Origin of the sequence: Bradyrhizobium sp. C-145 (assembly GCF_023375135.1) — a bacterium.
Classification (GTDB): Bacteria; Pseudomonadota; Alphaproteobacteria; order Rhizobiales; family Xanthobacteraceae; genus Bradyrhizobium; species Bradyrhizobium zhanjiangense.
The window spans coordinates 3,054,666-3,111,335 of record NZ_CP088150.1 but is presented as its reverse complement, the minus strand read 5'-3'; the positions used below and the strand labels follow the sequence as shown (position 1 = coordinate 3,111,335).

At 64.4% G+C, this 56,670-nt stretch carries 52 protein-coding genes and 2 pseudogenes (2 of these 54 running past the window's edge); 12 read left to right on the top strand and 42 right to left on the bottom strand.

Features of this window, described 5'->3' with window-relative positions; all coding sequences use genetic code 11:
• Positions 1-74, bottom strand: partial view of a hypothetical protein gene (locus LRP30_RS14360; RefSeq protein WP_245473470.1) — the start only. 238 nt of this gene lie to the left of the window's left edge; 74 of the gene's 312 nt are visible here — the first part of the coding sequence; its start codon is at positions 72-74; its stop codon lies off the left edge, out of view.
• Between the two features lie 169 nt (positions 75-243).
• Between LRP30_RS14360 and LRP30_RS14355 the strand changes: the two genes are divergently transcribed.
• Positions 244-1,287, top strand: a complete 1,044-nt coding sequence (locus LRP30_RS14355) for a medium chain dehydrogenase/reductase family protein (RefSeq protein ID WP_249760736.1) — start codon at positions 244-246, stop codon at positions 1,285-1,287.
• Between the two features lie 296 nt (positions 1,288-1,583).
• Here LRP30_RS14355 and LRP30_RS14350 read toward each other — a convergent pair whose 3' ends face one another.
• A complete protein-coding gene (locus LRP30_RS14350) occupies positions 1,584-2,327 on the bottom strand; it encodes a protein-L-isoaspartate(D-aspartate) O-methyltransferase (RefSeq protein WP_249760735.1) in 744 nt (247 codons plus the stop codon).
• Between the two features lie 335 nt (positions 2,328-2,662).
• Between LRP30_RS14350 and LRP30_RS14345 the strand changes: the two genes are divergently transcribed.
• The 3 genes from LRP30_RS14345 to LRP30_RS14335 all read left to right on the top strand — a co-directional run bounded on the left by LRP30_RS14345 (position 2,663) and on the right by LRP30_RS14335 (position 6,153).
• Complete coding sequence (locus tag LRP30_RS14345) at positions 2,663-3,538, top strand: site-specific integrase (protein ID WP_249757956.1); 876 nt, start codon at positions 2,663-2,665, stop codon at positions 3,536-3,538.
• A 10-nt stretch (positions 3,539-3,548) separates the two neighbouring features.
• Complete coding sequence (locus tag LRP30_RS14340) at positions 3,549-4,748, top strand: IS91 family transposase (protein ID WP_249757957.1); 1,200 nt, start codon at positions 3,549-3,551, stop codon at positions 4,746-4,748.
• A gap of 493 nt (positions 4,749-5,241) precedes the next feature.
• Positions 5,242-6,153 (top strand): SDR family NAD(P)-dependent oxidoreductase, encoded by a 912-nt coding sequence (locus LRP30_RS14335; protein WP_249760734.1) that lies wholly within the window; start codon positions 5,242-5,244, stop codon positions 6,151-6,153.
• Positions 6,154-6,328: 175 nt separating this feature from the next.
• Here LRP30_RS14335 and LRP30_RS14330 read toward each other — a convergent pair whose 3' ends face one another.
• The 7 genes from LRP30_RS14330 to LRP30_RS14300 form a co-directional block, all read right to left on the bottom strand.
• Positions 6,329-7,972 carry an amidase family protein gene (locus LRP30_RS14330; RefSeq protein ID WP_249760733.1) on the bottom strand — a complete coding sequence of 548 codons (1,644 nt, stop codon included), beginning with the start codon at positions 7,970-7,972 and terminating at the stop codon, positions 6,329-6,331.
• Positions 7,973-8,235: 263 nt separating this feature from the next.
• Positions 8,236-9,732 carry an ABC transporter substrate-binding protein gene (locus LRP30_RS14325; RefSeq protein ID WP_249760732.1) on the bottom strand — a complete coding sequence of 499 codons (1,497 nt, stop codon included), beginning with the start codon at positions 9,730-9,732 and terminating at the stop codon, positions 8,236-8,238.
• 54 nt (positions 9,733-9,786) lie between these two features.
• Positions 9,787-10,797 carry an oligopeptide/dipeptide ABC transporter ATP-binding protein gene (locus LRP30_RS14320; protein ID WP_249760731.1) on the bottom strand — a complete coding sequence of 337 codons (1,011 nt, stop codon included), beginning with the start codon at positions 10,795-10,797 and terminating at the stop codon, positions 9,787-9,789.
• Entirely contained in the window at positions 10,794-11,807 is a 1,014-nt protein-coding gene (locus tag LRP30_RS14315; protein ID WP_249760730.1) for an ABC transporter ATP-binding protein, read from the bottom strand. Before LRP30_RS14315 ends, LRP30_RS14320 begins: the two co-directional genes overlap by 4 nt.
• 2 nt (positions 11,808-11,809) lie before the next feature.
• The gene (locus LRP30_RS14310; protein WP_128934833.1) at positions 11,810-12,697 is read right to left on the bottom strand and encodes an ABC transporter permease; all 888 of its coding nucleotides are present in this window, start codon (positions 12,695-12,697) and stop codon (positions 11,810-11,812) included.
• Positions 12,694-13,644, bottom strand: a complete 951-nt coding sequence (locus LRP30_RS14305) for an ABC transporter permease (protein ID WP_249760729.1) — start codon at positions 13,642-13,644, stop codon at positions 12,694-12,696. Before LRP30_RS14305 ends, LRP30_RS14310 begins: the two co-directional genes overlap by 4 nt.
• Before the next feature lie 84 nt (positions 13,645-13,728).
• Positions 13,729-15,150, bottom strand: coding sequence for an amidase (locus LRP30_RS14300; RefSeq protein ID WP_249760728.1), 1,422 nt, complete (start codon positions 15,148-15,150; stop codon positions 13,729-13,731).
• Positions 15,151-15,275: 125 nt separating this feature from the next.
• Here LRP30_RS14300 and LRP30_RS14295 point away from each other — a divergent pair, with 125 nt between their 5' ends.
• Complete coding sequence (locus LRP30_RS14295; RefSeq protein WP_128939147.1) at positions 15,276-16,163, top strand: LysR substrate-binding domain-containing protein; 888 nt, start codon at positions 15,276-15,278, stop codon at positions 16,161-16,163.
• 7 nt (positions 16,164-16,170) lie between these two features.
• Here LRP30_RS14295 and LRP30_RS14290 read toward each other — a convergent pair whose 3' ends face one another.
• The 15 genes and pseudogenes from LRP30_RS14290 to LRP30_RS14220 all read right to left on the bottom strand — a co-directional run bounded on the left by LRP30_RS14290 (position 16,171) and on the right by LRP30_RS14220 (position 31,345).
• Positions 16,171-17,106: a carbohydrate kinase gene (locus LRP30_RS14290; RefSeq protein WP_128934837.1), complete on the bottom strand. Its 936-nt coding sequence runs from the start codon at positions 17,104-17,106 to the stop codon at positions 16,171-16,173.
• A 5-nt stretch (positions 17,107-17,111) separates the two neighbouring features.
• Positions 17,112-18,755 (bottom strand): FGGY-family carbohydrate kinase, encoded by a 1,644-nt coding sequence (locus tag LRP30_RS14285; RefSeq protein ID WP_249760727.1) that lies wholly within the window; start codon positions 18,753-18,755, stop codon positions 17,112-17,114.
• Between the two features lie 37 nt (positions 18,756-18,792).
• On the bottom strand, positions 18,793-19,566 hold the full coding sequence (locus LRP30_RS14280; protein ID WP_249760726.1) for an SDR family oxidoreductase: 774 nt from the start codon (positions 19,564-19,566) through the stop codon (positions 18,793-18,795).
• Between the two features lie 31 nt (positions 19,567-19,597).
• Positions 19,598-20,605, bottom strand: coding sequence for an ABC transporter ATP-binding protein (locus LRP30_RS14275; protein ID WP_128934840.1), 1,008 nt, complete (start codon positions 20,603-20,605; stop codon positions 19,598-19,600).
• A 15-nt stretch (positions 20,606-20,620) separates the two neighbouring features.
• Positions 20,621-21,451, bottom strand: a complete 831-nt coding sequence (locus LRP30_RS14270) for a carbohydrate ABC transporter permease (protein WP_249760725.1) — start codon at positions 21,449-21,451, stop codon at positions 20,621-20,623.
• 1 nt (position 21,452) lies between these two features.
• Entirely contained in the window at positions 21,453-22,325 is an 873-nt protein-coding gene (locus LRP30_RS14265) for a sugar ABC transporter permease (protein WP_128939143.1), read from the bottom strand.
• A gap of 88 nt (positions 22,326-22,413) precedes the next feature.
• A complete protein-coding gene (locus LRP30_RS14260) occupies positions 22,414-23,727 on the bottom strand; it encodes a sugar ABC transporter substrate-binding protein (RefSeq protein WP_091892386.1) in 1,314 nt (437 codons plus the stop codon).
• Positions 23,728-24,052: 325 nt separating this feature from the next.
• Positions 24,053-25,003 (bottom strand): sugar-binding domain-containing protein, encoded by a 951-nt coding sequence (locus tag LRP30_RS14255; protein ID WP_091892384.1) that lies wholly within the window; start codon positions 25,001-25,003, stop codon positions 24,053-24,055.
• Between the two features lie 7 nt (positions 25,004-25,010).
• Positions 25,011-25,676: an HAD family hydrolase gene (locus tag LRP30_RS14250; RefSeq protein ID WP_249760724.1), complete on the bottom strand. Its 666-nt coding sequence runs from the start codon at positions 25,674-25,676 to the stop codon at positions 25,011-25,013.
• Positions 25,677-25,751: 75 nt separating this feature from the next.
• Positions 25,752-27,669: pseudogene (locus tag LRP30_RS14245) on the bottom strand (VWA domain-containing protein).
• Between the two features lie 10 nt (positions 27,670-27,679).
• Positions 27,680-28,489: a CbbQ/NirQ/NorQ/GpvN family protein gene (locus tag LRP30_RS14240; protein ID WP_249760723.1), complete on the bottom strand. Its 810-nt coding sequence runs from the start codon at positions 28,487-28,489 to the stop codon at positions 27,680-27,682.
• 62 nt (positions 28,490-28,551) lie between these two features.
• Positions 28,552-29,897, bottom strand: a pseudogene (locus LRP30_RS14235) (cbb3-type cytochrome c oxidase subunit I).
• Between the two features lie 41 nt (positions 29,898-29,938).
• A complete protein-coding gene (locus tag LRP30_RS14230) occupies positions 29,939-30,391 on the bottom strand; it encodes a cytochrome c (RefSeq protein ID WP_091892374.1) in 453 nt (150 codons plus the stop codon).
• A gap of 115 nt (positions 30,392-30,506) precedes the next feature.
• The gene (locus LRP30_RS14225) at positions 30,507-30,767 is read right to left on the bottom strand and encodes a cytochrome C oxidase subunit IV family protein (protein WP_249761755.1); all 261 of its coding nucleotides are present in this window, start codon (positions 30,765-30,767) and stop codon (positions 30,507-30,509) included.
• Entirely contained in the window at positions 30,767-31,345 is a 579-nt protein-coding gene (locus LRP30_RS14220) for a cytochrome c oxidase subunit 3 family protein (protein WP_128934850.1), read from the bottom strand. Before LRP30_RS14220 ends, LRP30_RS14225 begins: the two co-directional genes overlap by 1 nt.
• Before the next feature lie 171 nt (positions 31,346-31,516).
• On the opposite strand from LRP30_RS14220, the gene LRP30_RS14215 reads away from it, so the two are divergent.
• The gene (locus tag LRP30_RS14215; RefSeq protein WP_249760722.1) at positions 31,517-31,672 is read left to right on the top strand and encodes a hypothetical protein; all 156 of its coding nucleotides are present in this window, start codon (positions 31,517-31,519) and stop codon (positions 31,670-31,672) included.
• Positions 31,673-31,817: 145 nt separating this feature from the next.
• Positions 31,818-32,243, top strand: a complete 426-nt coding sequence (locus LRP30_RS14210; protein ID WP_091892363.1) for a cupin domain-containing protein — start codon at positions 31,818-31,820, stop codon at positions 32,241-32,243.
• A 110-nt stretch (positions 32,244-32,353) separates the two neighbouring features.
• On the opposite strand, the gene mmsB is transcribed toward LRP30_RS14210, so the two are convergent.
• From mmsB to LRP30_RS14130, 16 genes are all read right to left on the bottom strand, one after another.
• On the bottom strand, positions 32,354-33,544 hold the full coding sequence (mmsB, locus tag LRP30_RS14205) for a multiple monosaccharide ABC transporter permease (RefSeq protein ID WP_128934851.1): 1,191 nt from the start codon (positions 33,542-33,544) through the stop codon (positions 32,354-32,356).
• On the bottom strand, positions 33,541-35,118 hold the full coding sequence (gene mmsA, locus LRP30_RS14200) for a multiple monosaccharide ABC transporter ATP-binding protein (protein WP_128934852.1): 1,578 nt from the start codon (positions 35,116-35,118) through the stop codon (positions 33,541-33,543). The genes mmsB and mmsA overlap by 4 nt, the downstream gene beginning before the upstream one ends.
• A 182-nt stretch (positions 35,119-35,300) precedes the next feature.
• Complete coding sequence (gene chvE / locus LRP30_RS14195) at positions 35,301-36,371, bottom strand: multiple monosaccharide ABC transporter substrate-binding protein (RefSeq protein WP_128934853.1); 1,071 nt, start codon at positions 36,369-36,371, stop codon at positions 35,301-35,303.
• Positions 36,372-36,441: 70 nt separating this feature from the next.
• Positions 36,442-37,320, bottom strand: a complete 879-nt coding sequence (locus LRP30_RS14190) for an SMP-30/gluconolactonase/LRE family protein (RefSeq protein WP_249761754.1) — start codon at positions 37,318-37,320, stop codon at positions 36,442-36,444.
• Positions 37,320-38,396, bottom strand: coding sequence for an aldose epimerase family protein (locus LRP30_RS14185; protein WP_249760721.1), 1,077 nt, complete (start codon positions 38,394-38,396; stop codon positions 37,320-37,322). The genes LRP30_RS14190 and LRP30_RS14185 overlap by 1 nt, the downstream gene beginning before the upstream one ends.
• Before the next feature lie 2 nt (positions 38,397-38,398).
• A complete protein-coding gene (locus LRP30_RS14180; RefSeq protein WP_249760720.1) occupies positions 38,399-39,325 on the bottom strand; it encodes a Gfo/Idh/MocA family oxidoreductase in 927 nt (308 codons plus the stop codon).
• Positions 39,322-40,098, bottom strand: coding sequence for a FadR/GntR family transcriptional regulator (locus tag LRP30_RS14175; RefSeq protein WP_091892349.1), 777 nt, complete (start codon positions 40,096-40,098; stop codon positions 39,322-39,324). The genes LRP30_RS14180 and LRP30_RS14175 overlap by 4 nt, the downstream gene beginning before the upstream one ends.
• Positions 40,095-41,075 (bottom strand): galactofuranose ABC transporter, permease protein YjfF, encoded by a 981-nt coding sequence (gene yjfF / locus LRP30_RS14170; protein WP_091892347.1) that lies wholly within the window; start codon positions 41,073-41,075, stop codon positions 40,095-40,097. The genes LRP30_RS14175 and yjfF overlap by 4 nt, the downstream gene beginning before the upstream one ends.
• Entirely contained in the window at positions 41,072-42,064 is a 993-nt protein-coding gene (locus tag LRP30_RS14165) for an ABC transporter permease (RefSeq protein WP_249760719.1), read from the bottom strand. Before LRP30_RS14165 ends, yjfF begins: the two co-directional genes overlap by 4 nt.
• Positions 42,061-43,605, bottom strand: a complete 1,545-nt coding sequence (locus LRP30_RS14160; RefSeq protein WP_249760718.1) for a sugar ABC transporter ATP-binding protein — start codon at positions 43,603-43,605, stop codon at positions 42,061-42,063. The genes LRP30_RS14165 and LRP30_RS14160 overlap by 4 nt, the downstream gene beginning before the upstream one ends.
• Positions 43,606-43,728: 123 nt before the next feature.
• Entirely contained in the window at positions 43,729-44,694 is a 966-nt protein-coding gene (ytfQ, locus tag LRP30_RS14155; RefSeq protein WP_091892341.1) for a galactofuranose ABC transporter, galactofuranose-binding protein YtfQ, read from the bottom strand.
• Positions 44,695-45,263: 569 nt separating this feature from the next.
• A complete protein-coding gene (locus tag LRP30_RS14150; protein ID WP_249760717.1) occupies positions 45,264-46,436 on the bottom strand; it encodes a fumarylacetoacetate hydrolase family protein in 1,173 nt (390 codons plus the stop codon).
• Between the two features lie 101 nt (positions 46,437-46,537).
• A complete protein-coding gene (locus LRP30_RS14145; RefSeq protein ID WP_164939845.1) occupies positions 46,538-47,515 on the bottom strand; it encodes a HEAT repeat domain-containing protein in 978 nt (325 codons plus the stop codon).
• A gap of 2 nt (positions 47,516-47,517) precedes the next feature.
• Positions 47,518-47,751 (bottom strand): ferredoxin family protein, encoded by a 234-nt coding sequence (locus LRP30_RS14140; RefSeq protein WP_007593252.1) that lies wholly within the window; start codon positions 47,749-47,751, stop codon positions 47,518-47,520.
• Between the two features lie 32 nt (positions 47,752-47,783).
• Positions 47,784-49,526, bottom strand: a complete 1,743-nt coding sequence (locus LRP30_RS14135; RefSeq protein ID WP_128947504.1) for a fumarate reductase/succinate dehydrogenase flavoprotein subunit — start codon at positions 49,524-49,526, stop codon at positions 47,784-47,786.
• 102 nt (positions 49,527-49,628) lie between these two features.
• The gene (locus LRP30_RS14130) at positions 49,629-50,402 is read right to left on the bottom strand and encodes a ferredoxin--NADP reductase (RefSeq protein ID WP_249760716.1); all 774 of its coding nucleotides are present in this window, start codon (positions 50,400-50,402) and stop codon (positions 49,629-49,631) included.
• A 215-nt stretch (positions 50,403-50,617) separates the two neighbouring features.
• On the opposite strand from LRP30_RS14130, the gene LRP30_RS14125 reads away from it, so the two are divergent.
• From LRP30_RS14125 to LRP30_RS14105, 5 genes are all read left to right on the top strand, one after another.
• The gene (locus LRP30_RS14125) at positions 50,618-50,914 is read left to right on the top strand and encodes a DUF971 domain-containing protein (protein WP_249761753.1); all 297 of its coding nucleotides are present in this window, start codon (positions 50,618-50,620) and stop codon (positions 50,912-50,914) included.
• 248 nt (positions 50,915-51,162) lie between these two features.
• Positions 51,163-51,939, top strand: a complete 777-nt coding sequence (locus LRP30_RS14120; RefSeq protein WP_128934865.1) for a Crp/Fnr family transcriptional regulator — start codon at positions 51,163-51,165, stop codon at positions 51,937-51,939.
• 181 nt (positions 51,940-52,120) lie between these two features.
• The gene (locus LRP30_RS14115) at positions 52,121-53,542 is read left to right on the top strand and encodes an ABC transporter substrate-binding protein (protein ID WP_249760715.1); all 1,422 of its coding nucleotides are present in this window, start codon (positions 52,121-52,123) and stop codon (positions 53,540-53,542) included.
• Positions 53,543-53,577: 35 nt separating this feature from the next.
• Entirely contained in the window at positions 53,578-54,447 is an 870-nt protein-coding gene (locus LRP30_RS14110) for an ABC transporter permease (protein ID WP_208758061.1), read from the top strand.
• Positions 54,444-55,316 (top strand): ABC transporter ATP-binding protein, encoded by an 873-nt coding sequence (locus LRP30_RS14105; protein ID WP_164934553.1) that lies wholly within the window; start codon positions 54,444-54,446, stop codon positions 55,314-55,316. Before LRP30_RS14110 ends, LRP30_RS14105 begins: the two co-directional genes overlap by 4 nt.
• Before the next feature lie 168 nt (positions 55,317-55,484).
• Here LRP30_RS14105 and LRP30_RS14100 read toward each other — a convergent pair whose 3' ends face one another.
• Together LRP30_RS14100 and LRP30_RS14095 are read right to left on the bottom strand one after the other, a co-directional pair.
• The gene (locus LRP30_RS14100) at positions 55,485-56,543 is read right to left on the bottom strand and encodes a putative sulfate exporter family transporter (protein ID WP_128934869.1); all 1,059 of its coding nucleotides are present in this window, start codon (positions 56,541-56,543) and stop codon (positions 55,485-55,487) included.
• A 111-nt stretch (positions 56,544-56,654) separates the two neighbouring features.
• Positions 56,655-56,670 carry the end of a hypothetical protein gene (locus LRP30_RS14095; protein WP_091892324.1) on the bottom strand. Its footprint extends 203 nt past the window's final position, so only the last 16 of its 219 coding nucleotides appear in the window; its start codon lies beyond the right edge, outside the window; it ends in the stop codon at positions 56,655-56,657.

The following is a 56,670-nucleotide window of genomic DNA, read 5'->3' as shown; positions in this document are numbered from 1 at the left end:
GCCAGCTGTAAGACGGTTGCAAGATCACTACCGGGTCTTGGATGCGAAACGAACTGCATAATGACTGCAGGCATTTTCCCCTCCGATGAGCAATGATGGCGCCAAACAACCGGGTTGGTCATTTGGCTAGAGGAGAATTCCAAAGAGTGCAGCCTCAAGCTTGATCTGGATCAATTCCATTGCTGTGGTCTGGCGGCAGCCTGACCGTTCTGCGCTGAAGGTCGGCATGCAAGGAGATCGGTCATGATGGTGCAGCGCAACCGAGTTGTTCAGGTCAGCCGCTTCGGTGATCCCGAGAGATTGGAGGTGGTGGACGCTCCCCTGCCGACCGCCGGTCCGGGCGAGGTGCGCGTTCGCGTACTCGCGTCGAGCCTCAACTACACCGAAGTGTTGGTCAGGCGCCATCTATATCCGCAAACGATGCGCCTCCGGCCGCCGTTCGTAATGGGCTACGACGTGGTGGGGGCAATCGATCAGCTCGGCAAAGGCGTGCACGACTTTCAGATTGGCGATCGCGTGGCCGACATGACGGTAGTCGGGTCAAACGCCGACTATCGCACGCTTCGGGCGAGCAACGTGGCCCGCGTGCCGGTGGATGTGGACGCAGCTGAAGCGGCTGTGCTGATCCTGAGCTGGACGACTGCGCACCAGCTTCTGCACCGCGCGGCCAAGGTCCAGCGGGGCCAACGTGTGCTCGTGCACGGGGCTGCCGGCGCGGTCGGCCAGGCGCTGCTCGTGCTTGGGGGACTGGCCGGCCTCGAGCTATGGGGCACTGTACGCCGCGAGCACATGACGCTCGTCCAAGACCTCGGGGCAACGCCGATCGATTACCAGCATGAGGACTTCACGCGGGTTGTGCCGGGTGGGTTCGACGTCATCGTCGACGGCGTTGGCGAAGACGGCTATCGCCGCTCATACGCGGCGCTCAAACCGGGTGGCCTGCTCTGTGCCATCGGCTTTTCGGCGAGCGTGCAGGCACAGCGTCGAATGCTGCCTATCTTGATGGAGATCGCGCGCCTCTACCTGTGGAGACTGTTGCCCGGCGGCAAGCGAGCCCGCTTTTACTCGGTAAATGCCATGCGGGCGCGACATCCCGCTTGGTTCAAGGAGGACTTGGAGCAACTGTTCAAGCTTCTGGCAACTGGCGCCATCCGGCCGCGCATCGCCGAGCGGATCTCGTTCGAGGAGGTCGCCGATGCTCACCGTCGCCTCGAGGCTGGCGGTCTTGAAGGCAAGCTCGTTCTTTGCCCGGATCTCTCCTCGCGACGCAGCCAGCGCGCTGCCTGAGGCGGCGCGCCGGCACGTTACATCCGCATCTGCGCTCATGAGACACAAAAGAAGGCCGCAGCGGTGCAAGGTCGATTTGCAGCGCTCTGGCTGCCCCAAATATTTCCGCTTCGGGTCAACATGCGAAGAACTTAGGGTGAGCAAATCTAGTCCGCTATGCGCCGACAAGCAGACCTCCACCAGAGGGGCCGCCACTTGGCTGATGGGCTAATTGCTGCCGCTCCAAACGTGCATTCGCGCGAGGCGCCAGCCACCTCGACAAATTCCGGCTCAGCAAGAACGGGACGTTTGCGAGCTTAGTTTTGTGAACGCGTAAAGGGGACAAAGCGCACGAGGGCGACGGCGCGCGTCGTCGTCTTGTCGGGGGCGATTTTTTCGACGACCGTGAGCTGCTGAGTGGTGTAACCGGGTCCCACCGGCATAACGAGCCGGCCACCTACTTTAAGCTGTTCAATCAGGGGCGGCGGTGGCTGCCCGAGCGCGGCAGTCACGACGATGGCGTCAAAAGGACCGCATTCGGGCCAGCCATCGTATCCGTCGCCAAGCTTGACGCTCACGTTGTCATACGCGAGGTCTCTTAATGTTTTCGCGGCGGTCTCGGCCAATTGCGGGATGATCTCGATGGTGCAGACCTTTCGCGCCAGGTGCGCAAGGACGGCGGCCTGATAGCCCGAACCCGTCCCCACTTCCAGCACAACGTGATCGGGCGCGACCTCGACCAATTGGGTCATCAAGGCCACGATGTACGGCTGCGATATGGTCTGCCCGAGACCGATCGGCATCGGTCTGTCCGCGTATGCGATGGAGCAAGATTGCTCGGGGATGAACAGATGGCGTTTCGTTTGCTCCATGGCCTCAAGGACACTCTCCGACAGGCCTTGCTGTCCCAAGGCACTGGCGGCGGATCGGGCGTATGCCCGGATGGTTTCGACCATGGCGGCGCGCTCGCGGACGCATTGCGCGTCCTTTGGTGCGTCCTGAGCGGTCGCTTCCCGGGCCATGACAACCATGGCAAACACGAGCAGCAGCAAGGCCTTCATCGTGCGCTCTCCGAGAAGGAATGGGCTCACGTCGAGCGCTCGAGCGCAATGAGCCGATTCGACGCATCACCTCAGCGAAACACGGCGTCCGGCGAACGACCGCAGTGCGTCATGGGGCCTCCAGCGGTCACGATCCATCACTGCATCTGGAAGGGCACGCCTTGCCGATGCTCTCAAGCGGGATTCCTCACCTAACGTCCGTTGCGGGTCAGAGGACTAAACCGCTCGCGCGGTAGGACCCCGGGGCTGGCGACACAGCCAAGACGATAGCGCGACGGGGCGTCCTGTCTTGAGATGAGGGGTTCGCAACCTTCATCCAAGACAGGAGCATCCCCATGACCGACGAGGCAATGAGCCCGTTGCGCCGGCGCATGATCGAGGACATGACGATCCGCAAGCTCGCGCCGAAGACCCAACATGACTACGTGCAAAGAATCAAGAACTTCGCCGCGTTTCTCGGGCGCTCGCCGGATACGGCGACCTTCGAGGACGTGCGCCGCTATCAGCTACATCTGACGGCAAGCGGCGTTGGCGTGCCGACCATCAACCAGACCGTCTCGACGCTGCGGTTCTTCTTTCGGGTCACGCTCAAGCGCCACGAGATCGTCGAACACACCCATGTCATTCACGAGCCGCGCAAGCTGCCGGTGGTGCTCAGCGTCGAGGAAGTGGCGCGGCTGCTCGATGCCGCGCCGGGGCTGAAGTACAAGGCGGCCTTGAGCGTGGCCTACGGCGCTGGCCTGCGCGCCACTGAAGTGGTCTCGCTCAAGGTCTCCGATATCGACAGCAAGCGCATGATCATCCGCGTCGAGCAGGGCAAGGGCGGCAAGGACCGTCACGTCATGCTATCGCCGAGCCTGCTGGACCTGCTGCGGGCCTGGTGGAAGGCGGCGCGTCCGCAGGGTTGGCTGTTCCCGGGACGCGATCCGGCGCAGCCGATGACCACGCGCCAGCTCAATCGCGCCTGTCACGCCGCTGCGCAAATGGCGGAGATCAACAAGCGCGTCTCGCTGCACACCTTGCGGCACAGCTTCGCTACCCACCTCCTGGAGCAGAACATCGATGTCCGCGTGATCCAGGTGCTGCTCGGTCATGCCAAGCTCGACACCACGGCGCTGTATACCCGCGTCGCGACCAAGACGATCAGCGAGGTCATGAGCCCGCTGGAGCACATCGCGCTCAAACTCAAGGAGATCCGGCCGCCCGGCTGACGCCAAAGCGGTGTCGCGCCCGGCTTTGGAGGTTGCGGATATCTTCCGCGACCATGGCCCGGCATGGCGCAAGGCCCATGCCGGCCATGTCAGCCTCCACCAGCTCAAGGTGATGTCGGCGATCGAGCGCTGCCGCACGGCAGCCCTCGGCGGCCATGTCGCGCGCTGTGAGGACTGCGCCTATACGACCATCGCCTACAACTCCTGCCGCAACCGGCACTGCCCGAAGTGCCAGGGCGCCGCCGCGAAGGAATGGCTTGCCGACCGCGCGGCCGAGCTGCTGCCGGTGCCGTACTATCATGTGGTGTTCACGCTGCCGGCGGCCATCGCCGACATCGCTTACCAGAACAAGACCGTCCTCTACGACCTCTTGTTCAAGGTCTCGGCCGAGACCATGCTGACGATCGCCGCCGATCCGAAGCATTTGGGGGCCAGGATCGGCATTACCTCCGTGCTGCACACCTGGGGCTCGGCGCTCACCCATCACCCGCATGTGCACATGATCGTGCCGGGCGGCGGCATCTCGCTGGACAATAAGCGCTGGATATCGTGCCGGCCGGGCTTCTTGCTGCCGGTGCGCGTACTCTCCCGCCTGTTCCGGCGCGTGTTCCTGGAGAAGCTCGTCGCTGCCCACCAAGCCGGCCGCCTCAGCTTCTTCGGCGATTACGCCCACCTCGCCGAGGCGCAATCCTTCGCAGCTTACCTCACCCCGCTGCGCAAGGCCGAGTGGGTCGTCTACGCCAAGCGGCCGTTCGGCGGTCCCGAGGCAGTGCTGGCCTATCTGTCGCGCTACACCCACCGTGTTGCCATCGCCAACAGCCGCCTGATTGCCTGCGACCAGCGTGGCGTCACCTTCAAGTGGAAGGACTATCGCATCGAGGGCCGTGATCGCTACAAGCAGATGACGCTCGGGACCTTCGAGTTCATCCGCCGCTTCCTCATCCACGTGCTGCCACGCGGCTTCCACCGCATCCGCCACTACGGCCTGTTCGCCAAAGGCGCTTGCGCCGATAACATCGCCCGCGCCCGTGAGCTGCTCGCCGTTGCAAAACCTCAAGATGAGCCCACCGCTGCCGCCATCGATCCCAGCAAGCCGAGCTGTCCGTGCTGCGGCGGTCGCATGATCGTCATCGAGGTCTTCGCGCGCGGTGCAACGTCACGGTACCAGCCAACAGGTCCTCAGAGCGTCATCAGGATCGACACCTCATGACCGCGTCAAAGTCCTACAAATCTGCTCGTTACACGCGCCGGCTCTCGACCGGCCACGGCAGAGTGCACTCAGATGTAAAGCTGTCGTCTAAAATCGCCCGACAATTTGCTGCGTTCGACGCAATCTGTCGCTCTTCCATCAGCCGCGGCATCGTCAGCCAGCTTGCTGCGTCGGCTCGATCCCAATCGCACGCTCCGCCCGCGGCGCTCAAATCCCCATAGCGCACGCCGCACCACCAACGTATCCCCTCCCGCGGTTTCCTCCCTTGGAGGCTTTCGGACGCCGACCCTCGGAGCCCGCGGCACCGTCAATCATTGGGCCGGCATCCGAAACCCTTCACATGAGCGGACATCAGCGAACTTCCCGAAAGCGGACGCATTGTCGATTGCGGGGGGACATGGGTCTGGCTTTGCCAAAGGGACATAGCGCCCCGGCAGTTGGTGTCACGGTTGCGCGCAGACGCATTCAATCTTGCCGGAAGGAGGGTAGCGAGATGACAGAACGAATTTCGTTGGAGGGAAAGGTCGCGGTTGTGACTGGCGCAGGTCGCGGGCTTGGGCGGGCATACGTCGAACTTCTCGCCGAGCGCGGCGCCCAGGTCGTTGTGAACGACCTGGGAACCGACGTATCGGGCTTCGGGAAGGATTCCACGATCGCGGAACAGGTGGCCGATTTCATTCGATCCCGTGGAGGCGAGGCAATCGCGAATGACAGCGATGTTTCAACCGCTGAAGGTGGCAGTGACCTGATCGCGACGACCATCGAGCATTTCGGGAGAATAGACCTCCTCGTGAACAACGCTGGTATCTGCGGAAGCCAGCTATTCGAGGCCGCCACCCTTGACGATTTCGATCACTATTGGCGGGTGCACCTCGGCGGGCCGGTTAACACGGTGAAGGCTGCCTGGCCGTATATGGTCGCACAGCGCTACGGGAAGGTCATCCTTACGACGTCAGTCAGCGGCCTGTTTGGAATACGTGGCCAAGCCACCTACGCTGCGGCCAAGTGCGCCGTAGTTGGATTGATGCGTATTCTTGCAATTGAAGGTGCTGAGCATGGGATTCTCGTGAACACCATTTCGCCAGCCGGGTACACGAGGATGCACCCGGCGGCGGTTGCGGATCCCGCTTGGCTGAAGCAGAGCGAAGCCACAATGCCGGTTGCGGCTGTTGCGCCAGCGATGGTCTGGCTTGCAAGCGATAGTTGTTCGGAGACGAACAGGATTTACAACGTGGAAGCTGGAGTAATCCAACGTATCGCTATCGTCATGGGACCTGGCTTCTACGATCCACATCTGACACCCGAGAGCATCGCCGAGAACTACGCAAAGGTCGAATCGATCGAGGGCTTTTTCGAGCCGGGTCCGTTCGAGCCCGGTCAGATACCCGCAACAGCGAAGTCTTGAGGAACGAGGTTACGCCATGGCGACGTTCGACTGTAGCAGACAGCGTTACTCTATGAACCTGTGCTTCCGCGGGCGGGACCGCGTGTCCGCATTGTCTGCAAAAGCAGACATCCGATTTTGTCAGTGCATGCCGTCCGGAGCACATGCGCGCTAACAAGCGCGCAAGGAATGAAGTCTAAAGCGCGCTCAACCCTGGCGGCGGCTTGCGCATATTGGAGGCCTGCTCGTAGGCGTAGGCCAGACGCAGCAGCTTGTGCTCGCTCCAGGCACGGCCTGCGAAGGTGACGCCGAGCGGATAGTCGGGCGTGTCCTTGCCGTCGGTCGCCCCCGAGATGAAGCCTCCGGGCACCATGACGCTGGGATAACCTGCCCTGGCGGCGATCGCGGCGCCTCCGCTGCCGGGGAACAGCACGGCATCGAGCTTGTGCTGGTTCATGTAAGCATCCATGCCGCGGGTCCTGGCGCTGAGCAGGTCCATGGCAAGTGCCGACTTGTACTCGCGTTCGCGTAAGTCGCCCCTGGTGAGGTCGGCGGCGAGGAACAGGTCCTGGCCGAAACGCAGCGCCTTGCCTGCATTCGCCTCGTTAAAGGCCACGATGTCGGTGATGGTCTTGATGGCGGTATTGGTCGCCCAATCCTTCAGGTAGAGGTTGAGATCGCGCTTCAGTTCGTAGAGGAAGACGATCCGCTGCGTGACTGGATTGCCCTTGTTACCGCTCAGCGGATTGCGGTTGAGCACGGCCATGATCGTACCTGGTCCGCTCATCCAGCCGGCCGTCGGCATGCTGGCGCGCACGATCACGGCGCCGAGATCCTCCAGCACCTTGATCGCCTCCGCCATCACCTCCGCCCCTTTGGGTGGCAGCTTGCCGTAGAAGGGATCGTTCAGCGGGTCGGCGGGGTCGCTCGGCACGCCGATGCGGGCGCCCTTCATCGCGTCGCGCGTGAGGTCGGCGGTGTAATCGGCTGGCCGCCGTTGCAGCTCTGTCGCCGCATCGCGCAGGTCCTTCGCCGCCAGCACGTTAAGGAGCAGCGCCGCATCGTGTACGTTGCGCGTCATCGGCCCTGCGGTGTCCAGGCTATGCGCGATCGGCACGATGCCGGCACGGCTGATCAGCCCGACCGTCGGCTTCACGGTGACGAGGCCATTCTGGCTGGCAGGAAACAGCAGCGAGCCCGAGGTCTCGGTGCCGATCGAGGCCGCACAAAGAGCGGCCGCCACCGCGACCGCCGAACCCGCGCTCGAGCCGCCCGGGGACACGACCGGGATGTCGTGATCGTCCACCAGCGCGGGCGCGTAGGGATTCTTCACCTGACCGCCCAGCGATGAATAGCCCGCAGGCATGTCGATCGCGAGCATGTTGGAAAACTCGGTCAGGTTCGCCTTGCCCAGGATCACCGCGCCGGCGTCCCGCAGCAGCTTGACGATTGTGGCATCGTCCCGGGCACGCGCGCCTTCCAGCGCCAGCGAACCCGCCGTCGTCGGCTGTTCGTCGCCGGTCGCAATGTTGTCCTTCACCAGGATCGGGATGCCAGCCAGCGGCCGCTTGGCCGATGGCTTGGTGCCGTCGAGCTTGCCCGCGATCGCGAGCGCATCGGGATTGAGCGCGCGCACGGCGTTGAGCGCGGGCCCGTTGCGGTCGTAGGCCTCGATGCGCGCGAGGTAAGCTTTGGTCAGCGCCGTCGCATTGACCTGCCCACTGGCCAAGGCCTGAGCGATATCGCTCAGCGGCGCATCGTCGAGCTTCAGAGGGATCGGCGCCTCGGCGCCAGGGGCCGCCGCGGCGGTGCCAGCATCGCGGCGGGATGGCTTCTCCATGGCGTGCCTCGCCTGACGGCGTTCCGAACCATGAAGCCGCAATGATTGGATAATGCCGGTGTTTTGCCCGACGGGTCAATGTCTCAGCGCATCGCGTCGACCTTTGAGCCGCGCAAGGCGTAAACCATTGAAATGACTACCCCCGGCTACTGTGCATGGGGTTGTTTTTCAGGTTTTTGTTTTGGACCTGCCAAACGATTGGCCTCTCCCCGATGGGGAGAGGCCAAAAATTGAAGCGACAGGCTCGACTTGATCGAGCGATCCTACTCCCAGGCCCAGGTCGAAAAATCGTTCTCGTATTGTGGCACGTCCTTCCAGACACCCTTCAGCTTCTTGTTGGTGATGGTGATCAGCTGGGGCTGGTAGAGGTAGGCGGAGACGGCGTCGGTGGCCAGCATGCGCTGGGCGTCGCCGAGCAGTTTTGCGCGGCCGGCCTCGTCGGGTGTCGCGACGATCTGCTTGTAGAGCGCGTTGAACTTCTCGTTGTTGTAGCCAAGATAGTAGTCCGGTTCGGTGATCTTGACGAGGTCGAACGGCTCGACATGGCTGACGATGGTGAGGTCGAAATTGTGCGGACCGTTACCGGCGAACACCTGCGACAGCCACTGCGCCCATTCGACGTTCTCGATCTTGGCGACGATGCCAACCTTGGCGAGCTGGGCTGCGACGATCTCGCCGCCCTGCCGCGCATAGGATGGCGGCGGCAGCTTGAGCGACAATTCAAGCGGCGTGGTGACGCCGGCCTCGCTGAGCAGCTTCTTGGCCTTCTCGGGGTCGTAGGGGTTGATTCCGGTGGTGTCGACATAGCCGAGCGCGCCCGGCACGTAGAAGCTGCCGATCGGCGTGCCGAAGCCATCGACGGCGCCGTCGATCATCGCCTTGCGGTCGATCGCAGCCAGGATGGCACGGCGAACGCGGACGTCGTCGAGCGGCTTCTTGCGGTGGTTGATCGCGACGATGGTCTTGGCCCTGGAGCCGCCGACCAGCACCGTGAAACGCGGGTCGGCCTTGAACTGGGCGATGGTGCGCTGGGCCGAGACGCGCGGAAAGGCGTCGACGTCGCCCGAGAGCAGCGCGGCGGTCTGCGCCGCCGGATCGGAGATGAAGCGGATCGTCACCTTCGACAGCTTGACCGCAGCGGCGTTGCGGTAGTCGGCCCATTTGGTCAGGGTGATCGAGGAGCCTTTGGCCCAGCCCCCTAACTGATAGGGCCCGGTGCCGATCGGCTGCGTGACATTGGTGGCTGCGCTCTTCGGCTCGACGATCGAGCCGCTCGCCTGCCCCAGCAGGAATGGCAGGTTCGGCTCCGAATTCTTCAAGGTGATCACGACCGTCTCGGCGTCGGGCGCGACAACGGACTCGAAGCTCTGGTACAGGCTCTTGTCCTTGTTGGTGCTGGTGGGCACCGCGTTGCGCTCGAACGAGAACTTCACCGCGGCGGAATTGAACGGCTCGCCATTGTGGAATTTGACGCCCTTGCGCAGCTTGAACGTATAGGTCTTCAGGTCGGGCGAAGCGGTCCAGCTCTCCGCCAGCAGGGGCGAGGTGGTGCCGTCCTCGTTGATCTTGGTCAGGGTCTCGTAGATGTTGTAGAGCGTGACCTCGGCGATCGCAGCGGCGGCGGCATTGGTGGGATCGAGCCCGGGGGGCTCCAGCGCCATCGCCATGACGACGCTGTCCTTCTTGCTCTGCGCCAGCACCGGCAGCGGCGCCGCGACGAGCGCGGCGGCAAAGGCGACGATCGATAGTTTCCTCAACATGCGTAACTCCCCGGCCATCTCTGTTTCCAGCCTACGCCAATCCTGCCCCGGACACTAACCTTCCATGGCCGCCCGCGGCAACGCCATCACGACTTCGGCCTTGTGGCAGGCGGCAAGGTGCCCCTCGCCTACCTTGCGTAGCTCAGGCGACACCTCGCGGCAATGCTGGTCGGCAAGCGGGCAGCGCGCCACATAGGGGCATCCGGCCGCGGCCGCCGCTTGCGAGGCGATCGCCTGGGCTCCGCGCCGCCGCCGGCCGCCACCGGCGCGCGCCCGCGGCACGGCATCGAGCAGCGCCCGCGTGTAGGGATGTGCGCAGCGCTCGAACAGATCCTCCGGCCGCCCCTGCTCGACGATCCGGCCGAGATACATCACCGCGACCTCGTCGCAGAGATAGTCGACGACGGCAAGGTCATGGCTGATCAGGATGTAGCTGAGGCCGAACTGCTCCTGGAGGTCCTGCATCAGGTTCAGCACCTGTGCCTGCACGGAGACGTCGAGCGCGGAGACCGGCTCGTCGGCCACGATGAGCTTCGGCTGGGTGATCAGCGCACGCGCAATCGCGATGCGCTGGCGCTGACCGCCTGAGAACTCATGTGGATACTTGTCCATGTCCGCATCGCGCAAGCCGACCTGGCGCAGCACCGCGGCGACGCGTTCGCGGAATTTGGTGCGATCGGCCTCCTCCAGCACGGTGAGCGGCTCGGCGACGATGCGGGCGATGGTCTGGCGTGGATCGAGCGAGCCGTAAGGGTCCTGGAACACCATCTGGAAATCGCGCCTGGCACGGCGCAGCTCGTCGGCAGAGATGCGGTTGAGATCGCGGCCGAGCAGCGCGACCTGGCCCGAGGTGGGCCGCTCCAATGCCATCACCAGCCGTGCGAAGGTCGACTTGCCCGATCCGGACTCGCCGACCACGCCAAGGCTCTTGCCGGCGGCGACCCGCACGTTCACGCCATTGAGCGCGCGCACCTGCCCCGGCGGCCGGAACAGGCTTTCACGCGGCAGCGTGTAACGCTGCACCAGATCCTTCACGTCGAGAAGCGGCTCGGCTGCGGCAATCATGCGGTCAGCGCTCCGACACGTTCAGCCATCGAGACATCCGTCCGGATGCAGCGCACGAAATGGCCGGGTCCGACGTCCACCATCGGCGGCAGCGCGGCGCGGCACCGATCGATCACCAGCGGACACCGATCGGAGAAAGTGCAGCCGGACGGCAGATCGGCGAGCTCCGGCACCGTGCCCGAGATCGTCTTCAGCCGCGTCCCCTTGCGCGCGCCGAGCTTCGGCCGGGCGCGGAACAGGCCCTGCGTATAGGGATGCCCCATGCGCCGGAACACCTCGTCGGTCGGCCCGCTCTCGACGACGGTGCCGCCATACATCACCATCATGCGCTGCACGTTCTCGGCGATGACGCCGAGATCGTGCGAGATCAGGATCATCGACATGCCGCGCTCCTCGACGAGATCGGCGATGAGGTCGAGGATCTGGCCCTGGATGGTGACATCGAGCGCGGTGGTCGGCTCGTCCGCGATCAATAGGTCCGGCTCGCAGGCGAGCGCCATCGCGATGGTGATGCGCTGGCGCTGGCCGCCGGAGAACTGGTGCGGATAGGCGTCGACGCGCCGCGCCGGATCCGGCAGCCCGACGCGGTCGAGCAAGGCGATGGTCTCGCGCCGCGCCTGCGACGCGGAGTATTTCTTGTGACGCCGCAGCGGCTCGGCGACCTGATGACCAATCGTGTGCATCGGATTGAGCGCGGTCATCGGCTCCTGGAAGATCATGCTGATACGGTTGCCGCGCAGGCGGCAATAATCGGCATCCGAGAGCCCGACGAGCTCGCCGCCGTCCAGCTTGATGCTGCCGCTGACGACCGCGCTGTCCGGCAGCAGCCCCATCAGGGAGAGTGCCGTGACCGACTTGCCGCAGCCGGACTCGCCGACGAGCCCGAGCGTCTCGCCGCGCTTGAGGGCAAAGCTGACGCCACGCACGGCCTGCGCCGGCCCGCGGCTGGTGTTGAGGCGCACGCCGAGATTGGCGACCTCGATCAGCGGCATGTTTGCGGGGTCAGCCATCGTCACCGCTCCCGCGCCAGTCTGGGATCGAGCAGGTCGCGCAGTCCGTCACCAAGCAGGTTGAGACCGAGCACCGCGATGGCGATCGCAGCGCCCGGATAGACCGCGAGCATCGGCGACTGGAACAGCAGCGTCTGCGCATCGTTCAGCATGCGGCCCCATGACGGCTGCGGCGGCTGCGTGCCGAGGCCGAGATAGGACAAAGCGGCTTCGGCGAGAATGGCGAGCGCGAACTGGATGGTGACCTGCACGATCAGGATCGAGAGGATGTTGGGCAGGACGTGCTCGATGGTGATGCGGAAGCGTCCCTTGCCCGCCGCGCGGGCGGCCAGCACGAATTCGCGCGCCCAGATCGCGTTGGCAGAACCGCGCGTCAGCCGCGTCAGCGTCGGGATCTGGAAGATGCCGATCGCGACGATCGAGGTCACCATGCCCGGGCCTACCACGGCGGCGAGCATGATCGCAGACAGCACGGCCGGAAAGGCGAAGCTGAAATCGGCGAAGCGCATGATGATCTCTTCGGTCCAGCCGCGCCTGGCCGAGGCGATCAGGCCGAGGCAGACGCCGAAGCTGAGACCGATGCTCACCGCGATGATGCCGACCATGATGGTCGAACGCGCGCCGGCAAGCAGCAGCGAGACGATATCGCGACCGAAGGAATCGGTGCCGAGCCAGTGCGATGCCGACGGCGGCCGGAGTTTCGAGGCGATGTCGATCTCATAGGGCGACCACGGCGTCCACACCAGTGACAGCAACGCCGAGGCCAGCACCAGCAGGCTCAGTGCACCGCCGAGCACAAAGCTGCGATGGCGCAGTGCGCGGCGCCAGAACGTCCGGGCCGGCAGCGGCCGCGTTGCAACCGGCGCGTCAATGGTCAGGGGCGTGCTCACAGGTCGTGCACCTTGATGCGGGGATCGATGAAGGCATAGAGCACATCGACCACGAAATTGACGATGACGACCATGGCAGCGAGCAGCATCACGCAGTTGCGCACCACGATCAGGTCGCGGTTGGCGATCGACTGGAAGATCAGGCGGCCGAGGCCCGGCAGGTAGAACACGTTCTCGATCACGATGGTGCCGGCGAGCAGATTGGCGAATTGCAGCCCCATCACGGTCATCACGGGGATCATGGCGTTGCGAAGCACATGACGCCACAGCACCTCGCGCTTGCCGAGCCCTTTCGCACGCGCCGTGCGGACGAAGTCCTCACGCAGCACCTCGAGCACGGCCGAGCGGGTGACCCGCGCGAGGATCGCGGCCTGTACCACCGCAAGCGAGATCGCCGGCAGCAGCAGCGACTTGATGCCCGGCCAGACGCCATCGTCCCAGCCGGCAAAGCCGCCCGCCGAGAGCCATTGCAGCCGCACCGAGAACAACAGCACCAGAAGGATCGCGAACCAGAAGTTCGGCAGCGCGATGCCCACTTGCGTCAGCGACATCACGCCGACGTCGCCGAGCGTGTTGTGGTTGGCGGCGGTGTAGATGCCGGCGGAGAGCGCCAGCGTCACCGTGACCGTCATGGCCATGATCGCGAGCGGAATGGTCAGCGCCAGCCGCTCCGTGATCAGGCTCGCGACCGGCGTGTCGTAGACATAGGAGTTGCCGAGATCGCCGACGAGGAGGCCTTTGATCCATTGCAGATAGCGAACCGCCAGCGGCTGGTCGAGCCCGAGCTTGACGGTGAGCGCGCGGACCGCGTCCGGCGAGGCATCGGCGCCCATCAGCATCTGCGCGGCGTTGCCGGGCAGCGCGTCGAGCACCAGGAAGATGATCAGCGAGGCGCCGACCAGCGTCGCCAGCAAGGTCAACAGACGTCGGAGGACAAAGACGCTCATGCGTGCTCGGCTTCAGGGCTCACCCGCGGCACGATCAACATGTCTGGACGCCGGAGGCAAGCTCTTTGCTGCATGTCCATCTCCTCAAGCCGGCCAGCGGGACAGAAGGTCGCTTGAGGCCTCGAACAGCGCGCTCACGCGCAGCAATTCGGCGTCGCCGCGGAAGCGGCCGACGAGCTGGAGCCCGATCGGCAGGCCGTCGCGGCCGAGGCCGCAGGGCAGGCTGACGGCGGGATGCCCGGTCATGTTGAACGGCATGGTCCAGGGGAACCAATGCGGGCGGACGCTGTCGAAATGCGCCCCGTCGATCTCGACGGTACCGAACAGGTCCTGGTCGATCGGCAGCGCGGTGCGCGTCAGTGTCGGCATCGCCAGCAGGTGCCCGCGCGCAAGCAACGATTGCACCCGGCGAAACAGCGCGGTGCGCGCGAACATCGCCTCCTGATAGTCGACGCCGCTGACCTCGGTGGCGAGCGCGAGCTGCTTGAGAAACGCCTCGCTCAACTCGTCCTTGTGCTCGGCCGCGAGCTTTGCAAAGCGCGTGCGCCAGACCGTGTGGTTGATGGCGCGCCAGATCGGCTCGATGTCGAAGCCATCGCCGGAGAACTCTTCGAGCTCGGCACCGAGCCCCGCCAGCCGATCGAGGCTCGCCTTGAAGCTGGCCGCGACGTCCGATGACACCGGGCGCCCGGGCGGGGAAGCACAGAACAGGATCTTCTGCCCGCGCAGATCGCCGCGCGGGGCGGCGGTGCCGATGAAATCCGGTACCGGGACGCCGATCGACCAGGGATCGCAAGAATCCTCACCGGCCATCGCCTGCATCATCAACGCGGTGTCGGCGACGGTGCGGGTGGTCGGCGTGACATAGGTCTGGTTGCCGAACACGTCCAGCGCCTGGCTGTGCGGGACGACGCCGTTGCTCTGCTTCAGCCCGACCACGCCATTGCAGGCGGCCGGAATCCGCGTCGAGCCGCCGCCGTCGGTCGCGATTGCAAGTGGCGCGATACCGCTCGCCACCGCCACCGCCGCGCCGCCGCTGGAGCCGCCGGAGGAACGCTCCGCGCTCCACGCATTGCGGGTGCGGCCGAACAACGGCGAATCCGTCAGGCACTTGCTGCCGAATTCCGGCGTCGTGGTCTTGCCGATCAGGATCGCGCCCTCGGCGCGCAGCCGCGCAACGGCGACGGCATCCTCGGTCGGCACGTTGTCCTTGTAGGGAACGGCGCCGAAGGTGGTCTTGATGCCTTTGGTATTGACGATGTCCTTGACGCTGACGGGGATGCCGTGCAGCAGGCCGAGGGGCTCGCCGGCCATCATCTTGCGCTCGGCTTCGCGCGCAGCTGCGATCGCCTCGTCACCGCACAGCGTGATGAAGCAGTTCAATTCGCCCTGAAGCGCCTCGGCGCGCGCAAGCACCGCGCGGACGATCTCGACCGGCGAAATCCGCTTTCCGGCGACGAGGCCGCGCAGCTCGGTTGCGGACAAGAGACAAGGATCGCCGTTCATCGTCAAATCGCGCTCCGAAGCGGGGCCGTCGTTGGCCCAAAGACATTGACAGCGAGAATGACAGTTTTGTTAACTCGCCGTCCAATACGATTTTTGTCGCCAACCCATACGTTTTCGGTATGCCAATGGATCTTCGCCGGCTCCGTTATTTCGTCGCCGTTGCCGAGGCGCGCAGCATCGGCAAGGCCGCTGAGCGGCTCCGGATGGCGCAGCCGCCGCTCTCGGTCCAAATCCGCAAGCTCGAGGCCGAGATTGGCGCACCGCTGTTCCGCCGCGGCACCCGCGGCATGGACCTGACCGAGGCGGGTCAGGCGCTGCTGGCGCGCGCCAGCGAAGCGCTCGCCCTTGCGGCCGACGGGGCTGAAGCCGCGCGCGCGGTTGCTTCGGGACGGCGCGGGCGGCTGTCGGTGGGCTACATGTTCGTGTTGGCAAATGCGATGCTGCCGCGGCTCATCCCCGAGCTGCGCCGCGCGGTTCCCGGCGTCGACCTCGGCTTCGCCGAGCTCAGCGCCTCGACGCGCGAGGCCCGCGTGCTCGACCGCAGCGTCACGGTCGCCTTGTGCATGCCGGCAATCAATCATCCTGAGATTCAGGTGGCACGGATCGGTGCGCAGCCCTTCATGCTGGCCATGCCGATCCGCTCGCCACTCGCCCGTTTGAGCTCCGTGCCAATGGCCCGCCTGCAGGGCCGTCCCCTGATCGCGCTCCCGCATCCGGACCATGGGCCCGCCTCCTCCGCCGTCGTCCCCTTGTTGCGTCGGCACCAAGTCGTGATGCCGATCGCCAGCCGAGTGGAGACGGTGCATTCGGCGATGAGCCTGGTTCTGGCCGGCGAAGGTCTCGCCATCCTCCCAGCCTGCGCGCAGCTCGGCGCGCCACGTGGCATCGTGTTCAGACCCTTACGTGACGTCACCGACTCCCTCGACATCGCAGTCTGTTGGCGGCGGGATTCCCAGAGTCCGCTGATCGGAACCTTCCTCAAATGCGCCGAGAAGGCCGTCGCGCGGATGTGAGGCCGCGCTACAAGCTCCAACTCACCTCAAAGCTCCAGGGCGGATCGGCGCCCGGACGGGTGCAAGTGAGGCCGGCGCAATTGGCGGCGAAGGACAGCGCGCGGCGAAGCTCGTCGGCACTGATGTCCTTTAGGGTTTGCCGGGCAATGCGACCCTGCTTGTGCAAGGCGAACAGCAGCGCAGCCTGAAAGCTGTCGCCGGCCCCGATCGTGTCGGCCACCTCGACCTTTGGCGCGGCGACCTCAATCTGCCCTGCGCGCGCGTGCCAAGCGACCGCGCCGTCGTTGCCGCGGGTGATGACGACGAGGCTCGTATCCTGCCCCAGCAGCGCGCTCGCGCGTTGTTGATATGGCTCGTCCCCGAAGAGATAGGCAAAGTCGACGTCCGACATCTTGATGAGATCGGCGCTGGCAGCGAAGCCGGCCATGCGCGCGAGATAGGCCGGCTTGTCCTTGACCAGATTGGGGCGACAGTTCGGATCGAAGGAGATGGTCGACGACGCCCGCGCGTCCGCGATCAGGGCCTTCGTCTCGGCCGCGCCCTGGTCGTTGACCAGCGTGGTCGAACCGACATGAATGGCTTCGACCTTATCGAACGGAATCGATCCGCGCCGATAGCTCCAGTTCCGCGTCGCGGTCCCGGCATCATAGAACGCATAATGCGACTCGCCCGCGACGATGCGGACGAAGGCGAGCGTGGTCTGGTGATCGCTGCGGGTGGCGAAACTGAGCTCCACATGCGAGGCCGCGGCATGATCTGCGATCATGCTGCCGAACAGATCGGTCGAGATGCCACCGACGAAGCCGGTGGGTACGCCCAGCCGCGCCATGCCGATCGCGACGTTGAGGCAGGAGCCACCAACCGCCGGCATCACCGCCTCGCGCCCTTCCCCGTTCCGCGTCGGCACGAAATCGATCAGCGCATCGCCACAGGCAATCAGCATGTCTTTTAGCCTCTCGCGATGTCGCGCATCGCCGCGCGGCTGCTGCGATCGACCTCGCGCAGCAGCTTGTAGACCTCGCGCTTGCGGGCGTGAAATGCCGCCATGTCGGGCGCGGTCGGCTCGCTCTTGCGTCCCAGCGCCGACATCTTTGCCATGGTCTCGCCGATCGAGGTATAGGCGCCGCCGGCCACCGCGCCGAGCATCGCGGCGCCCAGCAGCACCGGCTCTTTCGTCTGCGGCAGCGCAACCGTGAGGCCGGTCGTATCGGCCATGATCTGCCGCACCAGCGGGCTGCGGCTGGCACCGCCGCCCATGATCATGATGCTGGAGCGCACGCCGTGCGCGGCAAAGGCCTCGATCACCTCGGCAAGCCCGTAGGCGAGCCCGCACAAGCCGGCGACGAACAGCCGCTCCATCGAAGCGATATCGGTGTCGAGATCGAGGCCCACGATCACCGCGCGCGTGTCAGGATCGGCGTAAGGCGAGCGGTTGCCGATGAATTCAGGCAGCACATGGACGTCACGGGCGAGCAGCGCGGCGCGGCTGGCATCGCCTGCGCGCGCGATGATGCGGCGCTCGAGGAAGTCGATGAGGTCGAGGCCGTCGCTGCGCGCCGCCGCGCTGGCCTCACCGAACCCCGGATGCGATTTGAGGAGGTGATCGATCGCCGCGCCTGCGGCCGACTGGCCGCCCTCGTTGAGCCAGAAGTCCGGCACCATGCCGGAGTAATAAGGCCCCCACACGCCGGGCACGAAGCACGGTTCCTTCGTGGTCGCCATGATACAGGCCGAAGTCCCCATGATGTAGGCGAGGCGATCGCACGCGTCGGTCGCCCCGCCCGAGCCGTCGCGGCCGCCGATCGCGCCGATGCCGCCGGCATGCGCGTCGATCAGGGACGCGCCGACCGGTATGCCCGGCGACAGACCGAGATCAGCCGCAGCAACCGGGGTGAGACCTGCACCGAGCCGCGTGCCGGGGGCAACGATCTCGGTGCCGATGCGGGCATATGTCTCGGCCACGAAGTCCGACAGGCCAATGCGCTTAAAGAACGGCGCACTCCAGCCGCCGTCATGCGCGAGGTAGTTCCACTTACAGGTGACGGTGCAAGTCGAGCGCTGGAGCGAGCCGGTCGCGCGCCAGGTCAGGTAATCCGCCAGATCGAAGAAGTGACCAGCAGCGTCGAAACTCGCGCGAAGATGCCGCTTCAGCCACAGCAGCTTCGGCATCTCCATCTCGGGCGAGATCGAGCCGCCGACATAGCGCAGCACGGCATCCTCGGTCTCGTTGATCAGCCGCGCCTCGGCGGTGGCGCGATGGTCCATCCAGACGATGACGTTGCGCTGCTTGTCGCCGGAGCCGCTGACCGTAAGTGGCTCGCCTTGCCTATCGAGGACAACCAGCGAACAGGTAGCGTCGAAGCCGATACCGCCGACGCCGTCCGGCGTGATGCCAGCTTCTGTCATCGCCGCGCGTACCGATGTCGCGCAGGCGTCCCAGATGTCCTGGGACGACTGCTCGACGATATCGCCGGCCTCGTGCCAGATCCGGATCGGGTGCCGCGCCATCGCGAGCAGCGTGCCCGCCTCGTCAAACACTCCTGCCCGCGTGCTCGTGGTCCCTACATCGACGCCGATATACGCTCGCGGCATTGTCGCTCCCGGTCGCTTCGTCAGTCTTGACGCAAGCCTACCAGCAAGTGTAGCCGCCATCTACCAGCACGATGCTGCCGGTCATCAGGCTTGCGGCCTCGGACGAGAGGAACAGCACGACGGAGGCGATCTCTTCGACCTGCCCCATCCGGGCCATCGGGGTTCCGCCGATCCAGGCGTCGTACATTTTCGGGTTGCTCTTCACGAAGGCGTTCAGCGGCGTCTCGATATAGGTCGGCGCCACCGCATTGACGCGGATGCCGCGTGCGCCCCATTCGGCGGCCAGCGACTTGGTCAAGTGGTGCACACCGGCCTTGGAGGCGTTGTAGAAGCACTGCTCCTGCGGCTTGTTGACGATGAAGCCGGACATCGAGCCGACATTGACGATGGCACCGCTCTTGGCCTTCAGCATATGCTTGCCGAACTCGCGGCAGCACCAGAAAGTGCCGTTGAGGTTGACGTCGATGACGTTGAGCCAGTGCTCGTCGGTGACGGTCTCCGCCGGGGTCTCGCTGCGCGCGATGCCGGCATTGTTGACGAGGATATCGACCTTGCCGTGGCGGGCGACGAGGTCGTTTGCGACCTCCGCTACGCGCCTGGTATCGGTGACGTCCATGATCGCGGTCTCGATGTCGTAGCCCTTGGCCTTGAGGCTGGCCTTTGCGCTGTCGGCGACCTTGCTGTCGCGATCACCGATGACGACCTTTGCGCCGGCCTCAGCCAGCGCCTCGGCGCAGGCGAGCCCAATGCCCTGCCCGCCGCCGGTGATGAACGCGGTCTTGCCGTTCAGCTTGAATTTTTCCAGGTACATGGTGGTCTTTCCGTTTTCTTGCCGTTTCTTGTCAGCCTCGAAGCGCGTTGCCGCCCTGGTCGAAGCGATGGATGCGCGCGGGATCCGGCACCAGCGACACGCGGTCGCCGGCATGCAGGCTCAATTCGCCGATGTAGCGCGCCGTCAGCATGCCGAGCGGGCCGGCATCGACATAAAGGAAGGTGTCGCTGCCGAGATGCTCGGCCACCGCGATCGTGCCCTGCCAGCCGCCGGCACCGTCGCGCTCGATCTTGAGGTGCTCCGGCCGGACGCCGATCGTCGCGGCCCCCTTCTGCAAGGCCAGCTCGCCGGTGACGAAATTCATCTTGGGCGAGCCGATGAAGCCGGCGACGAACAGGTTGGCCGGCCGCTCGTAGAGCTCCAGTGGTGAGCCATATTGCTCGATCTTGCCGCCGTTGAGCACGACGATCTTGTCGGCCATGGTCATCGCCTCGACCTGGTCGTGGGTGACGTAGATCGCAGTGGTGCCGAGCTGCTTCTGCAGCCGCGTCACCTCGATGCGCATCTGCACGCGCAGCGCCGCGTCGAGATTGGACAAGGGCTCGTCGAACAGGAACGCCTTGGGCTCGCGCACGATGGCGCGGCCGATCGCGACGCGCTGGCGCTGGCCGCCGGAGAGTTCGCGCGGCTTGCGGTCGAGATAGGGCGTGAGGTTGAGCGTCGCGGCCGCCGCCTCCACCTTGCGGTTGATCTCGTCCTTGGCAAGGCCGGCCATCTTCAGGCCGAAACCGATATTGCCGCGCACGCTCATATGCGGATAGAGCGCGTAGGACTGGAACACCATCGAAAGCCCGCGCTTGGCCGGCGGGGTGTCGACCACGTTCTTGCCGTCGATCAGGATCTTGCCGCCGGAGACGTCCTCGAGCCCGGCGATCAGCCGCAGCAGCGTGGTCTTGCCGCAGCCGGAGGGACCGACGAACACCACGAAGGAGCCGTCGGCGATGTCCAAATCGGCGCCCTTGATGATGTGCACGGGGCCGAAGGATTTCTGCACGTCCTGAAGTGTGATCTGACCCATGATCCGGCAGCCCCTCTACTTCACCGCGCCAAAGGTGAGCCCGCGCACGAGCTGCTTCTGGCTGAACCAACCGAGGACGAGAATGGGCGCGATCGCCAGCGTCGAGGCCGCCGACAGCTTTGCCCAGAACAGCCCTTCCGGGCTCGAATAGGAAGCGATGAAGGTGGTGAGCGGCGCGGCGTTCGAGGTCGACAGGTTGAGCGTCCAGAACGCCTCGTTCCAGGCCAGGATCAAATTGAGCAGCAAGGTCGAGGCGAGCCCCGGGATCGCCATCGGCGTCAGCACGTAGACGAGCTCGCGGCCTATTGTGGCGCCGTCCATGCGCGCGGCCTCCAGGATATCGCGCGGGATCTCCTTGAAATAGGTGAACAGCATCCAGATCACGATCGGCAAATTGCCGAGGCACAGGATGAAGACGAGGCCGATGCGGGAATCGAGCAGGCCGAAGAACTTGTAGATCAGGTAGATGGGCACCAACACACCGACCGGCGGCATCATCTTGGTCGAAAGCATCCAGAGCAGGATGTCCTTGGTGCGCTTGGTCGGCGAGAACGCCATTGACCAGGCCGCGGGAATGGCGATCAGGAGCGCAATCAGCGTCGAGCCGCCGGCGATGATGATCGAGTTCATCGCGTGGTGGAAATAGTCGCTGCGCTCCTGCACCGTCGCGTAGTTTTCCGTGGTCCAGTGGAAGAATAGGAAGGATGGCGGTACCGCGAATGCCTCGAGCTCGGTCTTGAAGCTCGCCAGGACCATCCACAGGATCGGGAAGAAGATCAGAAATCCGAACAGCCAGGCCGCCGCCGTCGATACCGCCACCCGCCGCGTCGTAGCCATCCGTGCCATTTCAGGCCTCCAAATTGCGGCCGACGATGCGGACCAGGAAGAAGGCGACGACGTTGGCGATCACCACCGCGACGAGGCCGCCTGCAGAGGCGCTGCCAACGTCGAACTGGATCAGTGCCTGCGAATAGATCAGGAAGGCGATGTTGGTGGTCTGCAAGCCCGGCCCGCCGCCGGTGGTGACGAAGATCTCGGCGAACACGGTGAGCAGGAAGATGGTCTCGATCAGGATCACTACCGTGATGGGACGTGCGAGGTGCGGCAGGGTGATGTAGATGAAGGTCGAGACGGCGCTCGCGCCATCCATCTCGGCAGCTTCCTTCTGTTCCTCGTCGAGAGACTGCAGCGCGGTGAGCAGGATCAGCGTCGCGAACGGTAGCCATTGCCACGTCACGATCAGGATCACCGCAAACAGCGGCATATCGTTGAACCAGTCGATCGGTGTCAGGCCGAACAGCGAAGCGAGCCAGGCGAACAATCCCGACACCGGGTGCATCAACAGGTTCTTCCAGACCAGCGCGCTCACCGTCGGCATCACGAAGAACGGCGCGATCACCATCAGCCGGACGAAATTGCGGCCGATCACGGGCTGGTCCATCAGCAGCGCCAGGGGAATGCCGAGCAGGATGGTAAGCGCCAGCACGGAGCCGACCAGCACCAGGGTGTTCTGGAGCGAGGCAAGGAAGGCCGGATCAGTGAGGAAGTAGCGGAAGTTTTCCAGACCTACGAACGATTCCGAGCCGGGATCGAGCAGGCTGTAATGCAGCGTCGCGAAATAGATCGTCAGCGCGAGCGGGACGATCATCCAGATGAACAGCAGCCCGACGGCCGGCGTCAGGAGCGAGCGCGCAAGGAACTGCGTCTGCCGGGTTGCCATCCCTGGCTTCTCCTTTCGGGGAAGAAGGCGGCCATCCATCCGTACGGCGGATGGCCGCCAGTTTGAGCTCAGGAGGGAGAGCTCGGGTTCACTTGATGTAACCGGCGCGCTTCATCTCGCGCTCGGTTGAGGATTGCGCGGCGGTCAGCGCGGCATCGACCGTCATTGATCCCGCAAGCGCGGCCGAGAACTGCTGGCCCACCTGCGTGCCGATGCCCTGGAATTCGGGGATCGCGGCGTATTGTACGCCGACGTAAGGCACCGGCTTCACCGTCGGCTTGTTCGGATCAGCGGCATCGATCGAGGCCAGCGTCAGCTTGGCGAAGGGAGCGACCTTCAGATAGTCCTGGTTCTGGTAGAGCGAGGTCCGCGTGCCCGGCGGCACGTTGGCCCAACCCTCCTTCGACGCGACGAGCTTGGTGTAGTCCTTGCTCGTGGCCCAGGCGATGAACTTCTCGGCGGCTTCCGTCTTCTTGGAGCCGGCGGGGATCGCGAGATTCCAGGCCCACAGCCAGTTGGCGTTCTTGCCGAGCCCGGTGTTGGGTGCGAGCGCGAAGCCGACCTTGTCGGCGACCTTGGAATCCTTCGGGTTGGTGACGAAGGACGCCGCAACCGTGGCGTCGATCCACATCGCGCACTTGCCGGCGTTGAACAGCGCCAGATTCTCGTTGAAGCCGTTGGAGCTCGCGCCGGGAGGACCGGCTTCCTTCATGAGATTGACGTAGGTGGTCAGCGTCGCCTTCCATTCCGGCGTATTGAACTGCGGCTCCCACTTCTCGTCGAACCAGCGCGCGCCGTAGGAATTGGCCATGGCCGAGAGGAACGCCATGTTCTCGCCCCAGCCGGCCTTGCCGCGGAGGCAAATGCCGTAGACGCCGGCACTCTTGTCCGTGAGCTTCTTGGCGGCGTCGATAACGAAATCCCAGGTCGGTTTCTCCGGCATCTTCAGGCCGGCCTTCTCGAATAAATCGGTGCGGTACATCACCATCGAGCTCTCGCCATAGAACGGCGCGGCGTAGAGCTTGCCGTCGACGGAGACCGCATCCTTGATCTTCGGCAAGAGGTCGGCGACGTCGTAATCGGCGCCGAGATTGGCGAGCGGCACCAGCCAGCCCTTCTTGGCCCAGATCGGCACCTCATAGGTGCCAATGGTCAGCACGTCGAATTGGCCGCCCTTGGTGGCGATGTCGGTGGTTACGCGCTGGCGCAGCACATTCTCCTCCAGCGTCACCCATTTCACGGTGATATCGGGGTTCTTCTTGGTGAACTCACCCGTCAGCCCCTGCATGCGGATCATGTCGCCATTGTTGACGGTGGCGATGGTCAGGGTCGTTTCGGCCATCGCGGGGATGGCCAACAGCAGGCAAGACGCGCCGCAGACGGCGCCCAGGACGTGTTTCACGGTGACCTCCCTAAAGAGTCGCGTTTTGAGCATATGCCCACGCGTTGGGCGTATGTTCAGCTCAAGGAAGACGGTTGTCAAGCAGGCGCGCGAGCATTCAGGCAACTTATGAGTGCTGCGGTGCGGGAGGCTTTGTAATGTCGCGCACAGGGGTGGCGGCGTTCTCCACCTCTCCCGCTTGCGGGAGAGGTCGCACCGCATCGAAAGATGCGATGCGGGTGAGGTTTTCTCCTCTTGGAGAGTCTGGCCAGTCGAGAGACCCTCTCCCCAGCCCTCTCCCGCAAGCGGGAGAGGGAGTCGACTCCCGCTGCCGCGCGAGCTCGCCCTACCGCTCCAGGATCGCCCTTGCCGTCGCCTCGTCCGTGATCAGCCCATTGATCAACCGCCCGTTCAGTGCCGCCGCGATCGCTGGCACCTTGGCGGCGCCCACCGCCGCACCGATCGTCGTGGTGTTGGCCGGGACCTCCGGCGGGATGCTGGTGAGGCGCTTGTTGGTGCCGGATTTGAGCAGGCGGCCCTTGGAATCATAGGCCCAGCCGGTGATCTCGCCGATGGCACCTAACCGCATCATCTCGAATAATTCATCACGCGTGACAAAGCCGTCGACATGCACCTGCGCCTTCTGGTCCATCTGGCCGATGCCGACGAGGCGAAGGTCCGCCTTGGCCGCGACCGCCTTCACCTTGGCGATCGGCTCGATGCGGACCATCTTGTTGCGCTCGTCCTCCGACGACATCAGGAACGGCAAGGGCATCGGATAGTGCCGCGCGCCGGTGCGGTCGGCGAGCCGGCCGACGGTGTCGTAGAAGCTCGCCGAGCCGTCGGCGGAGATGTTGCCGACCAGCGAGACGATCTGGTGGTTGGGCCGATCGATCGGCGTGACGCGCTCGACCGCGGCGCGTACCGCGCGGCCCGTACCGAGCGCGACGATGACCGGCGTCTCCGAGCGCAGCGTGGAATCGAGCAGGTTGGCGCAACGTTCAGCGATGCCTGCGGTGGCCTGCGGTGCGGCAGGATCGGCCGGCACCACCTCGCAATGAACGAGATCAAAGCGCTGCTTCAGCCGCGCCGCCAACTCCATGCAGGCGGCGATGGGATGCTCGAGTCGAAACGTGATCAGCCGCTCGGCGAGGCACAGCGAAACCAGCCGCTGCGCCGACGCGCGCGAGACCTGGAGCATCTTTGCGATCTCGTCCTGGGTATGACCGGCAATGAAATAGAGCCAGCCCGCGCGCGCGGCGTCGTCCAGCCTTGATTTCTCGTTCTCGGCGGCCATGCGGGCCTTACGCCCCCTTCCAGAAATCGCTCATGCGCCCGAAGACGCGATCGGCCCCGGCGTCCGACAATATAGCGTGCCCGTCCCGGCCGCTGTAATGGCCTCCACCGACAAATCCCCAGACGGTCATGCCGGCCGCCTTGCCGGCCTGCACGCCGCTGACGCTGTCCTCGATCACGAGTGTGCGCGCGGGCGATATGCGCATCTTCTCGGCCGCGTGGAGGAAAAGGTCGGGCGCCGGCTTGCCGTGCCTGACCATCTGCGCCGTGTAGATGCGGCCGTCGAATAGCGGCTTGAGGCCGGTGACATCAAGCGAGAGCGATACGCGGTCGATATCGCTCGACGAGGCCACGCAGAACGGCACCGTCAGGTCCGACACCACCGCCCCCACCCCGGGGATCGGTTCCAGCGAAGCGGCAAATGTCTCGAGCACGCGCGACTTCAAGCGCGGCAGGAAGCCATCCGGCACGATTTGTCCAAGATCGCGATAATGCTGCTCGATCGCCTTGGTGCTGCGCCCGAGAAAGAGCTCGAGCGCCTGCGCCTCGCTGAGCGCGAAGCCGAATTCGGCGAGCACTTCAGACAGGCAGCGGCAGCTCAACAGCTCGCTGTCGACAAGCACGCCGTCGCAGTCGAAGATGATCAGATCGGGTTTCGGCCGGTCCTGGTCCATCCGGCCATTCGATCATATACCCATCGTATGAGCAATAGCTCAGCCGGGCAGGCCTCGGTGGCAACTTCCTGTGCCTCAATGCGCCACCTGCCGGTAAATCGCCGGCAGCGCCGCCGGCAAACGCTTGATGTTGCCGACGATGGCGTAGCCGCCGCGGCCGAACAGGGTCGGGAAATAGGATTGTGCGGTCGCGTCCACGGTCACGCCGAATGCGGCGATGCCGAGCCGGCGCGCCTCCTGCACGGATTTCCGGGTGTCCTCGACCGCGAACCGGCCCTCATAGTGATCGACGTCGTTGGGCTTGCCGTCGGTAACGACGAGCAGCAGCTTCTTGCGCTGCGGCTGGCGCGCGAGTTCGGCCGCGGCGTGGCGCACCGCGGCGCCGATCCGCGTGTAATAGCCGGGCTTGAGCGCGCCGATGCGGCGCTCCACCGCCCCGCTCATCGGCTCGCCGAAGGCCTTGACCGTCTCAAGCCGCACCCATGAGCGCCGGCGCGAGGTGAAGGTCAGGATGCTGTGGTGGTCGCCGCAAGCCGATAGCCCGTGCGCGAGCACAAGCAGCGCCTCCTTTTCGACATCGAGCACGCGATAACCGTCGACCCAGGCGTCGGTGGAGAGCGAGACGTCGACGAGCAGCGTGACAGCGAGATCGTGCCCCTGCGGGCGCATTGCGACATGGATGCGATCGAGACCACTGCTGCTGCCGGCGCGAAGGTCGCAGCGCGCGCGCACGAGCGCGTCGAGATCGAGGTCGTGGCCGTCGGCCTGGGCGCGCATCAATTCGTGACGCGGACGCAAGACTTCGAAGCGGCGACGCACCTGGCGGATGTGGCGGCGCATGGCGTCATCCGCCGTCCAGCTCTCACCTTGTTCGGACGCCGCAGCCGCGAGTACGCGGCAATGATCCGGCAGATAGGAGCCGCTGCGATAGTCCCATTCGGGATAGCTCAGGTCCGCGTTCAGGCGCGACGTATCGAGGGCTTCCGGCGGCAGGTCGAGATCGAATTTGAGCTGGCTCGCGGGCTTGCCACTGCGGCGGCTGAGCGTGATCTCCTCGAGATCGTCGGCCGCCTTCTGCGCATCCTCGTCCTCGCTGTCATCGGCAGGACGATCGACATTGACCATCTCGGCCATGGCGAGGATCTTCTCGAATCGATTGAGCACGAAGGGATCGCGACGATTGGCATTGTCCTCGCGCTCGCGCACCGCAAACCGTCTGCGATCGTCAGGCGGCGCAGATGCCGCGCCCGGCGCGCACTCGTCCTCGCCGGCATGCGCGGGCGAGAGCTCGCGGGTCCAGCAATCGCCCCAGAGTGGGCACGGCAGGATCGAACGATAGCCCGGCGGCGCCTTGTCCGGGAGCGGGCCCGTCCCCATCATCGCCGGCCACAGCTGGCCTGCGGGCGCCTTTCCAGTTCCAAGCAAGGCCAGGACGATCTGTTCCACCTCGCGCTCGACGCGCGGCAGAGGGCGCTGAGTCCGAACCTCGGCGGTGGCCGCAGCTAGCTGCGCGTAATCGGCGACAAGCCCCGGGAATTGCGCGAGCACCCAGACCGCCGTCTCGCTGGCGCGACGCAGCATTAGGAGATCGCGCCTGAGCGGATCCGCCTCCGCGATCGCTTCGACCGGCGCAGCCGCGAACCATGCCGCAAGCCAGCGATAGAGCGATGCATTCAGCGCACGATCGGAAAAGATCGCGATGCGGCCGGGAAGGAAGATGGTCGCAGCGTCGCGGCCCGGCTGCTCGAGGCGCTCGTCGCCGAGGCCGATGCGCTGTCGCCAGCCGAGCCGGTGAGCGGACTTTCGGGCCCCTGCGCTCGCGATCTGCACGCCGGTCTCGCCGCCGAGCGCGCGGAACATCACCGCGAGCCGGCCTTTCATCTTTCGTCAGCGTGACAGCCTGATCCTCATGAACCGGATAGCTCGCGGTGCCACCGACCATTCTGTGCCAGGCCCGTCCGACCGTCTCCTCCAGTTCGAGGAAATCGAGCATGGCGGTGGCCTCACCCGATCACGGCGCGCGCGACATCGAGCAGCGCCGCCTTGACGTCGGCGTCGTCGGTGAGCGGCTCGATCATGCCGGCGAGCACCGCATCGGCAGTCGGCGTGCCTGCGGCAATCAGCGTCGCGCAATAGACGACGAGCCGGGTCGAGACGCCCTCCTCCAGGTCGTGGCCCCTCAGCGCGCGCAGCCGGCCAGCCAGCCCGACAAGCGGCCGCACGCGCTCCGGCGACAGTCCGCTTTCGGCGGACACGACGGCGACCTCCTGCTCGGGCGGCAGGAAGCTGAATTCGATGGCAATGAAGCGCTGCCGTGTCGACGGCTTCAACGCCTTCAGCAGCGTCTGGTATCCGGGATTATAGGAGACGACGAGCATGAAGCTGTTGGGCGCCGCGATCTCCTCGCCGATGCGCTCCAGCGGCAGGATGCGGCGGTCGTCGGTGAGCGGATGCAGCACGACGGTGACGTCCTTGCGTGCTTCCACGACCTCGTCAAGATAGCAGATGCCGCCCTCGCGCACCGCGCGCGTCAGCGGACCGTCAGTCCACACGGTGTCGCCGCCCCTCAGCAGGTAGCGGCCGGTGAGATCTGCGGCGGTGAGATCGTCATGGCAGGCGACGGTGTGCAGCGGCAATCCGAGCCGCGCCGCCATGTGCGCGACGAAGCGCGTCTTGCCGCAGCCGGTCGGTCCCTTCAGCAGCACCGGAAGCTGATGCCGCCAGGCGTGCTCGAACATCGCGCATTCGTTGCCGCTTGCGACATAGGCCGGCAGCGCGGGCGCCGAGGTCACGGTGTGAAGAGCGGGTTTCATGATGTCTCTCCGGACTTTCCAGGAAGCAGGCGGCCGCGGCGAACCGCGGCCGCCGTTTGCATTTACTCGGCCGGCTGCAGCGCGCCGGGGATGACCGGTTGCCTGGCGCGGCCCGGCACCAGCACGGCCCACACGAACATCAGCGCGGAGATCGCCACGAATACGCCGGAGCCCAGTCGGACCCAGTAGAACATCGCGAGCTGGTCCTGCACGTCCATGTAGCCCTGGCCGAGCACGCGCTGGAGATGGACCTGGACCACGCCGGCGAAAGTCAGCGCGAAGGTCATCACCATCATAGCGGTGCACATGATCCAGAAGCTCGCCATGGAGAGCCACTGGTTGTAGGGCGCACGTCCCCTGATCTGCGGGATGGCGTAGGCCATTACCGACAGGTTCAGCATCACATAGGCACCGAAGAAGGCGAGATGGCCGTGTGCGGCGGTGACCTGCGTGCCATGCGTGTAGTAGTTCACCGAGGACAGCGTGTGCAGGAAGCCCCAGACGCCGGCGCCCAGGAACGCCATCACGGAGCAACCGACCGACCACAGCAGAGCTGCGCGGTTCGGATGCTTGCGACCGGCCTTCCAGGTCATCTGCACCGTGAAGATCACCATGGTGAAGAAGGGGGCGACCTCCAGCGTGGAGAACAGCGAGCCGATCCACTGCCAATAGCCGGGCGCGCCGATCCAGTAGAAGTGGTGGCCGGTGCCGAGAATGCCGGAGAACAGCGCCAGCCCAATGATGACGTAGAGCCACTTCTCGACCACCTCGCGGTCGACGCCGTTGAGCTTGATCATCAGATAGGCCAGCACGGAGGCCATGATCAGCTCCCAGACGCCTTCGACCCAGAGATGGACGACGTACCACCAGTACATCTTGTCGACCGCCAGATTGATTGGATTGTAGAAGGCGAACAGGAAGAAGATCGCAACGCCCCACAGGCCGAACAAGAGGATATTCGTGACCGTGGTCTTGCGGCCCTTGAGCGCCGTCATCGTCACGTTGAACAGGAACATCAGACAGACGACGACGATGCCGACCTTGATGATGAAGGGCTGCTCGAGGAACTCGCGGCCCTCGTGGTAGTGGAAGAGATAGCCGACCACGGCCACACCTGCCGCGCCAAAAAACATCCAGAACTGGATTTTTGCCAGCAGCGGGCTGTAGAGCTCGGTCTCGGTCTCTTCCGGAAGTAGGAAGTAGGTCGCGCCCATGAAGCCGATCAACGACCACACGATCAGCGCGTTGGTGTGGATCATCCTGACGATGTTGAACGGCAGGAGTGTCGACAGCGTGTTGGGCAGGACGTAGATCGTCCCCGCGAGGAGGCCGAACAGGACCTGCGCGAGGAACAGAGTCAGCGCGCCGTAGAAATACAGCATCGCGACTTCTGGGTCTGATATTTCATCTCAGGCTCTCTGTGTTTTAGGGATTCACGAGGCGATACGCTCAGCCGGCCTTGTTCGGCGGCCATTCCTGGCGCTTGATCGTAGAGGTCCATTGCAGGAAGTCGGCGAGATCGTTGAGCTCCTGGTCGGTGAGGTTGAACTGCGGCATCTGCCGCCGACCCGGCGCGCCCGAAGGCTGCGCCTGCATCCAGGCCTTCAGCGTCTCGCGCGCACCCGCCGGGTCCTCGTTGCCACCCCAGCGATCCCAGACGTTGCCGACTTCGGGAGCGAAATAGGCGCCCTCGCCGAGCAGGGTGTGGCAGTTGATGCAGGAGTTCTTCTCCCAGACATGCTTGCCGCGGGCGACCGACGACGTCAGTGTCGTCGCATCCGTCGAGGTCGTGGCCATGTAGTAATGGCTGTGCGCCGTCAGCCCTATGAAGATGGCGAAGAAAAAGGCCGAGCCGCCGTAGAAGACGTTTCGAGCGGCCGACTTGGTCAGGCGTTCAGCCATTGCCAATCCTTTCGGTTTGATTCCTGCGAAGAAGTGATGCGGTGATTTATTGCCGAACGACGCGGATCACTCTTTGACGAAGCGCAAGCAGCGCGACGATACGCGAGGCGCCGCGTCAGATCAGGGTGACGACAGCGGATGCGAGCCAGGCGAACAGCACCACGGCGAGGACCCAGGCGCTCACGAGGCCGCGCCAGAGCGCCGGCGCGGCCCGAAGATCGAGGAAATCGAGCACGATACGGCGGCCCTTGACGGCCGCGAACGCCAGCAGCAGGGCATTTCCGAGCAGCGGATGCGCCACAAATGATGGGACCAGAATGGTCGCGAGCGCGAGACCGATCAGGGCGATCCAGGTGATGTCGAGACGATCCGGAATCACTGCTGCACCAGATAGATGATCGGGAACATGACGATCCACAGCAGATCGACCATGTGCCAGAAGGCGGTTCCCGTCTCGACCCCCGAGGCTTCGGCACTCCGGGAAACTACGGCCAGGATCACGATGCCGAGGCCGACATGCAGGAGATGAAAGCCGGTGAGGAGAAAGTAGAGGGTGAAGAACGGGCTGGTCTCCAGACCGTTTCCCTGACCGATCTCGCCGGCATATTCGAACAGCTTGACCGCGATGAAGAGAGCGCCAAGCGCCATGGCGCCGAAGAGCCAACCGCGCGCGGCCGGCCTGCGGCCCGCACGGGCGGCGGCCGTGCCGCGCGCCGCGGCCCATCCGCTGGTCACCAGAACGACGGTGTTGATCCCGGCGAGATGCGCATCGAGGGTGGCCTCGCCGGCCGCGAAGATCGCGGGATGAATCGCACGAGCGACAATGAAGGCGCCGAGGAACAGGCCGAAGGCGGCAAGCTCGCTGAAGATCAGTACCCAGATCATGGGATCGCCGGGGAGATCTTCGAGGATTCCCCAGCCAGTTTCTTGTTGCTCGCAGTCCGTCGCCGACATCTGATTTCCAAACCAAGACGTCCAGCCACTACCTCGACGGCGCTGCTCCGACTTTGACGCCGGACAAAGAAGCGGCAGGCCATAGGGTGTTTGCGCTACCGCAACATCCTGGCGGCCCTTCCGCCATAGGGTGGATCAACCCGGCGGTTCCACAAGACGGCAAACGACCAGATGAGCGATGCACAAATCGGCCTGATGACCGCGACCCCCATTATCATCGCGTTTGCCATCGCGCTCCGGCGAATGGGCGTGCTGTCGACCGTGGCGACCGTGTCAGCGATAAGCCTCTCCGTCGCGACCGCGGCGCTGCTGTTCACGACGCAGTAGCGGCAGGCGCCTCAGCGCGCCGTTGCGGCACTGCACAGCAAGGGGCGCCTGCTGCAGCTGGGTCCGGGGCAGTTTCGATTCCTCCGTCTTGGCTTCCTTGCGTCGTGCGCTAATATTGCGCTCCACACGACTGGATGAGTTCGCCATGCCTGAGATCATCAACCTTGGCGCGCTGCAGCTGACGTTCCTACAGAGCAAGGATGACACCGCCGGCGGCCTCGATCTGTTCGAGATGACGCTGCAGCCGAACGCGCGCATGCCGATTCCCCATTATCACGATGGCTGGGACGAAACGATCTATGGACTCAGCGGCATCTCGACCTGGCGGATCGACGCAAAGGACATCGACGTGGCGCCGGGCGAAAGCCTCTTCATCAAGCGCGGCGTGGTGCACGGTTTCATCAACCGTTCGCCCCGACCGGCGACCTGCCTGTGCATCCTCAGCCCCGGCGTACTCGGCCCGCAATACTTCAAGGAAATGGCGGCCCTGCTATTGGCCGGCAAGCCTGATCCGGCCAAAATGAAGGAAACGATGCTGCGCTACGGGCTGGTTCCGGTGATGCAATCCTGAGGATGAGTGCAGCGCGAGCGGTCGAGTCAGGTGGCCGCGCTCGCCATAGTCGTTGAAAAGGGTGGGCACCGCGCAAGAGCGCTTCTGCCCACCCTACGAAATCAGCGAAACTATCGCCGCTGATTATACACGTCGATGCAGACCGCCCCGAGCAGCACCAGGCCCTTGATGACCTGCTGGTAGTCGATACCGATGCCGAGGATCGACATGCCGTTGTTCATCACGCCCATGATCATGGCGCCGACCACGGCACCGCCGACGCGCCCCACCCCGCCATAGGCCGAAGCGCCGCCGATGAAGCAGGCGGCGATGACGTCGAGCTCGAAGCCGAGACCGGCCTTCGGGGTCGCGGTGTTGAGGCGCGCGGCGAAGACGAGGCCGGCGAGCGCGGCGAGCACGCCCATGTTGACGAAGGTGAGGAAGGTCAGCCGCTCAGTCTTGATGCCCGATAGGCTTGCCGCCTTGGCGTTGCCGCCGACGGCATAGATCTGCCGGCCGATCACGGTGCGCCGGGTGACGAAGCCGTAGAGCGCGATCAACGCCGTCATGATGACCAGCACGTTCGGCAGGCCGCGATGCGAGGCGATCAGATAGGTGAAATAGAGCACGGCGCAGGCCAAGAGAACGCTCTTGCCCAGGAAGAACGCATAAGGCTCGACCTCGATGCCGTGCAATTGCTCGCGCGAACGGCCCTTGGCGCTGGCATAGACCAGTCCGAGCGCGAGCACGGCACCGATCAGCATGGAGGTCGGATGCAGCGTGCCGGCCTCGGGCAACAGTTCAGGAATGAACCCGGACGACAATTTCTGGAAGGTCGCCGGAAACGGCCCGAGCGACTGACCCTGCAACACCGCGAGCGCGAGGCCCTTGAACACCAGCATGCCCGCCAAGGTGACGATGAAGGACGGGATCTTGAAATAGGCCACCCAATAGCCCTGCGCGGCGCCGATGGCGGCGCCGACCAGGAGGCAGGCGATGAACGCGAGTGTGTAGTCGATCTTGTAGGTCACCATGAGCACGGCGGCCACCGCGCCGATGAAGCCCGCGACCGAACCGACCGAAAGGTCGATATGACCGGTGACGATCACCAGCAGCATGCCCAGCGCCATGACGACGATATAGCTGTTCTGCAGCACCAGATTGGTCAGGTTGAGTGGCTGCAGCAGCGTGCCGCCAGTGACGACCTGGAAGAACAGCATGATCGCGACCAGCGACATCAGCATGCCGTAATTGCGCAAATTGTTCTTGATGAAGCTGCCGTGCCGGCGCTCCTCGGGCAGCGACACCGTCTTGTCGGTCATGGCTGCGTTCCTCCCATCTCGACGGCCGCGGGCGCGGCGTTCCCAATTTTTCTTTCGTTGCGCATGATGGCGCGCATGATCTTTTCCTGCGTCGCCTCGGATCCCCTGAACTCCCCGACAAAGGCGCCGTCATTCATGACGCAGATGCGGTCGCAGATGCCGAGCAACTCTGGCATTTCCGAGGAGATCACCACGACGCCGCGGCCGGCTTCCGCCAGCTCGTTGATGATACAGTAAATCTCGTACTTGGCACCGACGTCGATGCCCCGCGTCGGCTCGTCCAGGATCAGCACCTTCGGATCGGTCATCAGCCATTTCGACAGCACGACCTTCTGCTGGTTGCCGCCGGAGAGCTGTCCGGTCTCCTGGTAGACGTCGGAGCAGCGGATCCGCATCCGGTTGCGGTAGTCGCTGGCGACCTTCAGCTCGGCGATGTCGTCGATGACACGGCCGGGCGCGACCTGGTCGAGGCTCGCCAGCGTGATGTTCTTGCGGACGTCGTCGGCGAGAATGAGGCCGAGCTGCTTGCGATCCTCGGTGACATAGGCAAGGCCGGCATCGATCGCGGCCGCGACGCTCGGCAGCATCATCTCCCTGCCCTCGAGCCGGAGGCTGCCGCTGATGGTGGTGCCCCAGGAGCGGCCGAACAGGCTCATGGCGAATTCAGTGCGGCCGGCCCCCATCAGGCCGGCGATGCCCACGACCTCGCCTCGCTTGACACTGAAATTGACGTTCTTGATCACCTGCCGTTCGGGATGAATGGGGTGATAGACCGACCAGTTCTCGACGGTGAGCACGGGTTCGCCGATCTTCGCGCTGCGCTCTGGGAAGCGGTGAGCAAGATCGCGATTGACCATGCTGCGGATGATGCGGTCCTCCTGGATCGCCTCGGCATGGCAATCGATACTGTCGACCGTGCGGCCGTCGCGCAGCACGGTGATGTGGTCGGCGACCTTGGCGACCTCGTTCAGCTTATGCGAGATCAGGATTGAGCCGATGCCCTGCTCGCGGAACGCCATGAGGCGTTCGAGCAGCGCGGCGCTGTCGGCCTCATTGAGGCTCGCGGTCGGCTCGTCCAGGATCAGCATCCGCACCCGCTTGGAGAGCGCCTTGGCGATCTCGACCAGCTGCTGCTTGCCGACGCCGAGATCGGTGATCAGCGTATCCGGCGATTCTCTCAGGCCGACTTGCGCGAGCAGTTCCCGCGTGCGCCGGTAGACCTCGTCGCGATCGATCACCCCTAACTTCGACGGCGGATGCGACAGGAAGATGTTCTCGGCGATCGACATCAGCGGAATCAGCGCCAGCTCCTGATGGATGATGATGATGCCGAGCGCCTCGGAATCGTTGATGTCGCGGAAGCGCCGCTCCTCGCCTTCGAAGACGATGGTGCCCTCGTAGCTGCCATGCGGATAGACCCCGCTCAGCACTTTCATCAGCGTCGACTTGCCGGCGCCGTTCTCGCCCACGAGCGCGTGGATCTGTCCGGCGTGAACCGAGAAATTGACGTCGCGCAGCGCCTGCACACCGGCAAAGCTCTTGCTGACGTTGCGCATCTCCAGCATGGCGGTCATGGCTTTGGTGTCCCTTGCTTTACTTCGCCTCTCCCCGCGTGCGGGGAGAGGCCGGAATTCGAGCGCAGCTTGAATTCCGGGTGAGGGGGAGTCTCCGCGAGGGCAACTCTCACCGCCCCCGTGGAGAGCCCCCTCACCCTAACCCTCTCCCCGCACGCGGGGAGAGGAGAAAGAAAGAGTTCTTACTGGAACTGCGACTTCTTGTAGTAGCCGCTGTCGACCAGCACCTTCTCCCAATTGTCCTTGTAGACCACCACCGGCTTGAGCAGATAGGACGGCACCGTCTTGACGCCGTTCTCGTAGGTCTTGGTGTCGTTGACGGTGACCTGCTTGCCGGCGAGCGCCGCGTCGACCATGTCGGCCGTGACCTTGGCGAGGTCGCGGGTGTCCTTGAAGATGGTCGAATACTGGTCGCCGCGCAGCATCGCCTTGATCGAGGGCACCTCGGCGTCCTGGCCGGAGATGATCGGCATCGGCTGATCGGCGCTGCCGTAGCCGACGCCCTTCAGCGAGGAGATGATGCCGATCGAGATGCCGTCATAGGGCGACAGCACGGCATTGATCTTCTTGTTGCCGTAATAGGCGCTGAGCAGGTTGTCCATGCGGGCCTGCGCGGTGGCGCCGTCCCAGCGCAGCGTCGCGACCTTGTCCATGCCCATCTGGCCGGAGACGACGACGAGCTTGCCGCTGTCGATGTAGGGCTTCAGCACGCTCATCGCGCCGTTGTAGAAAAAGTAGGCGTTGTTGTCGTCGGGCGAGCCGCCAAACAGCTCGATGTTGAAGGGCCCCTTGCCTTCCTTGAGGCCGAGCCCCTGCTCGATCGACTGCGCCTGGAGCACGCCGACCTGGAAATTGTCGAACGTCGCGTAGTAGTCGACGCTCGGCGTGCCGCGGATCAGGCGGTCATAGGCGATCACGGTGATGCCCTTGGCCTTGGCCTGCTTGAGCACGTCGGACAGCGTGGTGCCGTCGATCGCCGCGATCACCAGCGCCTTCGCACCCTTGGTCACCATGTTCTCGACCTGCGAGAGCTGGTTCGGAATGTCGTCCTCGGCATATTGCAGGTCGGTGTTGTAGCCGCGCTCCTTCAGCACCTTGACCATGTTGTTGCCGTCGTCGATCCAGCGCGCCGAGGATTTGGTCGGCATGGCGATGCCGACTGTCGCCTTCTGGGCGGAGGCGGTCACGCCTGTGGCCATCGTGGCGGCGCCGGCCAGCGCCAGTGCGAGGAACGTCGTCTTCAGTTTCAGCATATTTCACTCCCTTTGGGTGTCAGACTGTTTCTTCGTGTCGTCGAGAACGTGGGTGGGCTGCTTCGATCTCCTATGCGAGCTTGACGTCGGGCTCCGCACGACCGCGCGCGGATGCATCCAACAGAAAGGTCTGGCCTGCTTGCGGATCGGCGGCGCGCGCCGCCGCGTCCATGTCCTGCCAGGCGGAGGTGACGAGGAGACGGGACAGATCGGGGCCAACGAAAGCCGGGCAGCTCGCCTGCTTCGCAGGAACGCTCAAGGAGCGCAGGCGCTCGCCCTGCGGAGAGTAGACATCGATACGGCCCGCGCCCCAGCAGGCATTCCAGATCTGCCCCTCGGCGTCGCACACCGAGCCGTCGGGGCCGCCGATGCCGGTGTGGCGCAGCAGCACCTCCGGCTCGCCGCGCGGCAGGCCCGTCGTCGGATTGAGCGGCACCGTGTAGAGCACGGCGCGCGCACTATCGGCGAAATAGCCGATCGCACCGTCCGGCGAGAAGCAGATCGAGTTGGGAATGCTGATGCGGGGGAACAGCAGCGAGATCTTGCCGTGATGAAACGCGTAGATCGCGCCCGCCCCTGCTTCCGCCTTGCGTCCCATGGTGCCGATCCAGAACGTGCCGGATTGATGCACGCGCGCGTCGTTGGAACGCGTGGCGGGATTGTCGGCTTCGAGCGGACAGAACAGCTTCATCGCGCCATCGCCAAGCTTGCGGATGTAAAGCCCATCCTCAGCGACGATCAACTGACGCTCGGCATCGATGCGTCCGAGCGCGCTCGCCATCCGGCCGAGCGCATGGATGCGGACCTCACCGCCGCTGAGCTGCGCCTCGAATAGCAGCCCTTCGCGGATGTCGAACCACCAGGCGGTGTCGGTGGTCGCATCATAGGTCGGTCCCTCGCCGAGATGGCAAGGATGGTCCGAGAGCACAGACGTCGGTACCTCTTCCATCATGTCGTCCTCACCGAAAAGCGATAGACCGTGTGATGGCGATAGACCTCGCCGGGTGAGAGCCGCGGGCTCGGGAAATCCGGCCGGTTCGGCGCGTCGGGCCAGATGTGGGGTTCCAGGCACATCGCATCCGACTGCCGGATTAGCTTGCCGCCCTTCCCGGAGATCGTGCCATCGAGATAATTGCCGGAATAGACCTGAAGTCCGGGCTGATCGGTGAACAGCTCCATGATGCGCCCCGAGCGCGGCGCCTCCAGCCGGGCCGCGAAAGCAAGCTTGCCATCACGCGCGAGGCAGTAGGTGTGATCGTAGCCCCTGCCGCTCTGCAATTGCTGATCGCCCTCGCGGATGCGCGCACCGACGGGCCGTGCTTCGCGGAAGTCGAACGGCGAGCCGGCAACGTGACGCGGCGGCTCCGGCAGCGGAATGGCGGTGGGATCGATCGCGAGAAAATGCTCGGCGGCAACCGTCAGTCTATGATCAAGGATGGGGGTACCCGACGTCGCACCTTCCAGATTGAAGAAGCTGTGGTTGGTGAGGTTGACGATCGTCGGCCGGTCCGTGCGGGCTTCCATGGTGAGCGACAGCTCAGTCGGTCCCGTGATGCGATAGGTCAGACGCACATCGAGCCGGCCGGGATAATTTTCTTCGCCATGCGGGCTGACATAGGTGAGCATCACGGCGGGCTCGGCGCCCTCGTCGATCTCCGCAATCTCCCAGAGTTTCCGATCGAAGCCATCGAGGCCGCCGTGCAGCGCATTCGGACCGTTGTTGACGGGAAGCTGCACCGTCTCGCCGTCGAGCGAAAACTGTCCCTTGGCGATGCGGTTGGCATAACGGCCGACGGTGGCGCCGAAGAACTTTCGCTCGGCGAGATAGCCCGCGAACGCATCGTGCCCGAGCACGACATCGTCGTAGCCGCCCTTCGCGTCCGGCGCGATCAACGCCTGGATCACCGCGCCATGGGTGATGATCCGCGCTTCGAAGCCGCCCGCTCCGCGCAGTACGATGCGTTCGACCGCGCGGCCGTCCGGCAGCGTTCCGAAAACGTCTCTTGTTATTTTCGAGCCAGCCATTGTCAGTCCACAAATGCTTCGACGATCGTCCGCTTGCCGAGCAGGAAAGCATCGGCGACGAGACGCAATGGCGCCAGATCGACGTCGCTCGCGCAGGTCGCAGCGAGATCGACGAAGCGCCGGTAGAGCTCCCGATATTCCTCATCGGGCGCCTCGGCAACGGTCTTGCCGTCGATCGCCATGCGCCTGCCGCCGCCGGATAGCGTCAACCGGCCCTGATCGGTTTCCACGAGGACATCCCAGCTCTGCGGTCCGGTCTGACGGAAATCGAACTCGGCGCTGATCGGCAGGCCGCCGATGTCCGTCATCGTCAGCTTCGCGGCGATCGGCGCCTGGCAGTTGGCGGGAAAGGCCAGCTCGGCCGCCGTGACGAACACCGACTGCGGCAGGATTTTGGTCAAGATCGACAGCGCGTTGATGCCGGGATCGAATACGCCAAGCCCGCCCGGTTCCCAGATCCAGCCTTGCCCGGGATGCCAGACGCGGACGTCTTCCTTCCAGCTGATGTGCACGGAGGTGATGCGGCGTTCGGCGAGCCATTGCCGCGCCGGCTCGACCGCCGGCGCGTAGCGCGAATGCCAGGTCGCAAACAGCGTCCGCTTCGCCTTCGCCGCCGTCGCGATCAGCGGATCGAGCTCGGCAACGCCGGTGCCGGGCGGCTTCTCCAGCATGACATGCTTGCCGGCGGCGAGCGCCGCAGCCGCCTGGGCACGGCGCATCTGCGGCGGCGTGCAGAGCGACACCGCGTCGATCGGCGGCCCCTTCTCCAGCAACTCCTCGATGGTGGCGAAATGCGGCAGCCCCGGCAGCGAGGCGTTGCGACTGGCGACAGCCACGAGCGTCGCACCCGGTGTCGCCGCGATCGCACTAAGGTGCTGGTCGCGCGCGATCTTGCCGAAGCCGACGATGGCGATACGAAGTTCAGTCACGATCTCTCTCCGGATTTCGCAGATGACAGCGGCTCGGCCGGCGCGGTTTCGATCACCGCGTCCTCGTGGCGGCGCATGCCGTTGTGAATGACGTAGACCATCGCCTCCGACGCGGCGTCGACATCGCCCGCCGCAATGGCATCGACGATCTTCTGATGCCAGAGCAGCACGGTGTCGCGGTCCTCCGACTCGACCGGGGCGCTCAGCAGGAACGAGGCGCGGAGCGCAGCCTCGATGACATGCCCGATCGAGCGCATGAACAGATTGCCGGAGGCACGCGCCACCCCAACATGGAGCGCGAGGTCGGCATCGGCAAAGCCGACGGAGTCGGACGCTTCAAGCCGCATGCGATCCATGCAGCGACGGAGCTCAGCGACGTCCTCGTCGGACCGGTGCATAGCTGCGAGAGCGGCGGCGCGCGGCTCGACGGCCAGACGGATCTCAGCGAGGTCGTTGAGGAAACGCTTGTCGATGCCGGCGTCCAGATGCCAGGCCAGCACGTCGGCGTCGAACATGTTCCAGGCGCCGCGCTCGCGTACGACGGTACCGACCCGCGCCTTGGTGGTGAGCAGCCCCTTGGCGACCAGGGTCTTCACACTCTCCCTGAGCACCGGCCGCGACACGCCGAACATCGCGATCATCTCGGCATCACCGGGCAGCCGCGTCCCCTCCGCATAGCGGCCGGCGATGATGTCGACACCGATCGAGCGGGCCACCTCCGCATGGTTGGAGTGGGCCCGTCGCGTCGGGATGACGACGATGCGCGAGGTCATGAGATTGCTCCTGCACTCTTCCTCACCGGCCGTCGTGCAAGCGCGACCAGCCCCTGCTGCAAGGCGATGAAGGCGAACAGCAGCACGCCGGTCGCGATCTTAGTCCACCAGCTCGACAGCGTGCCATCGAAATTGATGTAGGTCTGGATCAGGCCCTGAATCAGCACGCCGAGGAAGGTGCCGATCACCGATCCCTGTCCGCCGGTGAGCAGCGTGCCGCCGATCACGACGGCCGCGATGGTGTCGAGCTCGACGCCGACCGCAGAGAGCGAATAGCCCGCACTGGTGTAGAAGGAGAAGACAATGCCGGCGATGCCCGCCAGCAGGCTCGACAGCATGTAGATCTTCACCGTCATCTTGCCGACTGCAACGCCCATCAGGCTCGCGGTCGCCCGGCTGCCGCCGAGCGCATAGACATTGGCGCCGAACCGGGTGAGATGCAGCAGCAGGGCGCCGCCGATCACGATCACCAGCATGATGATCGCGATCGCCGTCAGCCGTCCGCCGCCGGGCATCCGCAGCGCGAAGTCGGACACGGTGGAGTAGACCGGCGCGGTGATCGGTACCGATTCCGTCGAGAGCAGGAAGCTCGCACCGCGTGCCAAGAACATGCCGGCGAGCGTGACGATGAAGGGCGGCAGGTCGAAGACATGGATCACGGCGCCCATTGTAGCCCCGAACCCAGCCGAGAGCACCAGGATGGCGGCGAAAGCGACCAGCGGCGGCACGCCCCAGCGCTCGATGGCCAGCGCCACGAACACAGTGGTGAAACCGATCACCGAGCCGACCGAGAGATCGATGCCGCCGGAGATGATGACGAAGGTCATGCCGATCGCGACGATGCCGAGGAAAGCGTTGTCGGTGAGGAGATTGCCGACCACGCGGGTCGAGGCAATGTTGGGGAATTGCATCGCGCAGAGCGCAAAGCCGGCGACGAGCACGATGGCCGTGATGAGGACGGGCGGCAGGCCTTTCATGCTTTGGACCTCCGCACCCGCGCGGCGATTCCGGCAATGCCGGCGAATTTCGGCGATTGCAGCAACAGCACCGCGAGCACCACCACCGCCTTGACCAGCAAATTGAACTCCGGCGGATAGCCGGACAAGAGGATCCCGGTGTTCGTGGTCTGGATGATCAGCGCGCCGAGCACGGCGAGCAACAGGCTGAAGCGGCCGCCGAACAGCGAGGTGCCGCCGATCACCACCGCAAGAATGGCGTCGAGCTCGAGCCAGAGGCCGGCATTGTTGGCATCCGCGCCCATGATGTCGGCGGCTGCGATCACGCCGGCGAGCGCCGCGCAGACGCCGCACCAGACATAGACCGACAAGATCATGGCCCGCGTGCCGACGCCGGCGAGCTCGCTTGCGCGCGCATTGCCGCCGGTCGCCTCGATCAGCAGCCCTAGCGCCGAGCCGCGCACCACCGCGCCGGTGAGGATCAGCATGCCCAAGGCAATCGCGACCGGCACCGGCAGGCCGAGAATGGCGCCATTGCCGAGCCAGACCAGATCCGGCGAAGAGAAGGTCACGATGCGCCCCTCGGTGATCAGCTGGGCGATGCCGCGCCCGGCCACCATCAGGATCAGCGTCGCCACAATCGGCTGCATGCCGAGCACGGCAACGAGGAAGCCGTTCCAGAGCCCACAGACGAGTCCGGCACCGAGCGCAGCCCCCAGCACGATCGGCAGACCGTGGCTGTCGGCGAGGCTCGCCGCGATCGCGCCCGAGATCGCCATGACGGCGCCGACCGACAGGTCGATGCCGCGCGTGGCGATTACCAGCACCATGCCGAGCGAAAGCAGCGCCACCGGCGTGCCACGGTTGAGCACGTCGATCAGGCTGCCAAACAGCCGGCCGTCCTGGAGACGCAGGTCGAAGAATTGCGGCGACACCACGCGATCGACCGCCAGGATGACGACCAGCGCAAGGATCTGGGCAAGGCCGCGGCGCGGCAACAGCGCTATCATGCCCGGCCCTCATGCGCAACGCTGGCGCCGTCCGCGGCGATGGCCGCAAGAATGTTGCCGACGTCGATCGCCTCGCCTGCGAGCTCCTCGACATGGGCACGGTCGCGCAACACCACAACGCGATCGGAATAGGTCACGATCTCATCCAGCTCGGAGGAGATCACGAGCAGTGCGAGGCCGTCGTCGCAGAGCTCGCGGATCAGACGGATGATCTCGGCATGCGCGCCGACATCGATGCCGCGGGTCGGCTCGTCCAACACCAGCAGGCGCGGCGATGTCGCGAGCCAGCGCGCCAGCAGCACTTTCTGCTGATTGCCGCCGGAGAGCAGGCCGACGGCGCGCTCCGGGTCCGCCGGCCGGATATCGAGCATCCTGACGTAGCGGCGCGCGATCTCGTCCTGCTCGCGGCGCGACAGCGGGCGATGCAGCCCGCGCTTGGCCTGGAGCGCGAGCACGATGTTCTCACGCACGCTGAGCTCGGCGACGATGCCGTCAGTCTTGCGCTCCTCCGGGCAATAGCCAAAACCGTGGCGGACGCCGTCGCGCGGCGACTGGAGCCGCACGGGGGTGCCTTCCACCCTCGCCTGCCCGCGATCGGCGCGTTCGGCGCCGAACACCAGCCGCGCCGTCTCGGTCCGGCCCGAGCCGAGCAGGCCGGCCAGACCAACGACCTCGCCATGGCGCAGCTCGAGATTGAACGGCGCGACATAACCGGCCTTGCCGTAACCCTCGAAGCTCGCGCAGATCTCGCGCGCCTTGTGTTCGGTGGCAGAAGCCCGCGCGCTGGTGGTCTCGGCCAGCTCGCGACCGAGCATCATCCGGATCAATTCCAGCCGCGGCAGCGAAGCCGTCTCGCGCTCCCCGACCAGGCGGCCATTGCGCAAGACCGTGATGCGGTCGGAGATCTCGTAGACCTGGTCCAGGAAGTGGCTGACGAAGACGATGCCGATGCCACGCTTTGCGAGCTGGCGCATGATACCGAAGAGAATCTCGACTTCGTGGCGGTCGAGGCTCGCGGTCGGCTCGTCCAGGATCAGCACGCGTGCGGAGAGATCGACGGCCCGCGCGATCGCGGTGACGTGCTGCACGGCGACCGAATAGCTGCCGAGCGGCGCGGCGACATCGATATCGAGGCCGAAGTCCGCGAGCAAGGCCTTGGCGCGGCGACGCATCTCGCCTTCGCGGACGATGCCGAAACGCATCGGCTGGCGGTCGAGAAACAGATTCTGTGCCACCGAGAGGTTCGGCAGCAGATTGACTTCCTGGTAGACGGTGGCAATGCCGGCCTGAAGAGCGGCCTTGGCCGAGCGCGGCGCGATGGCTTCGCCACTGATCCTGACGATGCCGGCATCGCGCGGGAACACGCCGGTGACCGCCTTGATCAGCGTGGACTTGCCGGCGCCGTTCTCGCCGAGCAGCGCATGGATCTCGCCGGCGCGCAGCGTGAAGTCGACCTCCTGCAACGCACGCACAGCACCGAAGCTTTTGCTGATCCCGCGCACCTCCAGAAGGGCCGGAGCAGGATCGGGGCTGTTCTCCATGACAACGTCACTCCCGCCAGTGCCCGCCGATGATGCGGTCACCCAGCCTATTCGTTCGCACAGCGATTTCGAAGGGGGTATCGCCGGACCACTGAAACATGGCGGTCCGGCGCAGCGCCCGCCTCAGTAACCGAGGCCCTTCTTGCTGTCGTAGATCTTCTGCGGATCGTCGGCAGCGGTATAGAGCTTGGACTCGGTCTGGATCCACTTCGGCGGAACCGTGCCCTTGCCCTTGAATGCCGCAATCGCATCGAGCGCCGGGCCGGCCATGTTCGGCGTCAGCTCGACGGTCGCATTGGCTTCGCCGGCGGCCATCGCCTTGAAGATATCGGGGACCGCATCGATGGAGACGGTGAGGATCTCCTTGCCGGGCTTGAGACCGGCTTCCTTCATCGCCTGGATCGCGCCGACCATCATGTCATCGTTGTGGGCGTAGACCGCGCAGATCGACTTGCCGCCGCCTTCGGCCTTGATGAAGCTCTCCATCACCTCCTTGCCCTTGGCGCGGGTGAAGTCGCCAGTCTGGCTGCGTACCACTTTCAGGTTCGCATGCTTGGCGATGGCGGTGTCGAAACCCTTCTTGCGGTTGGCCGCGACGCTCGCGCCGACCGTGCCCTGCAATTCGACGATGTTGCAGGCCTTAGCCCCGACGGTCTTGGCCAGCCAGTCGCCGGCGACCTCGCCTTCGTGCACGCTGTCGGAGGTGACAGCGGTGAGATAGAGCTCCTTGCCAGAGGGATCGATGTCGCGGTCGAGCAGCACGACCGGGATCTTGGCCTCCTTGGCTTCCTTCAGCACCGAATCCCAACCGGTCGAGACGACTGGCGCAAGGAAGATCGCGTCGACATTCTGCGCGATGAAGGAGCGGATCGCCTTGATCTGGTTCTCCTGCTTCTGCTGCGCGTCAGCGATCTTGAGATTGACCTTTCGCTTGGTGGCTTCCTGCTTGGAGACCGAGGTCTCGGCCGCGCGCCAGCCGGATTCCGATCCGATCTGCGAGAAGCCGATGGTGAGCTCGGCGGCATTCGCCGGCAGGGCGAGCAGCAACGCGGCCGTGGCACTGGCCGCAAAGAGGGCTTTGAAGGTCATCAGGCGTGTCTCCCAAGATGTTTATCTGGGGGCGCCGATGGTAGCATGGCACCCGCAGGCCGGCCTTCGAGGCGGCGGAAGGCACTATTTCACGGAAGAATGGTTCCGTATAGTCATATTATTTGACTATTTAGTGGAAAGAGAGCGGCGGAACCGGCTGGCCGCATAGATGACACGCACAGCGCGATATCGTTCCACAGATGCAACGCGGAGATGAAGATAATGATGTGTGCTTGGCAAGTAGCCGTCAACAGCGCAGGTGCGCTCCCTCGCCCCGCTTGCGGGGCCGCGACGAGCTTCGCTCGCGCTGAGAGGCTTGGGGTGAGGGGTGTCTCCGCGAAAACTAATGAGAGACGGGCTCACAACCTCTCCTCCCGTCATTGCGAGCGCAGCGAAGCAATCCAGAATCCCTCCGCGGAATGACTCTGGATTGCTTCGCTGCGCTCGCAATGACGATGTGGCGAGAGCTGTGCGTATATCGGCCTAATCGACTCGTGGAGAGTCCACCTCACCCGGAATTTGCTTTCGCAAATTCCGGCCTCTCCCCGCAAGCGGGGAGAGGCGAAGAGCTAGATCAGCTTCCGCTGCGCGAGATTCTTCATCAGCGCGCCGATGCCGAAGGTCCACGGCTCGCACTCGTCGCTGGTGCGCATGCGGTTGACGAGCTTGCCGAGCTGGGGCGCGGCGATCGTGACGATGTCGTCGCGCTTGTGGGTGAACCCCTGCCCCGGCGCATCACGGTCCTCGACGGGCGCGAACATCGTGCCGAGGAACAGCACGAAACCATCTGGATATTGATGCACCTTGCCGATGGTCTGCGCGACGAGATCGGTCGGGTCGCGGCTGATCTTGCTGATCGAGGAATGGCCGTTGAGAACGAATCCGTCCGCGCCCTTCACATTGAGGCTGATGTCCAGCCTGCGCGCGTCGTCCAGCGAGAACGTGTCGTCGAACAGGCGTAACAGCGGGCCGATCGCGCAAGAGGCGTTGTTGTCCTTGGCCTTCGACAGCAGCAGCGCCGAGCGGCCCTCGAAGTCACGCAGGTTCACGTCGTTGCCAAGCGCGCCGCCGACGATCCTGCCGCGGCTCGAGACGAACAGCACGAGCTCGGGCTCGGGGTTGTTCCAGGTCGATTTCGGATGCAGGCCGGCATCCATGCCGGTGCCGACCGACGACAATGTCGGCGCCTTGGTGAAGACCTCGGCATCGGGACCGATGCCGACCTCGAGATATTGGCTCCAGGCGTTCTGGTCGATCAGCACCTGCTTTAGATGCATCGCCTGGTCCGAGCCGGGCTTGAGCTTCGACAGATCGTCGCCGATCAGCCGCGTCACTTCTTTGCGGATCGCTTCAGCCGAGGCAGGGTTGCCCTTGGCGCGCTCCTCGATCACGCGCTCCAGCATCGAGATCGCGAAGGTGACGCCGGCGGCCTTCAGCGTCTGGAGATCGACGGGTGCAAGCAGCCATGGCCTCTGACGATCGCGCCGATCGGGTGCCGTGTTGGCGACGATGGCTTCGAGATCGCCGATGCGCTCGCCCTTGGTCGAGCTAAGCGCCTTGGCTGGATCGTCCTCTTCGCAGAGCGCGCTGATGGTGGGGAATTTCGCCGTGACGTCGAAGACGCCGTCGCCCCGCACGGCGACGACGGCGGGCCCATTCGCCTGCGGCAGCCAGACGCGGCCGGCCAGCGTTCCCTGCGTGCCGTCCTCGGGGAGAAGGTCTTTAACCGTCAATGTCGTCATGGCCGCGTCCTCGCTGTTTTTCGGACCGGCCGCATCATTCGACGGCCGGTCCCCTTGGCGAAGACCAATAAACGTCTGGCGAGGGAAGTCCAGAGCGGCGGCTATGCCCCCGCCCGCGCCTTCCGCGCCGCAATCTGCTGAAGCGCCCAGCGTGCGTTCTTGCGAACATCGGGATCGGGATCATCGGCGATCACAGCCAAGAATGCTTCGCCATCGGGATGGGCGATCTCGCCGAGCGCCGCGGCGGCCTCCTTGCGCAAATTAGCCTGGTCGTGATTGACGCAATTGCCGATCGGGCGCACCGCGCGTTCGATCTTCATCTTGCCGAGGCTGCGGATCGCCTTCAGCCGCACCTGCCAAAACTCGTCGGCAAGGCAGGCGACGAGCTGATCGGCCGCGAGCGAACCGTTGACGTTGAGGCCCAGCGTTTCCGCAGCCATCTCCCGCACCATCCAGTCCGAGTCCTTCAACGCACGCGTGATCGTCTCCGCGGCAGGCTTCATCTGCGAGAATGCAAGCGCACTCACGGCGGCGCGGCGCACATGGGCGTCGGGATCGTTGATCAGCGCCGTCAGCGCGGGGATGGATTCTTCCAGCTTCAGGAAGCCGATCACGCCGATCGCCTGCACGCGCACGGCGGCATCGGAATCCTGTAATGCTTCCAGCGCCGGCTTCAGCGTGTCCTTGCGACGCAGCTCCTTGAGCGCGCGCAGTGCGGCCATGCGGACGAAGGCGTGGGGATGCCTCACCAGCGGCAGGATGACATCGGCGCAAGCGGGATCCTTGAATTCGGCCATGCTGTCGGCCGCGGCGCCCGCGACGATTCTCTCGGGGTCGACCAGCAGCTTCACCAGCGCGCTCGCGGCTTCCGGCCCGTCGAACTCGCCGAGCGCCATCGCGACCTGCTGGCGCACGCCTGCGTCGGGATCGGCCACCATGTTGGCGAGATGAGCGACCGCGGCGGGATCGCCGGAATGGCCGAGTGCGATGATGGCGACACGGCGCTCGGCGGGATCAGCCGCCTGGAGCCGCTCATCAGCGTCGTCGAGATCGTCATAGGACTCGAACGGGCTCGACATGGTCACCTCAACAAATACGGAATGTTGACGGTGACGGCGCCGGTCGGGCAATCCGCCTCGCAGGGCATGCAGTACCAGCACTCGTCATAGGCCATGTAGGCTTTGTTGGTCATGTCGCTGATGCGCAGCACGTCGAGCGGGCAGACGTCGACGCACACGGTGCAGCCCTTGTCGGCGATGCATTTGGCGTCGTCGACGACCACCGGAACCGATGTCTGATAGGACGCGAGAGGCATCGTTATCTCCTGTTGCTTGCTGTGATGAGGGCTCAGGCTGTGGCCCGGATGCGCTGCTTGTCGTAGAGGTCCTTCTCATCGTCGGCGATCGGGACGACATAGGGTTCCACCGCCCGCTTCTCGCTGGTCATCCTGCCGTCCCGCTTGGACAGCAGCGTGTGGCAGAACCAGTTCTCATTGTCCTTCTCCGGAAAATCGGTGCGCCAGTGATAGAGGCCCCAGCGGCTCTCCTCGCGGTAGAGCGAGGCATGCGCAGCCATGTCGGCGCAATCCATGATCGATTGCACCTCGAGCGCGCGGAGCAGCTCGTGCGCATTGCGCGCAATCATGCGCTCCTGCATGTCTTCCCTCGCCTCGGCGAGACGGCGCATGCCGAGCTCGTATTTGCGGGTGACCTTCGGCGGCTGGAGATAATCGTTGACGAGGCGGCGGGTCTTGTACTCGATCTGGTTCGGCGGAATCCCGTCCTCGCGCTTCGTCGGCGCCATCACACGGTCGCGTTCCCTGGCGACATCCGCGGCATCGAACTCCGCAAAGTCGTGGCTGTCGGCGAATTCCATGGCATCGATGCCGGCGACCGAGCCGTTGGTGAAGGCGCCCAGCATGTAGTTGTGCGGAACGCTCGCCATGTCGCCAGCGGCGTAAAGGCCAGGCACGGTGGTACGGGCATTGTCGTCTACGAACACGCCTGAAGCGCTGTGACCGGAGCAGAAGCCGATCTCGGAAATGTGCATCTCGATCGACTCGCTGCGATAGTCGACCCCGCGCCCCTGCTGGAACAGGCCGCGCGTCGGGCGCTCGACCTTGTGCAGCGTCGACTCGATCTCGGAAATGGTGTCGGGGTGGAGATGCTTGAGCTGGAGGAACACCGGACCCTTGCCGGACAAGAGTTCGTTGTAGAATTCCAGCATCATCTGGCCGGACCAATAGTCGCATTCGATGAAGCGCGAGCCTTCGTTATTCGCGGTGTAAGCGCCGAAGGGGCCCGCGACATAGGCGCAGGCCGGACCGTTGTAGTCCTTGATCAGCGGGTTGATCTGGAAGCATTCGAGGTTCGCGAGCGCGGCGCCGGCGTGATAGGCCATGGCATAGCCATCGCCGGAATTGGCGGCGTTCTCGTAGGTGCCGAACATGTAACCGGAGGTCGGCAGGCCGAGACGGCCGGCGGCGCCCATGCACAGGATCACCGCCTTGGCCTTGATCACCAGCATCTCGGCAGTGCGGGTATTGACGCTGACCGCACCGGCGATGCGGCCGTCGGCGGATTTCAAGAGCCGCGTCGCCATGTAGCGGTTGGAGATCAGGATGCGGGCGCGGCGGAGCTGGCGATACAGCGCCTTCTTCACGGTCTCGCCGTTCGGCATCGGCAGCACATAGGTGCCGATGTGGTGCACCTTCTTGACGGCGTAATCGCCGTTCTCGTTCTTGAGAAAGCGGATGCCGAAACTGTCGAGCTCTTCGATGACCTTGTAGCAGTTCTGCGCGTATTTATAGACCGCCTTCTGGTCGACAATGCCGTCATTGGCGATGGTGATTTCCTTGGTGTACTGCTCGGGCGTCGCGTAACCGGGGATGACGGCATTGTTCAGCCCGTCCATGCCCATCGAGATCGCGCCGGAGCGCTTGACGTTGGCCTTTTCGAGCAGGACGACGTTGGCCTTCGGGTTTTTCAGCTTCGCCTTCAGCGCCGCCATCGGGCCGGCCGTGCCGCCGCCGATCACCAGCACATCGCAGGAAACCTCCGAAAGTCCGTCGACGATCTGATCTAGTGCCATCGCTTGCTCCTGGTTCGCCGATGGTCGGCGCCTTTGCGTCAGATTTGTTCAGGTGACGTCCCGGCGATAGCAATTAGTTGTCGACGGGGTGCGATTTGCGCTTCAGCGCTCGACAAAGGCCTTTTCGATCACGAAATGGCCGGGCTGGCTGTGATTGCCCTCAACGAAGCCGCGCGCCGAGAACATTGCGTGGAGTTCCTCCAGCATCGCCGGGCTGCCGCAGAGCATGATGCGGTCGGTCCGGATATCGAGGCCTGGTAGCCCGATGTCGTCGAACAATTGGTTCGATGCGATCAGGTCAGTGATGCGGCCGCGATTCCTGAACGGCTCGCGGGTCACGGTCGGGTAATAAACGAGCTTGTCGCGGATCAGCGGTCCGAAAAATTCGTGATTGCGCAGGCCTTCGACGAGGTGCTCGCCATAGGCGAGTTCGGAGACCTGACGGCAGCCATGGGCAAGCACGATGGTCTCGTAGTTCTCGTAGACGTCGGGGTCCTTGATGAGGCTGGCGAACGGCGCGAGCCCCGTGCCGGTCGAGAGCAGCAAGAGGCGTTTTCCCGGAATGAGGTTGCCGGTAATCAGCGTGCCCGTCGCCTTGCGACCTACCAGAATGATGTCGCCTTGCCTGATCTTCTGAAGGCGCGAGGTGAGCGGGCCGTCCTGCACCTTGATCGAGAAGAATTCGAGCGCCTCCTCGTGATTGGCGCTGGCCATGCTGTAGGCCCGCATCAAGGGCTTGCCCTCGACCTCGAGGCCGATCATCGCGAACTGGCCGTTCTGAAAGCGGAAGCCGGGATCGCGCGTCGCAGTGAAGCTGAACAGAGACTCGGTCCAGTGCCTGACCGACAAAACCGTTTCCTTTTGAAATGCGCTCATCCGCCGTCTCTCCTTGGCTCGATTGCGCCCAAGGTTTCGGAGAGAGGGGACTACGGCAACGCGGAAGTGAAATTCCCGGTCGATTAGTTTCACATTTCGGGGGCGATGCTTGAATGCAGGCATCGAAGATCGGCGGCCCACGCCTGCGCCGGCAATTAGTTGCTATCGCGGCGGCGCTGCGAAACGTAGAGCAAGGTCGGAGATACGTCATGACCATGACCTTGGTGGCACCGACCGTGGCCGACTATGAAGCCAGCGCCGATCTCGCCTCGCTCCTCGTCCGCACCACGCAGGATGAGGCGATCAGCCTACCCGCGGAAACGCTCCGCCTCTCCTGCAAATGCGCCCACTGCACCCGCGCCCGGTTCGATGGCCGCTTTCCTAAGGCATTTCCGGGCATCGCGATCACCGGGATCGGCGATCTCGGCTATGGGCTGAATCTTTCGTTTTCGGACGGCCATAACAGGGGGATCTACCCGAAGCCTTATTTGCTGAGTTTGGTGGGGCGTTAAGCCGACGCAGTCTTGAGATAGGCGGGACAGCGGCCACAAACTCCGCTGTCATTCCCCGCGAAGGCGGGGAATCCAGTACGCCGCGGCCTCTCCGTAACTCATTGCTGTCTCTGGAATATTGGGTCGCCCGGTCGAGCCGGGCGATGACACCTGAATGTGTGGCGCGCGTAGGCTCCGACAGCAGCATTCCGTCCGATCTGGCACGGACATTGCTCCTCTTTAGAACGATTTGAGCGTTCCGGAGGCAGATGATGTTGCAGGCGGCGAATGCAGTTCGTGGGACTGTTCCCCCGGCAGTCCGGCCTGCCGGCAGCTCCTCGCTGCTGCTCACCGAGAACCAGCAATGGATCGGCGGCCCGCCGCCGCTGATGGACAAGCTGTCGCCGCGCGAGCGTGAGCTGGTCTTGAAACAAGGCCGCCGAAAAGTGCTCAACCGCGGCCAGACGCTGTTCAGCCAGGGCGGCAAGCATGACGGCATCTGGCTGATCGAGAGCGGCCGCATTCGCGTCTTCTACACCTCCCCGCTCGGGCGGGAGATCACGCTGGCCTACTGGCATGTCGGCAATTTCGTCGGCGGGCCCGAAGTGTTCGAAGGCACCGTTCACCAATGGTCCGGTGTCGCATCCAGCAATTGCAGCGTGGTGCACCTGCCCGGAAAGGAGCTGCGATCCCTTGCCGTGGAGATCCCCAACCTTGCGATCGGCCTGATCGAGGGACTGACCTTCAAGGGCAAATGCTATTCGGCGCTGGCCCAGATGCTGGGAACGCGCTCTATCACGCAGCGCCTCGCACACCTGCTGCTGCACCTCGTCGAGCTCTATGGCGTCGAGGATGCCGATGGCCGAGTGATTGCAGCCGCCTTCACCCATGCCGACATCGCGCACATGGTCGGCGCCACCCGGCAATGGGTCACGATCAGCCTGAAGCGCATGCAGGAAAAGGGAATCGTGCTGACGAAGCGCTCGCAGATCGTGGTCTGCCGGCCCGACGTGCTGGAGGAGATGCGTGGACACGCGTCTGACTGAATGAGCTTGCGACCAGGGCCGGTGCACAGGCAAGCGGCTTTATAGTGCAGGACTGCCCAAGGAGTATGCAATCAGTTTTTCCCGGCAACTAATCGACTGCGGGTGTCATTCCGGATTTGCCCTGTCCGGGCCCTCACCCAATCATGGCAACCACAGCACATCCAACCGAATGAGGATGAGAATGGTCCGCCATCTTCCCACGCTCTCGATCGCGATGTCGATGACTTCGCTGGCGCTTTTGCTCGCGCAGCCGGCCTCGGCGGAAACCGTCACGCTCGGCATCGGAACGCAGGACACCACGACCAACACGGTGACCGCCGGCGTCGTCATCCGGCAGCTGCATCTGCTCGAAAAATACCTGCCGAAGGACGGCAAGTACGCCAACATCAAATTCGAGCTGGAGTGGCAGAATTTCACGTCCGGCCCACCCGTCACGAACGCGATGATGGCGAACAAGCTCCAGATCGGCATGATGGGCGACTATCCGCTGATCGTGAACGGCTTCACCTTCGAGAGCAATCCCGAGAGCAAGAGCCGACTGATCGGCATCGCTGCCTACAGCCAGTCAGGCTCCGGCAACGGCATCGTCGTTCACAAGGATTCGCCCTACTACGATCTCGCCGATCTCAAGGGCAAGCTCGTCAGCGTTCCCTTCGGCTCGGCCGCGCACGGCATGGTGCTGAAGGCGATGCAGGACCGTGGCTATCCCACTGACTTCTTCCAGCTGGTCAGCCAGAGCCCCGAAGTCGGCTCGACCAACCTCCAGGAGAAGAAGATCGACGCGCATGCCGACTTCGTTCCATTCGCAGAGCTGCTGCCCTTCCGCGGCTTCGCGCGAAAGATTTTTGACGGCGTCGAGACCAATCTGCCGACCTTCCACGGCATTGTCGTCCGCACCGATTTCGCGGAGAAATATCCGGAAGTCGTCGTCGCCTACTTCAAGGCGGTGATCGCCGCCAACCAGTGGCTGCGCGACGATCCCAAGCTCGCCGCCGAAAAGATCCAGGAATGGACAGGCATCAGCAAGGAAGTCGTCTATATCTTCCTCGGCCCGAGCGGCAACATGACCACCGACCCAACGATCAAGCCGGCGCTGATCGATGCCGCCACGGCCGACGTCAAGGTGCTGCAAAACCTCGGTCGCATGAAGGAGTTCGATCCGAAGAAGTGGGTCGACGACAGCTACATCCGCAAGGCCTACGCCGAGATGAAGCTCGACAATAACCCGCAGCTTGCGAGCACCAAGAACTACGAGATTTCCGGCGAAGATTCTTTCTGCAAGAAGCCGATCGCCGATCCGCGCAAGGCGGGCGAGGTCTGGGTGGATGATGCCGGCATCATGCCCTTCTCATCCGCAGCCTGCACCCTCGGCGCCTATGCCGACTACAAGACCAAGGGCAAGAAGATCAATGTCGCCTATGTCTTCGACACCACGCGCGGCATCAAGCTGTTCGCCGACCAGGCTTTCTTCGCGGTCGGCAATGGCGACGTGGCGCCCTTCCTGCTCAAGAAAGATGCCGAAGCCTACGCCGCCAAGATCAGCGGCAAGGTGCTCGGCTTCGATGACGCGGTGAAGGCGGCGGTCGGCGGAGGCAAGACGTGAGCAGTCCCGCCCTCCGCAGACATTCCGAGGACAGCATGTCGGCAACAGCCATTGCAGAGACGGCTCCCGTGTCCGCCGTCACTCCGCCCGCAACACCCCCTTCGTTCGGCACGCTCGCGCGGCGCTGGTACCGGCTGAATCAGGGCCGGCTTCGCGCAACCGCGATCGGCGTGATTTCGCTGCTCGCCTTCCTGCTGGTCTGGCACCTGCTCACGACCTATCGCGTGGTGTTCTTCGTACGTTTCACCAACGTGCCATCGCCGCTCGCGGTCTATGCGAGCTTCACCAAGGCGATCCACGATCCCAAATTCCTGCTGCACATCCTGCTCAGTTGCCGGCGCATCTTCATCGGCTTCTCGCTCGCGGCGATCGTGGGCGTGCCGCTCGGTCTGATCATGGGTCGTTTCAAGCTGGTGCATGAGGTGATCTTCCCGGTCGCCGAAGTGCTGCGCCCGATACCGGCGATCGCCTGGGTACCGATGGCAATCATGCTGTGGCCGACCAACGAGCAGAGCATCGTCTACATCACCTTCCTCGGCTCGTTCTTCCCGATCCTCGTCAATACGCTGCACGGCATGTCGCTGGTCGATCCAGTGCTGGTCCGCGCCGCGCAATGTCTCGGTGCACGCGAGCGCTCGATCTTCCGCGAGGTGTATTTTCCGGCTTCGCTGCCGCACATCTTCACCGGCCTCACGGTCGGCATGGGTGTCGCCTGGGTATCGCTGATCGCTGCCGAGATGATCTCGGGGCAATACGGGATCGGCTACTTCACCTGGGAGGCCTATTCGCTGGTCCAGTATGCCGACATCGCGCTCGGCATGATCGCGATCGGCGTTCTCGGCCTTGGATCGAGCCTGCTCATCAGAGGCGCGGGGCAATTGGTGATGCCGTGGAGGTCAACATGAGCGAGGTGCTTGCGAGCGAGCCGAAGGGCCATATCGAGGTCAAGAACTTCTCCCTCGCCTACGAGACCATCGAGGGAGCGGTGCAGGCCGTGACCGACACGCAGATCCATGTGAAGCCCGGCGAGTTCGTCTCGATCGTCGGGCCCTCCGGATGCGGAAAGTCGACCCTGCTCAATGCGGTCGCCGGCTTCCTCAAGCCGACCACCGGAATCGTCACCGTCGACGGCGAGCCCGTGAACGGCCCCAGCGCCGAGCGCGGCATGGTGTTCCAGCAATATTCGCTGTTTCCTTGGAAGACGGTGCGGGAAAATGTCGAATTCGGCCTGAAGATGCGCGGCATGCCGCGCTCGCAGCGCGAGCGTGCGGCACGCACGCTGCTCGGACTCGCGGGGTTGGAGGCGTTCGAGAAGCACTATCCGGAAAAGCTGTCCGGCGGCATGAAGCAGCGCGTCGGCATCGTCCGCGCGCTCGCCACGGGGCCGAAAGTGCTGCTGCTTGACGAGCCCTTCGGCGCGCTTGATGCGCAGACGCGCGTCATCATGCAGCAGATCCTCACCAACATGTGGCAGCGGCTGAAGATCTCGGTGCTGTTCGTCACCCACGACATCGACGAGGCGATCTTCCTCTCCGACCGCGTCTACTGCATGACAGCGCGCCCCGGCTCGATCAAGGCGGAGATTCCGATCCCGCTGGAGCGGCCGCGGCAGCAATCGATGATGATGTCGTCGGAGTTTCTGGCTCTGCGCCGCGGGCTGATGTCGCTGATCCGCGAGGAAAGCCTCAAGGCAATGGGCGGCGAGATCAACGACATGGGCATGCAGGGCTTGAACATCGAGCTGCACGGCCACTCGCTGGCGGATGTGATTTAGGCGCAGTGAGCGCGCTCAGTCTCGTAGGGTGGGCAAAGCGGCTTGTCCGCCGTAGCTCGTAGAGCGAAGGCGGAAGCGTGCCAACCATCTTACTCAGTTGCACGCCGAACCGAGTGGTGGGCACGGCGCTTTCGCGCCTTTGCCCACCCTACGGCAGTTTTGCTCTAATTATTTGAACCAATGCACCAGCGCGATGCTGATGCCGAGCAGCAGCATCAAGGACAGCGTCACGGCGGCCGTCACGCGACCGCCGACATTCGCCAGCACGCGCACGTCGACGCCGAGGCCGAGGGCGGCCATGGAGACCACCGTGAGAAAGCCGGTGATCTTCGTCACTGGCCCGACCACCGTGGCCGGCACGATCTCCAGGGAGCGCAGGGTCGCCAGCGCGAGGAAGCCGAGGATGAACCACGGCACCAGGCGAAAGAAGCCGACATTGGTCTTCTTGGCATCACTGTGCCAGCGCGAGGCAACCAGCGAGAGGCCGACGACGACCGGCCCGAGCATCAATACGCGCATCAATTTCACGAGCGTGCCGATCTGCGTGGAGACGAGTCCGGCCGGTACCGTCGCCGCCAACACCTGGGGCACCGCATAGACGGTCAGGCCGGCGAGAATGCCATATTGCGTCGCCGACAACTGCAACAGTGGAATCAACAGCGGCAGGCCCAGCACCATCATCACGCCGAGGATCGCGGTGAAGGAGATCGAGGATGCGATCTCGTCGTTGTTGGCGCCGATGATCGGCGCCACGGCCGCAATCGCCGAATTGCCGCAGATCGAGTTGCCGCAGGCGATCAGGATCGACAAACGCGTCGACAGACCGAGCATGCGGCTGAGGCCGAAGGAGACGCAGAGTGCGATCACGACGACGGCCGCGATCGACGCGAGCAGCGCGATGCCCGAGGCGGCAATGGCGGCGAAACTGATGGAGGCCCCCAACAGCATGACCGCGACTTCGAGAAGCTGTTTGGCGCTGAAAGCGATGCCGGCCTGCCAGCGCGGCGCGGGCTTCCAGAAGCTGCGCAAGGCCATCCCGAGCAGGATCGCCATCACCAGCGCCTCGACATAGGGATGCTCGAACACGCCAAGTTCCGCCCGCTCGAGCAGAGCCGAGACACCGGCGACGAGAACGCAGAGGAGAATGCCGGGAATCAGTGCCGCAATACGGCTCGCGGCGGAGGCCGGCTTGGTCTCGGCCGGGCTGGATGCTTGATTCTGCGACACAAATCTCTCCCTGAGGAGAAAGATTTATACGCAGTGCGCTTCCGTAGGGAAATAAGTTTTCGACATATCAGGCCCGAGGGAAGTTCTATCCTCAGGCCGGAATAATCGGCCTTAGAAGATCAGGCTC

What these genes read in the sequence shown, in the direction of transcription:
- LRP30_RS14355 (WP_249760736.1), top strand. Translation starts at nt 244, where the DNA reads ATGATGGTGCAGCGCAACCGAGTTGTTCAGGTCAGCCGCTTCGGTGAT.
- LRP30_RS14350 (WP_249760735.1), bottom strand. Translation starts at nt 2,327, where the DNA reads ATGAAGGCCTTGCTGCTGCTCGTGTTTGCCATGGTTGTCATGGCCCGG.
- LRP30_RS14345 (WP_249757956.1), top strand. Translation starts at nt 2,663, where the DNA reads ATGACCGACGAGGCAATGAGCCCGTTGCGCCGGCGCATGATCGAGGAC.
- LRP30_RS14335 (WP_249760734.1), top strand. Translation starts at nt 5,242, where the DNA reads ATGACAGAACGAATTTCGTTGGAGGGAAAGGTCGCGGTTGTGACTGGC.
- LRP30_RS14330 (WP_249760733.1), bottom strand. Translation starts at nt 7,972, where the DNA reads ATGGAGAAGCCATCCCGCCGCGATGCTGGCACCGCCGCGGCGGCCCCT.
- LRP30_RS14325 (WP_249760732.1), bottom strand. Translation starts at nt 9,732, where the DNA reads ATGTTGAGGAAACTATCGATCGTCGCCTTTGCCGCCGCGCTCGTCGCG.
- LRP30_RS14320 (WP_249760731.1), bottom strand. Translation starts at nt 10,797, where the DNA reads ATGATTGCCGCAGCCGAGCCGCTTCTCGACGTGAAGGATCTGGTGCAG.
- LRP30_RS14315 (WP_249760730.1), bottom strand. Translation starts at nt 11,807, where the DNA reads ATGGCTGACCCCGCAAACATGCCGCTGATCGAGGTCGCCAATCTCGGC.
- LRP30_RS14305 (WP_249760729.1), bottom strand. Translation starts at nt 13,644, where the DNA reads ATGAGCGTCTTTGTCCTCCGACGTCTGTTGACCTTGCTGGCGACGCTG.
- LRP30_RS14300 (WP_249760728.1), bottom strand. Translation starts at nt 15,150, where the DNA reads ATGAACGGCGATCCTTGTCTCTTGTCCGCAACCGAGCTGCGCGGCCTC.
- LRP30_RS14295 (WP_128939147.1), top strand. Translation starts at nt 15,276, where the DNA reads ATGGATCTTCGCCGGCTCCGTTATTTCGTCGCCGTTGCCGAGGCGCGC.
- LRP30_RS14290 (WP_128934837.1), bottom strand. Translation starts at nt 17,106, where the DNA reads ATGCTGATTGCCTGTGGCGATGCGCTGATCGATTTCGTGCCGACGCGG.
- LRP30_RS14285 (WP_249760727.1), bottom strand. Translation starts at nt 18,755, where the DNA reads ATGCCGCGAGCGTATATCGGCGTCGATGTAGGGACCACGAGCACGCGG.
- LRP30_RS14280 (WP_249760726.1), bottom strand. Translation starts at nt 19,566, where the DNA reads ATGTACCTGGAAAAATTCAAGCTGAACGGCAAGACCGCGTTCATCACC.
- LRP30_RS14275 (WP_128934840.1), bottom strand. Translation starts at nt 20,605, where the DNA reads ATGGGTCAGATCACACTTCAGGACGTGCAGAAATCCTTCGGCCCCGTG.
- LRP30_RS14270 (WP_249760725.1), bottom strand. Translation starts at nt 21,451, where the DNA reads ATGGCACGGATGGCTACGACGCGGCGGGTGGCGGTATCGACGGCGGCG.
- LRP30_RS14265 (WP_128939143.1), bottom strand. Translation starts at nt 22,325, where the DNA reads ATGGCAACCCGGCAGACGCAGTTCCTTGCGCGCTCGCTCCTGACGCCG.
- LRP30_RS14255 (WP_091892384.1), bottom strand. Translation starts at nt 25,003, where the DNA reads ATGGCCGCCGAGAACGAGAAATCAAGGCTGGACGACGCCGCGCGCGCG.
- LRP30_RS14250 (WP_249760724.1), bottom strand. Translation starts at nt 25,676, where the DNA reads ATGGACCAGGACCGGCCGAAACCCGATCTGATCATCTTCGACTGCGAC.
- LRP30_RS14240 (WP_249760723.1), bottom strand. Translation starts at nt 28,489, where the DNA reads ATGAAACCCGCTCTTCACACCGTGACCTCGGCGCCCGCGCTGCCGGCC.
- LRP30_RS14230 (WP_091892374.1), bottom strand. Translation starts at nt 30,391, where the DNA reads ATGGCTGAACGCCTGACCAAGTCGGCCGCTCGAAACGTCTTCTACGGC.
- LRP30_RS14220 (WP_128934850.1), bottom strand. Translation starts at nt 31,345, where the DNA reads ATGTCGGCGACGGACTGCGAGCAACAAGAAACTGGCTGGGGAATCCTC.
- LRP30_RS14215 (WP_249760722.1), top strand. Translation starts at nt 31,517, where the DNA reads ATGAGCGATGCACAAATCGGCCTGATGACCGCGACCCCCATTATCATC.
- LRP30_RS14210 (WP_091892363.1), top strand. Translation starts at nt 31,818, where the DNA reads ATGCCTGAGATCATCAACCTTGGCGCGCTGCAGCTGACGTTCCTACAG.
- mmsB (WP_128934851.1), bottom strand. Translation starts at nt 33,544, where the DNA reads ATGACCGACAAGACGGTGTCGCTGCCCGAGGAGCGCCGGCACGGCAGC.
- mmsA (WP_128934852.1), bottom strand. Translation starts at nt 35,118, where the DNA reads ATGACCGCCATGCTGGAGATGCGCAACGTCAGCAAGAGCTTTGCCGGT.
- chvE (WP_128934853.1), bottom strand. Translation starts at nt 36,371, where the DNA reads ATGCTGAAACTGAAGACGACGTTCCTCGCACTGGCGCTGGCCGGCGCC.
- LRP30_RS14190 (WP_249761754.1), bottom strand. Translation starts at nt 37,320, where the DNA reads ATGGAAGAGGTACCGACGTCTGTGCTCTCGGACCATCCTTGCCATCTC.
- LRP30_RS14185 (WP_249760721.1), bottom strand. Translation starts at nt 38,396, where the DNA reads ATGGCTGGCTCGAAAATAACAAGAGACGTTTTCGGAACGCTGCCGGAC.
- LRP30_RS14175 (WP_091892349.1), bottom strand. Translation starts at nt 40,098, where the DNA reads ATGACCTCGCGCATCGTCGTCATCCCGACGCGACGGGCCCACTCCAAC.
- yjfF (WP_091892347.1), bottom strand. Translation starts at nt 41,075, where the DNA reads ATGAAAGGCCTGCCGCCCGTCCTCATCACGGCCATCGTGCTCGTCGCC.
- LRP30_RS14165 (WP_249760719.1), bottom strand. Translation starts at nt 42,064, where the DNA reads ATGATAGCGCTGTTGCCGCGCCGCGGCCTTGCCCAGATCCTTGCGCTG.
- LRP30_RS14160 (WP_249760718.1), bottom strand. Translation starts at nt 43,605, where the DNA reads ATGGAGAACAGCCCCGATCCTGCTCCGGCCCTTCTGGAGGTGCGCGGG.
- ytfQ (WP_091892341.1), bottom strand. Translation starts at nt 44,694, where the DNA reads ATGACCTTCAAAGCCCTCTTTGCGGCCAGTGCCACGGCCGCGTTGCTG.
- LRP30_RS14150 (WP_249760717.1), bottom strand. Translation starts at nt 46,436, where the DNA reads ATGACGACATTGACGGTTAAAGACCTTCTCCCCGAGGACGGCACGCAG.
- LRP30_RS14145 (WP_164939845.1), bottom strand. Translation starts at nt 47,515, where the DNA reads ATGTCGAGCCCGTTCGAGTCCTATGACGATCTCGACGACGCTGATGAG.
- LRP30_RS14140 (WP_007593252.1), bottom strand. Translation starts at nt 47,751, where the DNA reads ATGCCTCTCGCGTCCTATCAGACATCGGTTCCGGTGGTCGTCGACGAC.
- LRP30_RS14135 (WP_128947504.1), bottom strand. Translation starts at nt 49,526, where the DNA reads ATGGCACTAGATCAGATCGTCGACGGACTTTCGGAGGTTTCCTGCGAT.
- LRP30_RS14130 (WP_249760716.1), bottom strand. Translation starts at nt 50,402, where the DNA reads ATGAGCGCATTTCAAAAGGAAACGGTTTTGTCGGTCAGGCACTGGACC.
- LRP30_RS14125 (WP_249761753.1), top strand. Translation starts at nt 50,618, where the DNA reads ATGACCTTGGTGGCACCGACCGTGGCCGACTATGAAGCCAGCGCCGAT.
- LRP30_RS14120 (WP_128934865.1), top strand. Translation starts at nt 51,163, where the DNA reads ATGATGTTGCAGGCGGCGAATGCAGTTCGTGGGACTGTTCCCCCGGCA.
- LRP30_RS14115 (WP_249760715.1), top strand. Translation starts at nt 52,121, where the DNA reads ATGGTCCGCCATCTTCCCACGCTCTCGATCGCGATGTCGATGACTTCG.
- LRP30_RS14110 (WP_208758061.1), top strand. Translation starts at nt 53,578, where the DNA reads ATGTCGGCAACAGCCATTGCAGAGACGGCTCCCGTGTCCGCCGTCACT.
- LRP30_RS14105 (WP_164934553.1), top strand. Translation starts at nt 54,444, where the DNA reads ATGAGCGAGGTGCTTGCGAGCGAGCCGAAGGGCCATATCGAGGTCAAG.